Raw genomic sequence first — 57,671 nt, 5'->3', positions numbered from 1 at the left:
ATGAACCTGCCGAGCAAGGGTCCCCCTCGGATAGATTTTGCGAATGATGATTCGTGTTTGCCGCGCGCCGAAAGATTACGAATAATCATTCGTGTTTTCAAGTGGTGCCCGGTGGGCGGACTCTGACGGAGGATCGGATGACGGCAAGGACGGCCGAGGGGCAGGCGACACCGCCCGCGCGGCGGCGGCAGGCACGTGGCGAGCTGCGGATGGCCCAGATCCTCGACGCCTCGGCGGCGGTCTTCGCGCGCGCCGGCTACGAGAAGACCACCACCATCGCCATCGCGGCCGAGGCGGGCATCTCACCGGGCTCGCTGTACCAGTTCTTCTCCAACAAGGAGGCCATCGCCCAGGCCCTCGCCGACCGCTTCGTCACCCAGTTGCGGGCCGCGCACCAGGAGGCCTTCGACTCGGCCCGCTTCACGGCCCTGCCCCTGGACGGCCTGCTCGACCGGATGGTCGACCCGATCGTCGCCTTCAACGTCGCCAACCCCGGGTTCAAGGCGCTCTTCGCCCGCCCGGACATGCCCGCGGGCCTGACCGACGCCGCCCGCCCCATCCAGTCGGCGATGCTCGGCCGCGTCGAGGAGATGATCGCCGCCCGCGCGCCGCGGCTGCCCGCCGCGGAACGGCTGCTCACCGCGCGCGTGGCCATCCAGATCTTCCAGGCCATGGTGCCCCTCGTCGTCACCGGCGGGGAGGAGGAGCGGCCCGCCCTGATCCGTGAGCTCAAGCGCGCTCTGCACGGCTACCTGGCTCCCACGATCTCCGCACCGCCGGCCGGCGGCTGAGGCCGCGGCGGGCGCGGGCGGGAAGAGGGGGTGGGGGCCGGCGCGCACGGGGATGGGGCGCCGGCCCCCGGGAAGGGGTCACCGGTTCGGGGGAGTCCGGCGGCCCGTGGTGCTGGGCGTCCCGCATCGGGTCCGTCAGTGCGGACCTCGGACGCGGTAGCGGTTGAACTGTAAAGCATCGGGTGGCGCGGCACACCCCCGGCCCCGTCCGCACCTCCAGGGTATGACATGGACACGCCATTTCTTGCCGGAGGGGTCACCCCGGGAGGACGACGTGGCCGTCCGTGCCGGAGCCGTCCCGCCCGCGGCGGACAGTGCGCGACGCACGGGACCGGATGCGCGTGACCGCGGGAGCGTGACCGGCGGTGCGGGACCCGGGGTGCGGGACCTGGGGGTGAGGGGTGTCAAGAGGCGAAATGGTGTGACTTTCGCTGAGGTTCGGGGGCACGGAGAGTGGCGGTGGATCGTCGTGAACCGCCGCCGGGCGGGTCCATCCGAACGAGGAGACCGACCACCGCATGTCCACTCATGACCCCGGGGCGCTGTCCCTGCCGTTGACCTCGCCGCAGGCCGGTGTGTGGTTCGCCCAGCAGCTCGACCCCGGTCGTACCGACTACGCGATCGGCGAGTACCTGGAGATCCGCGGCCCGCTGGACGCCGCGGTGCTGGAGCAGGCGATCGGCCTGGTGCTCGCGGAGACCGAGACGCTCGGCATGCGGTTCGCCGAGGAGGGCGGCGAGGTCCGGCAGGGGCCCGCCGCCCGGCCGCCGTTCCGGCTGGAGACCGCCGACCTGCGGGGTCGTCCCGGCGGGCGGGCCGAGGCGGAGGAGTTGATGCGGGCGGCGCTGGGGCGGCCCATGGAACTGGCGTCCGGGGACGTCTGCCGTCATCTGCTGGTGCGGGTCGGGGCCGAGCGGCACCTGTGGATGCACGGCTACCACCACATCGTCGTCGACGCATACGGCGGTGCGCTGCTGGCCCGCCGTACCGCGGACGTGTACACCGCGCTCGCCACCGGTGTGCCGGTGCCCGCGCCGGTGGAGCCGGCCGCGCCGTGGGCGGAGATCGTGACCGAGGAGCGGGCGTACCGGGAGTCCGCGGAGTGTGCCCGGGACCGGGAGTTCTGGCAGGGGGTGCTGGACGCGGCGCCGGACCCGGTGGCGTTCACCGGGCGGCCGCCGGCCCGCCCGGCCGGGACGCCGCTGCGCTGCCGGGGCGACCTGGCGGCTCCGGACGCGCACCGGCTGCGGGCCCTGGCGCGTGCGCTGGGCACCCGGTGGTCGGCGGTGGTGGTGGCGGCCTCGGCGGCCTACCTGCACCGGGTCGGCGGCACCGAGGACGTGCTGCTGGGCCTGCCGGTGACCGGGCGGACCACGCCCGCGGCGCGGCGCACGCCCGGCATGTTCTCGAAGGTGCTGCCGCTGCGGCTCCGGGTGACCGGCGGCATGACGGTGGGCGAGCTGGTGCGCGGCGCCTCGGCGGCGATCCGGGACGTGCTGCGGCACCAGCGGTTCCGGGTGGAGGAGCTGTACGGGGACACGCCGCCGTGGAGCGCGTCGGTGAACGTGATGTCGCTGGACTACGTGCTGTCCTTCGCGGGTTCCGCGGCGACCGCCCACAACGTGGCGGTCGGGCCGGTGGAGTTCCTGTCGCTGAACGTCTACGACCGCGGCGGCGACACCCCCTTGACCGTGCAGGCGGAGGCGGACGCGGCGGACACCGGGGCGGCTGGTCTCGCCGCGCACCGGGACCGGTTCCTGGCCTTCCTCACCGCTCTGGCGGAGGCGGGGCCCGACACGGCGCTGGACTCCGTGGAGCTGCTGACCGGGACGGACCGGGCGCTGCTGGCCGGGTTCGCCGACGGCGGCAGCCGGGGCGGGGAGGGGGCGCTGCTGCACGGCCTGTTCGAGGAGCAGGCGCGGCGCACCCCCGATGCCACGGCCGTGGTGTGCGCCGGGGAGGAGGTGACGTACGCGGAGCTGGACGCCCTGGCGGGGGCCGTCGCGGACCGGCTGCGAGGCCGGGTCGCGGCCGGCGACCCGGTCGGGGTGTGCGTGTACCGCTCCCCCGCGATGGTGGCCGCGCTGCTGGGCGTCCTGAAGGCGGGCGGCTGTTACGTCCCGCTGGACCCGGGTCTGCCGGAGGCGCGCATCGCGCGGATGGCGGAGGACGCGGGGATCTCGGTGGCGGTCGCCGGGCCGGGGGCCGGCGACCGGCTGCCGGAGGGTGTGGTGACGGTGCCCGTGCCCGAGACCGAGACCGAGACCGAGACCGTGCCCGACCCGGTGAGCGTGCCCGTGCCCGTGGCCGTGGCCGTCGGCATCGGTGGCGGGTCTCCCTCCGGCGCAGGCGGCACGCGGCTGCCCGCGGCGGCCCCGGCGTACCTGCTGTTCACCTCGGGCAGCACGGGCCGGCCGAAGGGCGTGCTCGTCCCGCACGCCGCCGCGGCCGACTTCGTGCTCGGGCACCTGGCGTGCGCCGGGATACCCGGTCCGGGTGCCGGTGCCGGGGAGCGTTTCCTGGGCTTCGCGGCGCTGTCCTTCGACGTGTCGGTGCTGGACGTGTTCGGCCCGCTGGCCGCGGGCGGGACGCTGGTGCTGGCCACCGAGGAGGAGCGGCTGGACGTGGACCGGCTGCAGGCGCTGCTGGCCGGGCAGCGGGTGACGGTGGCCGACCTGCCTCCGGCGCTGCTGCCGCTGCTGGATCCGGCACCGCTGGCGGGCCTGCGGTTCCTGTCGACGGGCGGCGAGGCGCCGTCGGGCGACGCGCTGGACCGCTGGGCGGCGCCGGGGCGGGAGGTGTGGAACGCCTACGGCCCGACCGAGGCCGCGGTGTCGGTGACGATGCACCGCTGTACTGCGCCGTCCGGGGGCCGGGTGCCGCCGATCGGCCGGCCGATGCCGAACCACCGCGCGTACGTGGTGGACGCCCGGCTGCGGCTGCTGCCGCCGGGTGCGGCCGGTGAGCTGTGCGTGGCGGGCGCCGGTCTGGCGCACGGGTACGCGGGCCGCCCGGGGACCACCGCGGAGGTGTTCACGGCCGACCCGTACGGCGGGGTGCCGGGCGGCCGGATGTACCGGACCGGGGACCTGGTGCGCTGGACGGAGGACGGCGAGCTGGAGTTCCTCGGCCGGATCGACCGCCAGGTGAAGGTGAACGGGCACCGGATCGAGCCCGGTGAGATCGAGGCCGTGCTCGCGGCGCATCCGGGGGTCGGCCAGGCGGCGGTCGTGGTGGACGGCGGAAGCGGTGCGGGTGCCGGGAGCGGTGCGGGTGCCGGGAGCGGTACGGGTACCGGGAGCGGTACGGGTACCGGGAGCGGTACGGGTACCGGGAGCGGTACGGGTGGCGCCGGGCGCAGGCTCGTCGCGTTCGTCGCGCCGGCGCCGGGCGTACCGGCGCCCGGGCCCGCGGAGCTCGCCGCACACCTGGGCGGATCGCTGCCCCGGTACATGGTGCCGCAGGTGTTCGTACCGGTGGAGCGGCTGCCGCTGACGCCGGGCGGGAAGGTGGACCGGCGTGCGCTGGTGGTGCCCGCCCCGGCGGCGGGCGGGCCGGGCCGGGAGGTGCGGGAGCCGGGCAGCCCGGCGGAGCGGACGCTGTGCGCCCTGTTCGACGAGGTGCTCGGACAGCCGGCGGGGCCCGACGACGGCTTCTTCGAGCTGGGCGGTGACAGCATCGCCGCGCTGTCGCTGGTGAGCCGGGCCCGTGCGCGGGGTCTGCGGTTCGCTCTGCGCGACGTGTTCGCGGCCCGTACGCCGGCGGGGCTGGCGTCGGCGGCCGTACAGGACGGTCCGGGCGCGGAGGCGGCGGCCGGCGGCCCGGTGGCGGAGACCGGCCCGCTGCCGGCCACGCCCGTGATGCGGTGGCTGCTGGACGGCCCGGGGCCGATCGGCCGGTTCAGCCAGTCGATGGTGCTGACCCTGCCCGACGGCATCGACGACGCCGGGCTGGTGCGGGTGCTCCAGGAGGTCCTGGACCGTCATCCGGCGCTGCGGATGCGGGTGGTGCCCGGTCCGGACGGGCGCCCGGAGTGCGAACTGCCCGCACCGGGGGCGGTGGACGCCGCCGGTGTGCTGGTGAGGATCGGGATCGCGGACGGTGCGGACGATGCGGAAGGTGCGGAAGGGATCGACGCGACCGCCGCCCGGGCCGCCGCGGAGCTCGACCCGGCCGCCGGGGTGATGGTGCGCGCGGTGCGGTACGAGGGGCCGGACGGCGCCGGGCGGCTGCTCCTGGTGGTGCACCACCTCGCCGTGGACGGGGTGTCCTGGCGGATCCTCGCCGAGGACCTGGCCGCCGTGTGGGACGCCGTCGCCGCCGGGCGGACGGCCGCGCCGGCGCCCGCGGGTACGCCGCTGCGCGCGTGGACCGCGTACCTCGGCGGGCTGGCCCGCACCCCGGAGGCCGTCGCCGAACTGCCGTACTGGCGGCAGACCCTGGCCCCGGTCGCGAGCGGCCCGGACGCTCCGGAGCCGGCGCCGGCGGACGCCGGGGAGGCCCACCCGGCGGACACCGCCCCGTGGGACCGGGTGACCGACCCGGGCCGGGACCTCGTCGCCGGGAACGACACCCTCAGGCTGTCGCTGCCGGCCGGGGTGACCGGGCCGCTGCTCACCGGCCTGCCCGCGGCCCTGCGCACCGGGCCCGCGGAGGTCCTGCTGGCCGGTCTGGTGCTCGCCGCGCACGCCGTCCGCGGACGGGTGGACTGCGCGGGCGTCGCCGACTCCCTGCTGCTGGACCTGGAGGGGCACGGCCGGGCCGACGGGTCCGGCGCCCACGACCTGGCGCGCACGGTGGGCTGGTTCACCACGCAGTACCCGGTCCGCCTCGACCTGCGGGGCCTCGATCCGGCCGCGGCGCGGGCCGGGGACACGGCCGCGCTCGCCGACCTCGTCGAGCGGGTCCACGTGGCACTGGCCGCGGTGCCGGGCGACGGCACGGGCTTCGGCCTGCTGTCCCGGCTGAACCCGGCGACCGCGCGGGAGCTGGAGCCGCTGCCCAGGCCGCGGGTGCTGTTCAACTACCTCGGCCGGTTCGACGGGACCGGGACGGCCGCGTGGGGTCCCGCCCCGGAGGCGGGCGGGCTGCGCGCGGACGCCGATCCCTCGATGCCGGTGGAACACGCCCTGCAGATCGACGCGATGGCCGTGGCCGGATCCGGGGGCACCGCCTTCGAAGCGGTGCTGACCTGGCCGTCGGCGCTGGTGGGCCGGGCCGAGGCGGAGGCGTTCGGCGCGGCCTGGGCGGAGGCGCTGCGGCTGCTGGCCGCTGCGGCCGCCGTCCTCCCCGCGGAGGCCGCTGCCGGCGGGGACGGGCGTCCCGCTCCGCGCGACGTGCCGCTGGTCCGGGTGACCGGGCGGGACCTCGACGGCCTGGCCGGACGCTACCCGCACCTGGCGGACGTACTGCCGCTGTCGCCCCTGCAGGAGGGCCTGTTCTTCCACGCCGCGTACGCCGCCCACGACGCGGGCGGCCTCGACGCCTACACCGGGCAGATCGTGCTCACCCTGAGCGGCCCGCTGGACGCCGGACGGCTGCGCGCCTCCTGCGCCCGGCTGCTGGACCGGCACGCGGGGCTGCGCGCGGCGTTCACCGACCGCGGCACCGGGCGGCCGGTGCAGGTGGTGTCCGCCCGGCTGGAACTGCCGTGGGAGGAGACGGACCTGTGCGGTGTCCCCGCGGCGGACCGCGAGGCCGCCTGGCAGGCCCTGCTGGCCGGGGACCGGGCGCGCCCCTTCGACCTGGAACGGCCGCCGCTGGTGCGGTTCACCCTGGTGCGTACCGGTGACTCCGAGCACCGCCTGGTGGTGACGAACCATCACATCCTGTGGGACGGCTGGTCCTCGGCGGTGATCCTGCGCGAGCTCCTCACCGGGTACCGGGAGCCGGCGGCCGAGCCGCCCGCGGCGCCCGCGTACGCGGAGTTCCCCGGCTGGCTCGCCCGGCAGGACCGGCAGGCCTCCGCGGAGGCGTGGGCGACGGCCCTGGACGGACTGGCCGAGCCCACCCTGCTCGGTGCCGCCGACCCGCACCGGATGGCGGAGCTGCCCGAGCGGATCACGGTGGAGCTCTCCGAGGAGCTGACCGGACGGCTCACGGCCGGCGCCCGGGCCGCCGGGATCACCCTCAACAGCGTGGTCCAGGGCCTCTGGGCGGTCCTGCTCGGGCGGCTCACGGGCCGGGAGGACGTCGTGTTCGGCGGCACCGTGTCGGGCCGCGACGCGGCCTTCGACGGTGTCGGCGAACTGGTCGGCCTGCTCATCAACACGCTGCCGGTACGGTTCCGGGTCCGCGAGGACGAGGGGCTGGCCGCCGCACTGGTCCGGTTCCAGGAGGAGCAGGCGCGGCTGCTGGACCACCGGCACGCCTCCCTGGGCCAGATCCAGGGCGCGGCCGGGCTGGGCACGCTCTTCGACACCGCGGTGGTGGTGGAGAACTACCCGCTGGACCTGGAGGGGATGCGGGACCTGGCCGGCGAGGTCCGGCTGACCGCCGTCGACGCCTGCGACGCCACGCACTACACCGCGAACCTGGTGGTGCTGCCCGGGGAGCGGCTGCGGCTGCACCTGGACCACCGCCCCGACGCGCTGGACGCACGGGCGGCGCTCAGCGTGGCCGAGGGGCTGGAGCGGCTCCTGACGGCGTTCGCCGAGGACCCGGAGCTGCCGGCCGGCGCCGTCGACCTGCTGTCGGACGGGCAGCACCGGCTGGTCGAGGAGTGGAACGCCACCGCCGTGCCGGTGCCGGCGACCACGCTGTCCGCGCTGTTCGCGGAGCAGGCCGCCCGTACGCCGCACGCCCTGGCGACGGTGTCCGGCTCCGAACGCCTCGACTACGCGGAACTGGACGCGCGGGCGGAGGCCCTGGCCCGGGTGCTGCGGGCGTACGGCGCGCGGCCGGAGACGGTGGTGGCGGTGGCCCTGCACCGGTCGACGGAGATGGTGGTGGCGCTGCTCGCAGTGCTCAAGGCGGGGGCGGCCTACCTGCCGGTGGACCCGTCCCTGCCGGAGGGCCGGGTGGCGTACCTGCTGGAGGACGCGCGCCCGGTGCTGCTGATCGCCACCGACGAGGTGGCGGCCGGACTGCCCGCGGCGGCGGACGGTCCCCCGCGGGTCCGCCCGGACGGGACGGCGGACCGGGAGGCGGAGACGGACCCGGACGCTGCCTCGGCGGGGCTGCCGGACGCCGGGGGCCCGTTGCCCTCGCACCCGGCGTACGTCATCTACACCTCGGGGTCGACGGGCCGTCCCAAGGCGGTGGTGGTGGAGCACGCGGCGATCGTCAACCGGCTCCTGTGGATGCAGGACCGCTACCGGCTCGCGGCGGACGACCGGGTGCTGCAGAAGACCCCGTTCGGGTTCGACGTGTCGGTGTGGGAGTTCTTCTGGCCGCTGCTGGCCGGTGCCGCGATCGTCGTGGCCGCGCCCGGCGGGCACCGGGATCCGGCCTACCTGGCCCGCCTGATCCGGGAGGAGTCCGTCACCACCGTCCACTTCGTGCCGTCCATGCTGGCCGAGTTCGTCCAGGAGCCGGCCGCCGCCGGATGCCGGAGCCTGCGCCGGGTGGTGTGCAGCGGCGAGGCCCTCGGCGAATCCCTGAAGAACCGTTTCCTGGACGTCCTGGACGTGCCGCTGCACAACCTGTACGGGCCGACCGAGGCGGCCGTGGACGTCACGCACTGGGACTGCCGGCGCGCGGACTCCGGCCCGGTGCCGATCGGGCGGCCGATCTGGAACACCGCCCTGCACGTGCTGGACGCCGCCGGACGGCAGGTCCCGCTCGGCTTCCCCGGCGAGCTGTACCTGGCGGGTGCCGGCCTGGCCCGCGGCTATCTGCGCCGGCCGGCACTGACCGCCGAGCGCTTCCCGGCCTCCCCGTACGGTCCGCCGGGCAGCCGGATGTACCGGACGGGGGACATCGCCCGCCGCCGCGCGGACGGGGCGGTGGAGTACCTCGGCCGCACCGACGACCAGGTCAAGATCCACGGGTTCCGCATCGAGCTCGGCGAGGTCGAGGCGGCGCTGTCCCGGACCGCCGGGGCGGCCCGCGCCGCGGTCGTCGTACGCGAGGACCGGCCGGGTGAGAAGAGGCTCGTCGGGTACCTCGTCCCGGAGCCGGGGGCGGCCGCGCCCGTCCCGGAGTCGGTCCGGGCCGAACTGGCCCGCACCCTGCCGGAGTACATGGTGCCGGTGGTGGTCCTGGTGGACGCGCTGCCGGTGACCGCGAACGGCAAGCTGGACCGGGCGGCGCTGCCCGCCCCGGACGGTCCGGACGGCGCTTCCGGCGGCGGTGCGCCGGGCGGCGGCGCGGGTGAGCCGCCCGAGGGCGAGACGGAGGAACTCGTCGCCGCGGTGTGGCGGTCGGTGCTCGGCGTGGACCGGGTGGGACGCCACGACGACTTCTTCGCCCTGGGCGGGCATTCGATCAGCGCCACCCGGGTGGCCGCGCGGCTGCGCCAGTCCCTCTTCCTCGAACTCCCCCTGCACACCCTCTTCGAGCACCGCACCGTCGCCGGCCTGGCCGGGGCCGTCGAAGCCGCGCTGCTCGCCGAACTGACGGACCCGGACCCGCACGGGCCCGCGGAATCCGCCGCCCTCCTCGTCCCCGCCGCCGCCCCCGCACCGGGTGGCGCCCTCGCCCCTCAGGGAGACCTCCAGTGACCCTCCAGGACAACCGGCCGGTGGCCGCGGGCCGCCCCGACGCGCGCGAACTGCTGCGCCGGCGGGTGCGGGCCGCACTCGCCGGGACCACCGCCGCGGACGGCGGCACCGCCGCCGGCACCGCTCCCGCCGCATACCCCGCCGCATCCCCGGCTGCATCCCCCGCTGCAGCCCTCGCCGAGGCCGAACCCGTCGCCTCGTTCGCCCAGGAGCGGATGTGGCTGGCCGACCGGATGGCCGACGGCGACTCCGGGTACGCGGTCCCCCAGGTGGTCCGGCTGCGCGGCCCGCTGGACCCGGCGCCGCTGCGCGCCGCGCTGACCGCCGTCGTCGGCCGGCACAGTCCGCTGCGGACGGTGTTCCGGGAGCAGGACGGGCGGCCCCGCCCCGAGGTGCTGCCCGCCCCGGCCGCGGTGCCGGTGCCGCTGCTCGACCTGGGCGCGGGCGAGCCCGCCGACCTGGAACGGCGGGCCCTGGACCTGCTGCGCGAGGAGGCCCGCCGCCCGTTCGACCTGGCCGCCGGCCCGCTCCTGCGCGCCCTGCTGGTGCGGACCGCCCCCGAGGAACACCTGCTGCTGCTGGTGGTCCACCACATCGCGACCGACGGCTGGTCGATGGGACTGCTCTGGGAGGAGCTCGCGGCGAACTGGGCGGCGCTCGCCGCCGGCCGGCCGCTGCCGGAACGCCCCCCGCTGCCCCTGGACTACCGGGCGTACGCCCGCGAGCAGCGGGACCGCTTCGAGCGGGGCGCGCTGGACGCCGGTATGGGCTACTGGACCGAGCGGCTGGCCGGGCTCGAGCCCCTCGAACTGCCCGCCGACCGGCCCCGGCCCGCCCGCCGCAGCGGGGCCGGCGCCTCCCTCGGCTTCACCCTCGACGCCGGGCTCACCGCCGGCCTGCGCCGGCTCGCCGAAGGCGAGGGCGTCACCCTCTTCACGGCCCTGCTGGCCGGTTTCCAGGCCGCCCTGGCGCGTTTCTCGGGCCGCACCGACATCGCCGTCGGCACTCCGGTCGCCGGCCGTGACCGGGTGGAACTGGAGCCGCTCGTCGGGCTGTTCGTGAACACCCTGGTGCTGCGCACCGACCTGTCGGGCGCGCCCGGCTTCCGGGAACTGCTCGGCCGGGCCCGCCGGGTCGTCCTCGACGCGTACGACCACCAGGAGGTGCCCTTCGACCGGATCGTGGAGCGGCTCGCCCCGGAGCGTGCCGGGGGCGGCAGTCCCCTGGTCCGGGTGATGTTCGCCTCGGCCCGGGACGAGACGGCGGGCCTGCGGCTGCCGGGGACCGTCGCGGAACCCGTCGACCTCGACTTCGGCGGGTCCCTGTTCGACCTGAACGTGTTCGTCACCGAGGGCGCCGAGCGGTGCACCGGCACCCTCGTCCTCGACACCGACCTGTTCGACCCGGCCAGCGGCGAACGCCTCCTCGGGCACTGGCTGGAACTGCTCGGCGCGGCCGTACGGGATCCGGAGGCGCCGTACGCCGAGCTGCTGCCCGCGCCCGCCACGGCGGCCCGCCTGGTCGCCTCCGGGCACGGCGCTCCCCGGCCGGGCCTGGCCCCCGCGACCGTCACCGGCCTGTTCGCCGAGCAGGTGCGCCGGTCCCCCGGCGCGACCGCCGTGGTCTGCGGGGACCGGCGGATCGGCTACGCCGAGCTGGACGCCCGGTCCGCGGCGCTCGCCGCCCGGCTGACGGCCGCGGGTGTGGGCCGCGAGACCGCGGTGGCCCTGATGACGGAGCGCTCGGAGCACGTCCCGGTGGCCCTGCTGGCGATCCTGCGGGCGGGCGGCCACTACGTACCGCTGAACCCGGAGTTCCCGGCCGAGCGGCTGCGCTGGATGCTCGCCGACACCGGGGCGCGCCTGGTGCTGGCCGACCCGGCGTGCGCGGGCCACGAGGCGCTGCGCGGGGGGTCCGTGCCCGTGCTCGGGCTCCTGGACGGGGACGGGGACGGGGACGGGGAGGCCGGGGTGTCCGCACCGCCCCCGTCCGCCGAGGCGGAGGCAGACGCCGACGCCGACACGGGCGCCATCGCCGTCGCCGACCCCGGCGCCATCGCCGACCCCGGCGTCCGGCCGGACGGGCTGGCGTACGTGATGTACACCTCCGGTTCCACGGGCACCCCGAAGGGCATCGGGATCACCCACGCCAACGTGGCGGCCCTCGCCCGGGACACCGCCTTCGGGGCCGGTCACCACCGGGTGCTGGCGCACTCGCCGCTGGCTTTCGACGCCTCCACGTACGAGCTGTGGGTGCCGCTGCTGTCGGGGGGCACCGTGGTCGTGGCCCCGCCCGGACGGACCGGCACGGACACCCTGGCCGCCCTGGTCCGCGAGCACCGGATCAGCGCGCTGTTCCTCACCGCCGCCCTGTTCAACCTGGTGGTCGAGGAGTGCGTCGGGCTGCTGACGGAGGTGCGGGAGGTGTGGACGGGCGGCGAGGCCGCCTCCCCCGAGGCGTTCCGCCGGGCCCTGGACGCCGCGCCCGGCACCGCGCTGACCAATGTGTACGGGCCCACCGAGACCACCGCGTTCGCGCTGTTCCACCGGCTCGACCCGCGGGCCGGGGACGCCGTGGCGCCCGGTGACGGAAGGGTGCCGATCGGCCGTCCGCTGGACGACACCCGCCTGTACGTGCTGGACGAGCGGGGGCTGCCGGTGCCCGAGGGCGCCGTCGGTGAACTGTGCGTCGGCGGCACCGGGGTGGCCCGCGGCTACCTGGGCCGGCCGGCCCTGACCGCCGAGCGGTTCGCGGTGGACCCCTACGGTCCGCCGGGCGCCCGTATGTACCGGACCGGCGACCTGGCCCGGCGGCGGCCGGACGGCACCGTGGACTACCTGGGCCGCGCCGACCAGCAGGTGAAGATCCGCGGCTTCCGGATCGAGCCGGGCGAGATCGAGGCGGAGCTGCTGCGGCTGCCCGGCGTGGGCGGGGCGGTGGTCGTGGTCCGGGAGGACGCTCCCGGCGAGCGCGAACTCGTCGCGTACGCCGTCCCGGCGGCCGGTCAGGTGCTGGAGGAGGACGCCCTGCAGGCCGCGCTGGCGGCCCGGCTGCCCGCGTACATGCTGCCGTCCGCGGTGGTGGTGCTGCCGGAGCTGCCGGTGACCCCGAACGGGAAGGTGGACCGGCGGGCGCTGCCCGCGCCGGCCGCGTCCCGTGCGGCCGGCGAGGAGTTCGCGGAGCCGGCGACCTCGTCGGAGCGGCTCGCGGCGGAGGTGTGGTCCGAGGTGCTCGGCGGCGTACGGCCGGGCCGGCGCGACGGGTTCTTCGCGCTGGGCGGGCATTCGCTGAGGGCGACCCGGGCGGTGTCCCGGATCGGGGCCCGGCTGGGCGTGCCGGTGCCGGTGCGGCTGCTGTTCGAGCACCCGGTGCTGGCGGAGTTCGCTGCGGAACTGGACGCGCTGCGGGAGGCGGCCGGCACCGGCGGGACCGGCCCGGACGGCGTGGGGACGGTCCCGGCGCGGCCCGCGGGGGCCCTCGCCCCGCTGTCGTACGCGCAGCGCGGACTGTGGTTCCTGGACCGGCTGCGTCCCGGCCGGGCCGACTACAACATCCCCCTCGCCGTACGGCTGCACGGCCCGCTGGACGTGCGGGCACTGACCGGGGCGCTGGGGACGGTGGTGGCCCGGCACGAGCTGCTGCGGTCCCGGATCGCCGAGCCGGAGCCGGCGGACGGCCCCGGCGCGAGCGGGGGTGCGGCCGGGGGGCCGGTGCTGGTGGTCGAGCCGCCCGAGGTGTTCGCGACCGCCGTGACGGACCTGCGGGACCTGCCCGTGGCCGAGGCCCGGGAGCGGGCGGCGGAGCTGGCCGGCACAGATGCCGCCGAACCGTTCGTGCTGGCCGCCGCGCCGCTGCTGCGGTCCCGGCTGGTGCGCGTCGCCGAGGAGGAGCACCTGCTGGTGCTGGTGCTGCACCACACGGTGGGCGACGGCTGGTCGATGCCGGTGCTGTGGGGCGAGTTCGCCTCCGCGTACGCGGCGCTGCGCGACGGCGGACTGCCCGCGCTGCCGGCCCTGCCCGTGCAGTACGGGGACTATGCGCACTGGCAGCGCGACCGTCCCGAGGACGTGGTCCGGGCGGGTCTCGCGCACTGGCGGGACGCGCTGGCCGGGCTGCCTGCGCTGGAGCTGCCGGGCGACCGGCCGCGGCCGGCGGAGCCCTCGGGCGCGGGCGGCGGCGTCACCTTCGAGGTGCCGGGCCCGCTCGCCGAGCGGCTCGCCGGACTGGCCCGGGGCCGCGGGGCCACCCCGTTCATGGTGCTGCTGGCCGCGTTCCAGGCCCTGCTGGGCCGGTACACGGGGCAGGAGGACTTCGCGGTCGGCTCGCCCGTCGCGGGGCGCGACCGGCCCGAACTGGAGCCGCTGATCGGGCTCTTCGTGAACACCCTGGTGCTGCGTGCCGACCTGTCCGGCGACCCGTCGTTCGAGGAGCTCCTGGGCCGGGTGCGGCGGACCGCGCTGGCCGCCTACGAGCACGCGGACACGCCGTTCGACCGGCTGGTGGAGGAGCTGCGCCCGGACCGGGAGGCGGGCCGCAACCCGCTGTTCGACGTGCTGTTCCAGCTGCACCCGGAGCAGCCGGCCGCGCTGGAACTGGACGGGCTGCGCGCGGAGTCGCTGGACGCGGCCAGTGAGGGCTCCAAGTTCGACCTGAGCCTGGCCATGACGGAGCACCCGGGCGGGTTCACGGGCGCCCTCACCTACGCCTCGGACCTGTTCGACCGGGACACCGCCGAGCGGTTGTGCGCGCACTACCTGCGGCTGCTGGATTCGGCCGCCGGGGCCCCGGACACGCGGTTGTCCCGGCTGGAGGTGCTGTCGGCGGCGGAGCTCGCCGCGCTCACCGGCGGCGGCACGGACACCGGGACGGACACCGGGACGTCCGCCGGGACGTCCGCCGTGTCCGAGGCGACCACCGGTGCCGGTGCGACCCTGCACGGTCTGGTCGAGGCGCGGGCCCGGCTGCGTCCGGAGGCGCCCGCCGTGACCTGCGGCGGCCACACCCTCGACTACGGATCGCTGGACGCGGCCGCCAACCGGCTCGCCCGCCGGCTGCGGACCGCGGGTGCCCGGACCGGCAGCCCGGTGGCGGTGATGGCCGGCCGGGACACCGGGGCCGTCGTCGCCGTGCTGGCCGTGCTGAAGGCGGGCGGGGTGTACGTGCCGGTGGACCCGGCGCACCCGGAGGAGCGGATCGCCGCCGTCCTCGCGGACAGCGGGGCCCACCTGGTGGTGACCTCCGGCCTGCCGGACGGACCGCCGCGCGGGCTGCCCGCCGGGGCCGTGGTGGTCGACACCGACGCGGAACGGGAGCGCCTCGCGGCGCTCGACGGCTCCCCGCTGCCGGCCGCGGCCGGGCCCGGGGACCTGGCGTACGTGCTGTACACCTCGGGTTCCACCGGCCGTCCCAAGGGCGTCGCGGTCCCGCACGGGGCGATCACCGGCTACCTCGCGGCGCTCACCGCGGAGTTCGGCATCGGTCCGGAGGACAGCGTGCTGGCCCGTACGCCGCTCACCTTCGACCCGTCGGTGCGCGACCTGTTCGCGCCGCTGGGCACCGGCGGCCGGGTGGTCCTCGCGACCGTGGAGGAGGCCGGTGATCCGGAGGCCCTGGCGCGGCTGCTGCACGCCGAGCGGGTCACCGCCCTGCTGTCGGTGGTGCCCTCGGTGCTGGAACCGCTGGTCGCCGCCGTGCCCGGTCCGTCCGCGGACCTGCGGCTGGTGATGACGACCGGCGAGGAGCTGACGGCCCGTCTGGCGAGCGCGGCCCGGGAGCTGGGGGTCGCCGGGCGGTTCCGGCTGGTCAACCAGTACGGGCCGACCGAGTGCACCAACACCACCACGGCGCACGTGGTGGGTGCCGCGGACGTGGCCCGGGGCCGGATATCCATCGGCCGGCCGCTGCCCGGGGCGCGCGTGCTGGTCCTCGGGCCGCGGCTGGAGCCGCTGCCGCGCGGCGCGGTCGGCGAGCTGTTCATCGCCGGGCGCGGCGTGGCCCGCGGCTACCTCGGGGACCCGGGGCGGACCGCGGAGGCGTTCCTGCCCGACCCGTTCGGGCCGCCGGGCAGCCGGATGTACCGCACCGGGGACCTGGCGCGGCTGCGCGCCGACGGCGTGGTGGAGTTCCACGGCCGGCGCGACAACCAGGTCAAGGTGCGCGGGCACCGGATCGAGCTGGGCGAGGTCGAGGCGGCGGTCCTGCGGCACCCCGGGGTGGCGCGGGCGGCCGTGGCCGCGCACGGGGAGGGCGACGGGCGGCGGCTCGCCGCGTACGTGGTCTGGGGGCCGGGCGGCGGCGACGCGGCCGGGGTCCTGGACGCCGTACGCGCCGTGCTGCCGGCGGCGATGGTGCCGTCCACGGTGACGGTGCTGGAGGCGATGCCGCTGACGCCGAACGGCAAGACGGACCGGCGCGCGCTGCCGGCACCGGCGGCCGGGGACTCCCGCCGGCCGTACGTCGCACCGGCCGGGCGGACCGAGCGGGCCGTGGCGGAGGTCTGGTCCGAGGTGCTCGGCGACGAGGACGGCCCGGTGGGCATGCTCGACCACTTCTTCGAGCGCGGCGGGCACTCGCTGCGCGCCACCCGGGTGGTGTCCCGGCTGCGGACCGTGCTGGGGCTGGACGTTCCGGTGCGGCTGCTGTTCCGTCACCCGGTCGCCGGGGAGTTCTCGCGGGCGCTCGCCGGGCTCACCCCGGACGCGGAGGCGGAGGCCGGGATCCCGGTGCGGCCGGCGGGCCCCGCACCGCTGTCGTCCGGACAGCAGCGGCTGTGGCTGCTGGACCGGCTGCGGCCGGGGCAGGCGGAGTACAACGTGCCGGGCGCCGTGCTGCTGCGCGGCCCGCTGGACGTGCCGGCGGCGCTGGCCGCGCTGGGCGACGTCGTGGCGCGGCACGAGCCGCTGCGTTCGCGGGTCGCGGATGCAGGGACGGCGGACGGAACGGCGGCGGACGGAACGGCGGACGCAGCGGCGGACGCAGCCGCGGCGGACCGCGGTCCGGAAGGGACCCGCATGGTGGCCGGACCGGCCGGGGTGTTCCGGCCGGTGTTCACCGACCTGTCCGGGACCGGCGCCGGTGCGGCGCGGGTGCGCGCCCGGGAACTGGCGGCGGCGGACGCCGCCGAGCCGTTCGACCTGACGGCGGCCCCGCTGCTGCGGGCCCGGCTGGTACGGATCGCCCCCGAGGAGCACCTGCTCGTGGTGGTGGCCCATCACATCGCTTTCGACGGCTGGTCGGAGGGGGTGTTCCGGCGGGACTTCTTCGCCGCGTACACCGCGCGCACGGCGGCCGGCGGGCCGCCGGCCGGACCGGTGCTGCCGGAACCGGCCGTGTCCTACGGCGACTTCGCCGCCTGGCAGCGGGAGCGGCTGGCGGGCCCGGCCGGGGAGGCACAGCTCGCCTACTGGCGGGACCGCCTGGCGGGTGTCACCCCGGTGGACCTGCCCACCGACCGGCCGCGGCCCGCGGTCCCGTCCGGGCGCGGGGCGCAGCACTCCTTCGTGCTGCCCGCGCCGCTGCTGAGGGGACTCCGCGCGCTGGGGCACAGCGGCGACGCGACCCTGTTCATGGTGCTGCTGGCCGGTGTCCAGGTGCTGCTGTCCCGCTGGTCGGGGAGCACCGACGTGACCGTGGGCTCACCGGTCGCCGGCCGCGACCGCACGGAACTGGAGCCGCTCGTCGGGTTCTTCGTGAACAACCTGGTGCTGCGCGGGGACCTGTCGGACGATCCGGGGTTCGCCGGGCTGCTCGCCCGGGCCCGGAGCACCGCCCTGGACGCGTACGCGCACCAGGACGTGCCCTTCGACCGGGTGGTGGAGGCGGTGTCACCGGAACGCGACCTGGGCCGCAATCCGCTGTTCCAGGTGATGCTCGTGGTCAACGAGGCGGCGGACGGGGCGGTCGCGGCCCCGCCGGGGCTGACCGCCGAGCCGGTGCCGCTGCCGAGCGGTGCGTCGAAGTTCGACCTGTCGCTGTACTTCGCGGAGGTGGACGGTGCGCTGCACGGCGAGGCCGTGTTCGCCTCCGATCTGTTCGACCCGTCCACGGTCGCCCGGATGGCCGAGGCCCTGGTCACGCTGCTCGGTGCGGCCGTCGCGGCTCCGGACACCCCGGTGGGGGCGCTGCCGCTGATGCCGGAGGGCGCGAAGCGGGAGCTCTCGGCCGGCAGGGACGACACCGCCCGCGAGGTGCCCGGCGCACCCCTGCACGTCCTCGTCGGCCGGCAGGCCGCCCGTACGCCGGGCGCGGTCGCCACGGACGACGGCGCCCGCCACCTGACGTACGCCGCGCTGTGGGAGCACTCCGGGCGGCTGGCCTCGGAGCTGGTGGCGCTGGGCGCGGGTCCGGAGACGCCGGTCGCGGTCGTCGCGGACCGCTCGGCGCTGCTGCCGGCGGCGCTGCTGGGGGTGCTGCGCAGCGGCGCCCAGTACGTGCCGGTCGATCCGGAGTACCCGGCCGACCGCGTGGGGCTGATGCTGGCGGACAGCGGGGCGCGGATCGCGGTGGTGTCGGGGCCGGCGGCCGGGCTGCCGGAACTGCCGGCGGAGGTGGCCGTCGTGGACCTGGACGCGCTGTGCGCGCCGGACGGGTCGTACGAGCGGGACGGGCGGGACGGGCGGGATGTGCCGGACGGCCGTCCGGATCCGGTGGTGGCCGGGGAGCATCCCGCGTACACGCTGTACACCTCGGGCTCGACCGGCCGTCCCAAGGGGGTGGTGGTGCCGCACCGGGCCCTGGCCAACTTCGCGCACGACATGGCGGAGCGGCTGTCGCTGAGCGGTCTGGACACGGTCGCCGCCGTCACCACGGCCTCGTTCGACATCGCGGTGCTGGAGCTGCTGGTGCCGCTCGTGTGCGGCGCCACCGTACGGGTCGTGGCCCGGGAGGACGCCCGGGACGGCACGCTGCTCGCCAAGGAGCTCGACGGGTCCGGGGTGACGGTCGTCCAGGCCACGCCGGCCACCTGGCACCTGCTGATGGAGGCGGGCTGGCAGGCGCCGCGGGTCCGGGCGCTGTGCGGCGGCGAGGCGCTGCCGCCGGCCCTGGCCGCGCGGATGCGTTCGGCGCTCGGCACGGTGTGGAACGTCTACGGTCCGACGGAGACCACGGTGTGGTCGACGGCGCACCGGCTGTCGCCGGCGGATCCGGCGGGGCCGGTCCCCATCGGCGGGCCGCTGGCGAACACCACGCTGCACGTGCTGGACGGCCGGATGCGGCCGGTGCCGACCGGGGTGTTCGGCGAGCTGTTCATCGGCGGCGCCGGTGTCGCCCGCGGCTACCACGGGCGCCCCTCGCTGACCGCCGAGCGGTTCCTGCCCGACCCGTTCGGGTCCGGCGGGCGGCTCTACCGCACCGGGGACCTGGTGCGGCGGCAGGCCGGCGGCGGGCTGGAGTACCGGGGCAGGGCCGACGGCCAGGTGAAGGTGCGCGGGCACCGCATCGAACTCGGTGAGGTCGAGGCGGCCCTGGCCGCCCACCCGGACGTGGCGGCGGCCGCGGCGGCCGTGCACGGCACGGGCGTGGACGCGGTCCTCGCCGGCTACGTGGTGTGGCGTACGGGCGACGGCGACCCGGCTGCGGTGCGGGACCGGCTCCTCGCGGAGCTCCCGGCCGCCATGGTCCCGGGCACGGTGACGGCCCTGGAGCGGCTGCCGCTCACCCCGAACGGGAAGCTGGACCGGCGGGCCCTGCCCGCCCCGGCGCCCGGCGCCGCTGCCGGGGCGGGGGCCGTGGCCCCGCGCACCGCGGTGGAGCTGCGGATGGCCCGGCTCTGGGAGGAGGTCCTGGACACGGCCCCGGTCGGGGTCCGGGACGACTTCTTCGCGCTGGGCGGCCACTCGCTGAGGGCGTTCGCGCTGATGGGCGCCGTACGGCGGGAGTTCGGGGTGGAGCTGCCGCTGAACCTGGTGTTCCGGCGGCCCACCGTGGAACTGCTGTGCGCGGCGCTGCCGGAGGCCGCCGCGGCCTCCGGGCGGCTGCTGGTGCCGCTCGCCGACGGCGACCGGGACCGGCCGCCGCTGGTGCTGGTGCACCCGCGGGGCGGCGATGTGGTCTGCTACCGGGACCTCGTCCGGGCGCTGGGCGCCGGGCCCGCCGCCGGACGGCGGGTGTGGGGTCTGGAGGCCGTCGGCTGCAACACCGCGGAGGCTCCTCTGGAGGACGTCGGCGCCATGGCGGAGCGCTACCTGGCGGAACTGCGGGCGGAACAGCCGCACGGCCCGTACCTGCTGGCCGGCTGGTCGTTCGGCGGCACGGTCGCCTTCGAGATGGCGGCCAGGCTGGAGGCGGCCGGGGAACGCGTCGCGTACCTCGGGCTGGTCGACACGGCCGCGCCGGGAGCGTCGGCCCGGGCCGACGCCGCCGCGGAGGACGGGGACGCGCTGGTGCGGCTCGCGCTCGCCGCGCGGGGCGGTCCGGTCGCGGAGGCCGGGGCGGCGGAGGCCCGGGCGGCGGAGGCCGGGGCAGCCGAGGCCGACGCTCCGGAGGCCGACGAGGAGGCGCTGTTCGAGGCGCTGTTCGAGGCGCTGGTACGGCGCGGGCGGTCGGACGGCACGCTGCCGCGCGAGGCCGCGGCCGAGGCGCTGCGCCGGATGCTCGGGGTGGCCCGGGCCAACGGGGCCGCGGCGGCCGGGTACCGCACGACGGCGGTGGTCGACGCCCCGCTGTACCTGTACACGGTGGCCGAACGGCACGCGGAGCTGGCCACACCGCTGGTCGACCCGGAGCCGTGGCACGGGCGTACGTCGAGCGGGCTGCGCCACGCGGTCGTGGCCGGCAACCACCACACGGTGGTCGACGGGCCGCACGGGGCGGGGCTCGCCTCGCTCCTGGGCGCCGACCTCGACCGGGCCCTGTCCGGCGGGCCGGCGGCCGGCTGACCTGCTGAGCAGCCGGCCTGTGGGGAGGGGGCCGGGCCCGGCCCCCTCCCCACTCCCCCGACCACACAGCACGAACCACGAACCACACAGCACGAACCACGAACCGCGAACCGCGAACCGCGAACCGCGAACCGCGAACCACCGAGGAGAACCCCATGGACCTTGTCACCGCCACGACTTCCCCCGCCCCCGCGACCGTTCTGGAGCCGGCCCCCGCGCCCCGCTTCCTGGTCGTCGCCAACGCCGAGGAGCAGTTCTCGCTGTGGGAGGCGGACCGGCCCGTGCCGGCCGGCTGGTACCCGCAGGGCGCACCGGCCTCCCGTGAGGAGTGCCTGGCGCACATCGAGCGCGTCTGGACCGACATGCGTCCGCTGAGCCTTCGCTGACCGCTGCCGCCCCCGCGCCGTGGACCGGCCGCCGCTCCGGCGGCGGCGGTCCGCGGCGCCTTCGGAAGGATGGGAGAGACCCTTGGGATCCGTGTCCCCGCCCGCGTCGCCCCGGCGGGCCACCGCCCTGGTGACCCTGGTCGCCGTGTCGGCGATCTGCTCGGCCGGTGTCGCCATGACCCTGATCGCACTGCCCTGGTTCGTCCTGCACACCACGGGCAGCGGCACCCGCACCGGCCTGGTGGCCGCCGCCGAACTGGTGGGCCTCCTCTGCTCGTCGGTGTCCGCCGGGCCGCTGCTGGACCGGCTGCCCCCGCGGGCGGTCAGTGTCGGCGCCGACGCGCTGACGGCCGCGGCACTCGGCCTGGTGCCGCTGCTGCACTCCGCGGGAGTCCTGGGCCTGCCTCTGCTGGCCCTGCTGGCCTTCGTCACCGGGGCGGCGCGCGGCCCCGCGGACACCGGCAAGCAGCTGCTGCTGCCCGCCGCGATGGAGCGGGCGGGCGTGGGCCCGGAGCGGGCCACCGGAGCGGTCGAGGCCGCCCGGCGGATCGGCATGATGGCCGGCGCCCCGCTCGCCGGGGTGTCCGTGGCCGCGGTGGGTGCGGTGCCGACGCTGCTGCTGGACACCGCCGCCGTACTGCTGGGGGCGGTGCTGGTGGCCCTGCTGGTGCCCGCGGTACGGCCGGCCCCGGAGGCCCGCGAGGCCCGCGAGCCCTACCTGCGGGAGCTCGCCGCCGGGCTGCGCTGGCTGCGCGGCGATCGGCTGGTGCGGGCGGTGACCGGCGTCCTGCTGGTGACGAACGCCCTGGACGGCGCCCTGAACGGGGTGCTCTACCCGGCGTACGGCGCGCGGGTGCTGGGCAGCGGTCCGCTGCTCGGTGCGATGGTGACCGCGATGGGCGCGGGCGCCCTGGCCGGTGCCGCGCTGTACGGGTGGGCGGGGCCGCGGCTGCCCGCACGGCTGCTGTTCACCGGATCGTTCGTGCTGCTCGGTGCCGTGCGGTGCGCGACGCTGGCGGCGGAGCCGCCGCCCGCCGTGCTGCTCGTCCTGCTGGCGCTGTCGGGCGTAGGTTCCGGGATCGTGGCGCCGCTGATGATGTCGGTGGCCTACCGGCGGGTGCCCGAGGAGCTGCGGGGGCGGGTGTTCGGCCTGCTGACGGCCTGTGCCCTGGCGGCGACACCGCTCGGGATGGTCGGCGGCGGACTCGCCCTGGACCACTTCGGACTGACCGGGACCCTGCTGGCGACCGGTGCGGTGTACCTGGTGGTGACCTCGGCGCCGCTGGTGTTCCGGGTGTGGCGCGGTCTGGACGCGCCGGAGTTCGGCGCCGATCAGCCGCCGCGCGTCCCCGGGAGCACCGCCACCCCCTCCGACAGCGGCCGTTCCGTGCTGGTTTGACCGTTGTGCACCCCCCTCACTTTAGCGCCAGGCAACTTGCTGAGCGCCGGGACGGGTCGAAGTGGGGCCGGGTGCACGGCAGGGTTGTGACCGCAGACAACGACCGGCGCGGCGGGCCCACAAGGCCCGCCGCGTCTTCCGAACCACCACCGACCCTGGGGGAAGCCATGACCAAGCTCTCCGCACTCGCCCTGGCCTTCGCGGCCGCCGCTCTGGCCGCGCTCGGCGCCCTGGGCGCCGCCGGATCCGGCGGCGCGAGCACCCTGGCCGACGACGAGGCGCCGCGCCCGCGCGTGGTCCTGCCGACCACGCACACCACCACCGGCGGAAGCGGACACAGCGGCCCGAAGGACACCTCCTGGGGCGGCTGAGCCCCCGTGCCGGCCGCCCCACGGGCACGGCGGCCGGCACCCTTCGTTCCCCGACGCCGGGGCGGCATCCGCAGTACGGGACGCCGCCCCGGCGTCGCGCCGTTCAGCGGACGGCGAGGCGCAGCAGCAGGACCGCGTCCTCGTGGGCGGCGTCGTGGGCCGCGTCGTGGGCCGCGTCGCCGAGCGGTGCGGGACGCCGGGCCCAGCCGTCGGGTACGTACAGCACCTCGCCGGCCCGGAGCCGGTAGCAGAAGCGCCGGACGCCCCCGGTGCCCGGCCCGGTCAGCGTCCAGGCCCTGGAACCGCGGAGCTGGTAGACCAGCAGGTGCCCGCCCTCGCGGGCCGCCGGCCCCTCGCATCCGGTCACCGCCAGGCCGGTGAGCCGGGCGAGCTGACGGGCCAGCAGCGGGATCCCGTCCGGGCCGGCCGTGACGGCCGGGTGGTCGTGTTCGGGCCAGAGCACGCCCGGGACCCGGCCGTAGTGCACGGCGAGGAACAGGGCGAGTTCGCGGCCGTGGGCCTGCCCGTCCGGGGACCGGGCCGCCCGCCCCGCCCCGGCTTTCTCCGGCGGCCGCGGGCCGCCGTCCTTCAGGTCCCGCGCCACTGGGTCGAGTGCCGGCCAGTCCATGGATTGCCCCCGTACGCAGAAGTGCCCGCCGCCCGTGCTCGGGCACGGACGGCGGGACCGGGACGGCCGTCTCCCGCCCCCGTCAGCGCAGCATCACCCACGGGGCGGGGCGGGCGGAAGACACGTGAACTCGGGACCGGGAACCCGGGACAAAGGACACAGGACACAGGACGCAGGACACGGGACACGGGGCGGTCCCCGGCGGCGCGGCCCCGGGGTCGGCCCGGCAGCACGGTCCCCGCGGATCAGACTCCGGCGTGCCCGTCCGGGGCGGCATCGGTGTCGAGCAGGCCGCGGGCGGCGGCGGCCACGCCCGCCTGGAAGCGGCTGCCGGCGCCGAGTTCCTCCATGATGTCGGCGATGTGCCGGCGCGCGGTGCGCAGTGACATGCCCAGGCGGCGGGCGATGGCCTCGTCCTTCAGGCCGGCGGCCAGCAGCCGGATGATGGTCTCGTGGATCTCGCGGGCCACTTCCGCCAGGTCCTGGCCGGCGGCGCCGCTGAAGGGGGTGGCGCGGTCCCAGGTCTGCTCGAAGATGTCGACCAGGTAGGCCACCGTCGAGGGCTCCCTGATGACCACGGCGCCCCAGCTCCCGTCCTGCACCGGTATGAAGGCCAGTTCGCGGTCGAACACGATGATCCGGCCGAAGAGTTCGTGTGCCGTGCGGTATTCGGCGCCGAGCGCCGAGGCGGCCATCGCGTAGGCCTGGCTGGGCCCGTTGAAGCGGGCGGTGTGGTGGTAGAGGCAGCGCATGGATATGCCGCGGCGGAGCATGACCTCGTCCCGGCGGATGGCCTCCTGCATGGCCGCCGGATAGCGGCTGCCGCCGCCGGGCTGGCTGCTGAGCACCTCGGAAGTGCAGTTCTCCGAGGCCTTGTTGAGGGCGCTGCGTACGTCCTCGACGTGCTGGAGGACCTCCAGGGCCTCGCCGGTGGACCGGCGGCTCAGGTAGTGCGGGACGAATCTGTCGAGTTCCTCGCGGATGCGGCCGATCTGCCGGCGGTGGTCGCGGATGCGCTCTTCGAGCGGTGCGGCGCGCCGGGCGGCGGCGGTCTCGGGTGCCACGGCGAAGGCGATGGTCGGATCGGCGGGGCTGAGGTGCAGCAACTGGGCGGCGAGGAGCCGCTCCACGCTGTCCGCTGCCTCCTGGGGCTGGATTCCCGTTCCGGCCGCTACCGCGTCCGGAACGACCGTCCGGTGTTCGAGGACCCATCCGTAGACATCGACGTCCACGTCCTGCAGATCAGACACCACTTTTGCCCCATTTTGCACTTTTTCGCCCCGGGTCGCCTTGCTGCCAGGCACTTTGGTGAGGTGCCCGCCCCCTGGCCACAGCATACGCAGCACGAAAGTCTGAACGAGGCGCGTTCGAACGGCATGTCGCCGCGCCCCAGCATCCACCGACCCGACCGGAGCCAGCGATGTACGACACCGACCTGACCGACACCTTCCCGGCCGCCGGACTCCCGTCCGCCGCACTCCCGGTCGAGCCCGCCGCCCGCCTCACCCCTCGCGAGGAGGAGGTGCTCGCGCACCTCGCGCAGGGCGACACGTACCGGATGATCGCCTACCGTCTGGGGCTCAGTCCGCACACCGTGGACACCTATCTGCGGCGGCTCCGGAGCAAGACGGGGGCGGTCAACCGGACCCAGCTCACCCATGTGGCCTTCCGGCTCGGCTACGGCCCCTCGGCCGCCGAGGTGTTCGTGCCGAACTCTCGCATCCGCCGCAGCGGCGAGCACAGCAGCACCAGCGGCGCCGCGGACAGCCCGGCGGCCAGGATCCACAGGGCGCCGCGCACCCCGTACAGCTGACCCAGAGCGCCCGCGAGCAGACCGCTCAGCGGCAGTACGCCCCAGACCAGGAAGCGCATGGTGGCCGTCATACGGCCCAGCAGCCGCGGCGGGCACACGCTCTGACGGTAGGTCACCTGGCAGATGTTGTAGACGGTCACGCCGGCCGACTGGACGAGCGTGCCGAGCACGAACAGACCGAGCAGCCGGCCCCCGTCGGCGAGCGGCAGGAGCAGCCCGAACGGCATCGTCACCAGGAGCGAGAGCCAGGTCAGGCGGGCCTCGCCGACCGCCCTGGACAGCTTCTCCGTGCACAGGGCCGCCACCAGCGAGCCGACGGTGCCGGCCGTGAGCACCCAGCCGATGGCGGCCGGGGGCAGTCCGGCGGTCCGGGTCAGGAAGAGGACCTCCAGGGCGCCGATGCCGCTGAGGAAGAGGTTGACGGACGCGGTTCCCAGGGCGAGCACGCGCAGGACGCGGTGGCCCAGGACGAAGCGGAGGCCCTCGCGTATCTCCTTGAGGAGGCCGGGGCGTCCGGCCCCGGCGGGCCCGGCGTCCCCTCGCTCGGACGGGTCCTGCTCCGGGGTCCGGATCCGGCCCAGCAGCAGCGCCGACGCCAGCGAGGTGAGGGCCTGCCCAGCCAGCGTGCCGGCCGCGCCGACCAGCTGCACCAGGAAGCCGGCGATGCCCGGTCCGGCGAACTCGGCCGTGGAACGGACCGTCTCCAGGCGGGAGTTGCCGGTCACCAGGCCGGATCCGCCGACCAGCGACGGCAGGTAGCTCTGGTCGGCGACGTCCCCGAAGAGCCGCGCGCAGCCCAGGAGCAGGGCCACCGCGTAGAGCAGCGGCATCGAATGCAGGTCGAGCAGCCAGGCCAGCGGCAGCGAGGCCAGCAGCACGGACCGGGCCAGGTCCGCCGTGATCATCACGGTGCGGCGGCGCATCCGGTCCACCCAGGCCCCCGCCGGCAGTCCGAGCAGCAGGAAGGCGGCCTGTTCCGCGGCGGCGAGCAGGCCCGCCTCCCACGCGGAGGCGTGCAGGGTGAGGACCGCCATCAGCGGCAGGGCGACGTAGGTGATGCTGTTGCCCAGCTCGTTGCAGACGTGCGAGGCCATGAAGAGCCTGAAGTCACGGCTGCGCCGGCGCTGTCCGGCGTCGGGCGTGGTCTCCGGTGCGGTGGTGGGCACGGGGGTGTCCTTGTCTGGATTCGGGACGGGATCCGGGTCGCGGATACCGGTTCGGGGCCGGACCGCCGGGTTCAGGCGGTGCGGTCCGCGGCGGGCACGGAGGCCGGGGCGGGCACGGAGGCCGGGGCGGGCACGGAGGCCGGGGCGGGAAGGGCGCGGGCGTCGAGCTTGCCGCCCGGGGTACGCGGCAGCTCCGCCATGATCACCACATCGGCGGGCACCAGGTAGGACGGAATCCGGCCAAGCAGCGACCTGCGCAGCTCCGGCCCGTCCGCGGGACCGGCCCCGGGCGCGAGCACCACCCAGGCGGCCAGCCGCGGTTCACCGGTCCCCCGCAGGGCCCGCACCACCGCGTCCGCGACGCCCGGATGGGCGGCGACGGCCGCCTCCGCCTCGCGCAGCTCCACCCGGTGGCCGCGGATCTTGACCTGGTCGTCGGTGCGGCCGAGGAAGCCGAGGGTTCCGTCGGCCTCACGCCGCACCCGGTCGCCCGTGCGGTACATCCGCTCGCCGGGATCCGCCGCGAAGGGGTCGGCGACGAAGCGCTCCGCCGTGGGGGCCGGCCGGCCGTGGTAGCCGCGGGCCAGGCACGCACCCGCCAGGTACAGCTCGCCGGCGGCGCCCGCCGGGACCTCGCGCAGTTCCCCGTCCAGTACGTACGCGCGGACGCCGGGCAGCGGGACGCCGAGCGGGATCAGACCGCCCCCGTCCGGCCCGGAGCTTCCCGTCGGGCGGGGCTCGTAGGAGGTGGCGGTGATGGTGGACTCGGTGAGGCCGTAGCAGCTGACGGTCCGCGGGCCGCCCGCGGCCCGCCAGCGGTCCAGGTCCGCCGTGCGGCCGGCGTCGCTGCCGATGACCACCAGCCGCAGCGCTTCGGGCAGCGGGCGCGGCCGGCGGACCAGGTCGGCGGTCCACTGCGCCCAGTACGGGGTGGGCAGGTTGACCACGGTGACCTCCCGTGCGGCCAGTACGGCCTCCAGCTCGCCGGGGGCCAGGACGTTGTCCGCGAGGAACACTGCGGTGCCACCGGCGCACCAGGTGGGCACCGACTCCTCCAGGGCCACGTCGAAGGCGGGCGCCGCGAACTGCAGCACCCGGTCGGCGGCGGTCAGCGCGTACCGGCCGGCCAGCGCGCGGGCCTGCCGGGCGAGCCCGGCGTGGCCCACCGCGACCGGCTTCGGGGCGCCGGTGGAACCGGAGGTGAACAGGACGTAGGCCAGCCCCCCGCCGGCCGTCCCGCCGGGCACCGTCCCGGGCGGTGCCTCGGCGGCACGGGCGGCCGCGAACCCGTCGGCTCCCGGTGCCGGTTCGGTACGGGCCCACAGCAGCGGGGCGCCGCAGCGCTCGTGGAGGCGGGCGGCGTCGGCGTGGCCGGTGGTGACGGCGTAGCGGGTGCCGGAGGCGGCGGTCAGGGACCGCAGCCGCTCGTCCGGGGCGTCGAGGTCGACGAGGAGCAGGGCGGCACCGGCGTACCAGATGCCGAGCACGGCGACGGCCCACGCGGTGTCCCGGCGCACGCCCACCAGCACGGTGTCCTCCGGGCCCGCGCCCGCCGCCCGGAGTTCCGCGGCCACCGTACGGGCCCTCCGGTCGAGTTCCCGGTAGGTGAGGTCCCCGCCGGGCGCCCTTACGGCGACGGCGTCCGGGGTACGGGCGGCCTGCCGGGCGATGAGCAGCGGCACGGGCTCGCCGCCTGCCGGCCACGGCGGTTCGGCCGGGGGCCGGAGCGTGGCGCCAGGGGCGTGCGGTGCGGGGGCGTTGGCCTGGGCGGGGACGGGTGTCACGGAGGTTCTCCTGGTGGTAGGGGCGGGGCCCGGCCCTGGCACGGCTCCGGAGCCGGGGCGGGGCGGGGCGGGGCGGGGCGGACGGACACGCTGCGCGGCCGGTGCGGGCCGGTGTGCCGTGTGCCCACCCGTGCCGCCCTGCGGCACGACTGCCCACACGGCCGCGTAGACCGGCCGCCACGCCCACACGGCGGCGGGGTCAGGTGCGGGCGCGGGGGCGGAGGAGCGGGCGGGGCGGTTCCGGCGCGTCCGACTGCTCCCGAGCGGCGGTGGTGCGGGCGGCGATGCCGGCCGGGGTGGGGGTCTCGTACAGGTCCCGCAGGGCAAGTTCGGTGCCGAGGGCCGGGCGGAGGCGGCCGACGAGGCGGGTGGCGAGCAGGGAGTGCCCGCCCAGGGCGAAGAAGTCCTCGTCGGGGCCGGCCGACGCCAGGCCCAGGACCTCCGCGAACACGGCGCAGACGGCCTCCTCGGCGGGCCCTGCGGGCGCCCGGCCGCCGGGCGCGGCGAAGGTCGCCGGGTCCGGCAGCGCCTTGCGGTCGAGCTTGCCGTTCACGGTGAGCGGCAGCTCCGGCAGGACCAGCAGCACCGAGGGGATCATGTAGCCGGGCAGGGTACGGGCGAGCGCGGCGCGGACGGTGCCGGTGTCCGCCTCCCCGGTGAGGTAGCCGACGAGCCGCAGTCCGCCGGCGGGGTCGGGCCGTGCGACGACGACGGCCTCGGTGACCCCCGGTACGGCGCGCAGCGCGTTCTCCACCTCGCCGGGCTCGACCCGGTTGCCGCGCACCTTGACCTGGTGGTCCTGGCGGCCGAGGAAGTCCAGCTGTCCGTCGGCGCGGAGGCGGGCGAGGTCCCCGGTGCGGTACATGCGCGCTCCGGGCTCGGTGGCGTACGGGTCGGGTACGTAGCGTTCGCTGGAGCGGCGCGGGTCGCCGAGGTAGCCGGGGCCGACTCCGGTGCCGGCGATGAACAGTTCGCCGGGGACGCCGGGCGGGACGGGGGCGAGGGAGGGGTCGAGGAGGTAGAGCCGGTTGTTGCGCAGCGGGCGTCCCACGGGCAGCCGGCCCTGTTCGAGCTCGGCCGCCGGGTCGGGGCCGATGAAGGCGTGGGTGTTGTCGTCGGAGCACTCGGTGAGGCCGTACGCGTTGATGATCGCGGCGTCCGGGTGGCGGGCGTACCAGCGGACGCACAGCTCGGGCGGCAGCACCTCGCCGTTGACCACGAACCAGCGCAGCGCGGGCAGTCCGGGCGGGACGGCCCCGGAGTCCCAGAGGTCGACGGCGGCCCGGACGAAGGAGGGCACCGTCTCCAGGACGGTGATGCCGTGGCGGGCGGCGTCGGCGAACAGGGCGGCGGGGTCGCGGGCGGTGTCCCGGGAGACCAGGTGCACCCGGCCCCCGGTGATCAGCGGGGCGAGCATCTGCCAGACGGAGATGTCGAAGGTGAGCGGGGCGTTCATCACCACCCGGTCGGCGGGGGTCAGCCGGAGGTCGTCGAGCTTGGCGAGGAGGTGGTTGTTCATGCCCCGGCGGTGCACCATCGCGCCCTTGGGCCTGCCGGTGGAGCCGGAGGTGAAGCAGACGTACGCGAGGGCGTCGGGGCCGCCGGCGTCGGCCCGGAAGGGGCCGGCGGGTGCGGTCGTGCCGTCCGGGGGAGTCAGGGGTGCCGGGGGCGCCAGGGGGAGGATCCGCGGACCTCCGCCCGGTACGGCGGCGGCGATCTCCCGGGCCCGGTCGAGCCGGTCGGGGGCGGCCAGGACGCGGCCGATGCTGGCTTCGGCGAGCAGGGCCGCGGTGCGGACGACGGGGCCCTCCGGGTCGAGGGGCACGTACGCGGCGCCGGAGCCGAGGATGCCGAGGACGGCCGCGGGCACGGCGGCGGTGGGCTCGCTGAGCACGGCGACGAGGTCGCCGGGGCGGACGCCGTCGGCCAGGAGGCGGGCGCCCACGGCGTCAGCGCGGGCGACCAGCGCGGCGTAGTCCCAGCTGGTGCCGTGCTCGTCGGTGACGGCGACGGCGCCGGGGGTGCGGGCGGCGATCCGGCGGACCCGGTCGGGGACCTCGGCGTAGTCCTCGTCGCGGGCGGTGTCGTTGAACTCCTCCAGCACCAGGCGTCGTTCGGCCGGGGAGAGCAGGTCCACGGCGCCGGCGGGCAGGCCGGGGTCTTCGGCGAGGGCGTGCAGGATGCGTACGAGGCGGTCGAGCAGGGCCCGTGGCTCGGCCGGGGTGAACACGTCCGGGCGGTGGTCGATCTGGAGGCGCAGCCCCTCGCCGGGGATGGCGGTCAGGCTGAGCGGGTAGTGGGCGGCGTCGTGGGGGTCGAGGCCGGTGACGCGGAGAGGGCCGGAGGAGAGGGCGGCGAGCCCGGCGGGGTCGACGGGGTAGTTCTGGTAGGTGACGCAGGAGTCGAAGAGTTCGCCGGCCCCGGCGGTCCGCTGGATCTCGGTGAGTCCGAGGTGGTGGTGGTCGATGAGGCGGGCCTGTTCCTCCTGGACCCGTTCGAGGAGGGCGGCGAGGGGTTCGTCGCGGTCGACGCGGACGCGGACGGGCACGGTGTTGATGCACAGTCCGACGATGCCGTCGATGCCGGGCAGGTCGGTGGCGCGGCCGCTCACGACGGTCCCGAACACGATGTCGTCGGAACGTATCTGGGCGGCGATCAGCAGGGCCCAGGCGGTCTGCACCAGGGTGCCCGGGGTGAGCCGGCGTTCGCGGGCCAGTGCGGTCAGGCGGTCGGCTGCGGCCGCCGAGAGGACGGTCTCGACGCGGGCCGGGAGCACCGCGCCCGGCGGGACCGAGACCGGTGCGGTGCGGCAGCCGGATTCCAGTCCGGCGAGGGCCTCGGACCATGCTGCGCGGGCGGCTCCGGTGTCGCGGGCGGCGAGGTGGCGCAGGAAGGCGGCGTAGGGGGTGACCGGGCCGAGCAGGGCCTCCGGGTCGGCGTCCGGTCCGGCGTCGTGCAGGGCGAGGAGCTCGCGGACGATGACCGGCCAGGACCAGCCGTCGAACAGGATGTGGTGGTACGTCAGCAGCAGGCGGTGGCGGTCGGGACCGGTGCGCAGCAGGGTCAGGCGCAGCAGCGGCGGCCGGTCGAGGTCGAAGCGGCGGGCCCGGTCCTCGGCGAGGAGGGAGTCCAGGGCCCGGTTCAGCTCGTCGGGGCCGAGCCCGGACAGGTCGTGCTCCTGCCAGGGGGTGGTGACGTTGCGGCGGACGACCTGGGCGGGTTCGCCGGAGGCGCGGCGCAGGAATCCGGCGCGCAGGTTGGGGTGGCGGGCGAGAACGGTGTCGGCGGCGGCGCGCAGCCGGGCCCGGTCGAGCGGGCCGGTGAGGTCGAGCAGCAGTTGTGCGGTGTAGACGTCGGGGCCGGTGCGGTCGAAGAGGGCGTGGAAGAGGATGCCCTCCTGGAGGGGGGACAGCGGGAGTACGTCCTCGACTTGCGGGGCGGTGGGTGCGGGCTGGTTCATGCGGTTGTCCTTGACGGGGTCGGTGGATCGGGGATCGGGGCGGGCGGGTACGGGGGCAGGGCCGGGGCGGAGGGACACGCTGCGCGGCCGGTGCGCGCCGGTGTGCCGTGTGCCCACCCGTGCCGCCCTGCGGCACGACTGCCCACACGGCGGTGCGGTACGGCCGCCCCGCCCACGCGGCGGTGCTAACGGCGCGACTGCGCACGCGGCGGCGGGGGTCAGCGGCGGCGGATCACGGGAGGGGCGGTGTCGCGGATGCCGGCGGCGGCGGCCTCCTCGATCGCGGCCGCGAGGCCGGCGACCGTCGGCCCGGCGAAGAAGCGCCGGACGGCGACGGGCACGCCGAGCTCGGCACGGACCCCGGCGAGGACGCGGGTGGCGAGCAGGGAGTGCCCGCCGAGGTCGAAGAAGTCCTCGTCGAGTCCGACCGGTGCGGTGCCGAGCACCTCCTCGAAGACGGCGCGGACGGCGCGTTCGGTGGCGGTGCGAGGCTCCGCGGTGGGTCCGTAGCCCCGTTCCGGGGCCGTCGGGGCTGGCAGGGCGGCGTGGTCGGTCTTGCCGTTGGCGGTCACCGGCATCCGGTCCAGCACGGTGACGGTTGCGGGTACGGTCCACTCCGGCAGCAGGGCGCGCAGGTGCTCGCGGAGCGCAGGCGGTTCGCACCGGGCGCCGTCGGCGGGCACGGCGTACGCGGCGAGCGCGGGTCCGGCCGGGCCGGTGACGAGGGTGACGGCCGCCTGGCCCACGGCGGGGTGCCGGAGCAGTGCGTCCTCCACCTCGCCGGGTTCCACGCGCATGCCGCGCAGTTTCAGCTGCCGGTCGGCGCGCCCCAGGTACTCGACGGTGCCGTCGGCGTGACGGCGGGCCAGGTCCCCGGTGCGGTACATGCGGCCGCCGGGCGGGCCGTAGGGGCTGGGTACGAACCGTTCGGCGGTGGCACCGGGCCGGCCCAGGTAGCCCTGGGCGAGGCCGCGGCCCGAGACGTACAGCTCTCCGGTGACGCCTGGCGGGACGGGGGCCAGGGCGGCGTCCAGGACGTGCAGCCCGGTGCCGTCCAGGGGGCGGCCGATGGGCACCTGCCCGGCCGGGCCGGGGCTGCCGGGGCGGACGGGGAAGAGCGCGGCGAAGGTGGTGGTCTCGGTCGGCCCGTAGGCGTTGGTGACGGTGGTGTCCGGGCAGTGCGCGCGGACCCGGCGGACGGCCTCCGCGGAGGCCGCCTCTCCCCCGGTCATCGCCTCGCGCAGCCCGGCCAGGCGTTCGGGATGGCGGTCGGCGAGCGCGTTGAAGAGGGTGGCGGTGAGGAAGGTTCCGGTGACGCGTTCCTCCTCGACGAGGCGGACGAGGGCGTCCAGGTCGAGGTCGCCGGGCGGGGCCACCACGACGAGTCCGCCGGACAGCAGCGGCACCCACAGTTCGTAGGTGGAGGCGTCGAAGGCGTGCGGCGAGCGGAACAGGACCCGTTCGTGGGCGCCGCCGCGCCAGTGGCCGTCGCGGGCGAGGGCGACGACCGCGCGGTGCGGGACGGCGACGCCTTTGGGGGTGCCGGTCGAGCCGGAGGTGTACATGAGGCAGGCGAGCGCGTCGGGGTGGACGGCGGGCCGGACCGGGCGGACGTCCGTGCCGGGGGCCGCGTCGGCTGCTTCGGGGCGCAGGGTCAGCGGGATGCCGAAGTCGGCGCCGTCAGTGCCGTCAGTGCCGTCAGTGCCGTCAGTGCCGTCAGTGCCGTCGGCACCCTCGTGCCCGTCGCCGGGGCGGGCGTCGGTGACGAGCACTCCGGCGCGGGCCCCGGCGGCGAGTTCGGCCGTACGGGCCCGGGGGGCGCGGGCGTCGAGCGGCAGGTAGGCGGCGCCGGCCTTCAGGATTCCCAGGCAGACGGCGACCAGTTCGGTGGACCGCTCCATCAGGACCGCGACGTTGTCGCCGGCGCGGACGCCCGCGGCGGCGAGTCTGCCGGCCCACCGTTCGGCCCGCGCGTCGAGCTCCCCGTAGCTCGTCTCCCGTCCGGCGCAGCTGACGGCCGGGCGGTCGGGGTGGGCGGCGGCCCGCTCGGCGAACAGGCCGTGGACGGTGGCCTCGTCGGAGGCGGCGGGCCCGCCCTGCCAGCGGCCGCGCAGGGCCTGCGCCTCGTCGTCGGCGAGGACGGGCAGGGCGGACAGCGGGCGGTGGGGGGCCTCGGCGGCGGCCCGGGTCAGCCGGACCAGGCGGTGCAGGAGGCGGCGGGCGGTGTCCTCGTCGAAGAGGTCCACGGCGTATTCGAGGGTGAGGCCGATCCCGTCCGGGGTGCCGTCCGGCCGGTGGTGCTCGGTGACCTCCAGGGTGAGGTCGAACTTGGCGGTGCCGGTGCGCACGGGTTCCGGGGCGCCGGTGCGCAGGCCGGGGAACTCCGCGGCCGGTCCGCCGCCCCGCTGGGCGGCCACGGCGACCTGGAACAGCGGGTGCCGGCCCGGGGCCCGCGGCGGGGAGAGGCGCTCGACGAGCGCGTCGAAGGGCAGGCCGGCGTCGGTCCGGGCGTCGAGGGCGGCGTCGCGGACCCGGTCGAGCAGGTCGGCGTACGCGGGATCGCCGGAGGTGTCGGCGCGTACGACGGTGGTGTCGACGAACAGGCCGACGAGGTCCTGCAGCGCCTCCTCCTCGCGGGCGTCGACGGGGCAGCCGAGCGGTACGTCGGTTCCCGCGCCGAGCCGGGTGAGGAGAGCCGCGAAGGCGGCCTGCACCGCCGTGAAGGGGGTCGTACGCCGGGCCCGCGCCAGGCCGGCCAGCGCGGCATGGACTTCAGGGGCCAGCACCGCGGAGGTGTCGGCGCCCCGGTGGGTGGGCACGGCGGGGCGGGGCCGGTCGGCGGGCAGGGCGAGCTCGGCCGGCAGTCCGGCAAGGGCGTCGGCCCGTCTGTCCAGGGCACGGGCCTGGCGCGAGCCGGGGTCGGCCGGGTCGCCGAGGAGCTCGCGCTGCCACAGGGCGTAGTCGGGGAACTGGACGGGGAGTTCGGGCCAGTCGGGGGTGGTTCCGGTCAGGCGGGCGGTGTAGGCGGCGGCGAGGTCGCGGAGCAGGAGGTCGAGGGAGGCGCCGTCGCCCGCGATGTGGTGGAGGGCGAGCAGCAGGTGGTGGTGGTCGGCGCCGTCGGTGAACAGGTGGACCCGCAGGGGTGTTTCGCGGTCCAGGGCGAAGGGCCGGGCGGCGGCTTCCCGGGCGCGGGCCCGGTGCCCGTCGGGATCGCAGGGGGTCACGGCGAACACGTCGGCGGCTTCGGCCGCGCCGGCCGGCAGGACGTGCTGGCGGGGCGTGCCCCGGTCGTCGGGGAAGACGGTGCGCAGGGCCTCGTGCCGGGCGGTGACGTCCGCGACGGCGCCGCTCAGGGCGGCGGTGTCGAGCGGTCCGCGCAGCGGCAGGCCGGCCGCGATGGTGTACAGGGCCCCGGCGGCGTCCTCGGTGGCGTCCCCCGGAGGGGCCTCGGTGGTGTCTTCGGTGGCGTCGGTGCCCGTACCGGCGTCGTGGGAGAGGAACCACAGACGGTGCTGGGCGTGGGTCAGGGGGATCACAGGGGCGCTCCGAGCTGGCTTTCGAAGAGGTCGAGGTCGGTCTGGGAGAGTCCGGCCAGGGACACGTCGGAGGGGGTCAGCCGGGCCGCTCCGGGGCGTCCGGCGTGGTCGGCGACGGCGCGGAGCATGGCGAACCACTCATCGGCGAGGGCCCGGACCCGGTCGGCGTCGTAGGCGTTCCCGGACCAGGTCCAGGTCGCGCTGAGGACGGGCCCGTCGGGTCCCTCGTGGGCGGCGGCGTTGACCTCCAGGGCGTGCGGCAGGGGCATGCCGGGTTCGGCGGCGTCCAGGGCGAACGCGTGCCCTGGCGCGGCCTCCCAGTCGGCCGTGCCGCCGAGCGGGAACCGGCCCAGGTAGTTGAAGCCCAGCTCAGGGACCCCGGTACGGGTCAGGCCGGGCGCGGTGCGCGGGTTGGTGTGGCGCAGCAGTCCGTGGCCGATCCCCTTGTCGGGGACGGCCCGCAGGGCTTCCTTGACGCGGCGCAGGGCGTCCCCGGTGGCGGGGCCCCCGGTCCGGGCGGCCTCGGGGTCGGTGCCCCCGAGGTCGAGGCGGACGGGGTGGAGGGTGGTGAACCAGCCGACCGTACGGGACAGGTCGGGTGCGTCGGCGGTGTCGGATGCGTCGGTGATGTCCTGGCGGCCGTGGCCCTCGACGTCGACGAGGACGGCGCCGGAGTCGTCCGGGCCGGTGTACGGGCGCCGCCACGCCAGCACGGCCAGGGCCAGGCCGGTCAGCAGGACGTCGTCGACGGTGCCGTTGACCGCGGCGGGGGCCCGCGTGAGCAGCGGGGCGGTCACCTCCGCGGGCAGGGTGAGGGTGAGGGTCCGGTCGGGGCTGTCCGGGTCGAGGGTGCCGTGCGGGCTGGTGCCGGCCAGCGGTTCGGGGGCCGGCCGCAGCGTGTCGTGCCAGTGCGCGGCCTCGGCGGTACGGCGCCCCGAGAGGGCCTCGGCCCGCAGCAGCGCCGCCCATTCGGCGAACGGGGTGGTCACCGGGGCGGGCGACGGTTCCCGTCCCTCGGTCAGGTCCTGCCAGCAGGACCGCAGGTCCTCCTGGAGGATGCGCCAGGAGACGCCGTCCACGGACAGGTGGTGGACGACGAGAGCGAGGCGCCCCTGCGCAGCCGGGCCCCGGTCGAGGAGGACGGCCCGCAGGACCGTCCCGTCGGCGGGTGACAGGAGTCGTGCGGCGGAGCGGATGTGGCGCTTGGTCAGTTCCGGGAGGAGCTCCTCGGGGACGTCACGGGCATCGACGAAGTCGAGCACGCGGGCCGCGTCCACGCTGCCGGGTGCCGGTACGGCGGGCCGGCACGGGCGGGCCCCGGTGCCGCCCGTCACGCGCAGCCGGAGCAGGTCGTGGTGGTCGGCCAGCGCCTGGAGGAGGCGTACCGCGTCGGCGCGGTCCAGGGCGGCCGGGGTGAGCAGGACGAGGGACTGGTGGTAGCTGTCCGCGGGGACGCCGGGGGCGGCCGTCTCCACGAGCCAGTCCATGATCGGGGTGGCGGGGAACGGGCCGAGCCGGCGGGGCGGCCCGGCCGGACGGGCCGCCCCGCCCGCCGGGCCTGCCGTCCGGGCGCCGGCCGCGAGCGCGCGGACGGACTCGCTGCGCAGCACCTCGCGGGTGGCGAGCACGAGTCCGGCCTGCCGGGCGCGGCCGACGACCTGGATGGCCTGGATGCTGTCGCCGCCGAGCCCGGTGAAGCTCGCGCCCGGTTCGACCCGGGGCAGGCCGAGCACCTCGGCGAACAGCCGGCTCAGCACGTCCACGGGGTCGGGGGCGGGGTTCGCCCCGGCCGGGGGGTGCCCTTGGCCGAACGGGCGGTCAGCCACGGTCGGAGCCGGCGGCGGCGAGGGCGGCGACCAGGGAGGCGGGGCGCATGTCGGTCCAGTGGGTCTCCACGTACTGCAGGCAGTTCTCGCGGGAGTCGGGGCCGTGGACGGCCGTCCAGCCGGCCGGGACGGGCGTGGCGGCGGGCCACAGGGCGTGCTGCAGCTCGTCGTTGCGGACGACGGTGTAGGGGGCGGCGTCGTTCTCGAACGGGTTGGACATGAGGACTCCTCGTGTGTGCGCGGTGGGTGGGATTACGGGTGGTGCGGGTAGTGCGGGTGGTGCAGAGAGTTCCGGGCGTTCCGGGTGTTCCGGGTGTTCAGGAAGTTCATGGAGTTCAGGGAGTTCAGGTGGTGGCGCCGGCCGGGGCGGGCACGGCGGCCGCGCCGACCGTGATCCGCAGCCGGGCATGGGCCTCGTCGAGGGCCTCGGTGACCCCTTCGGCGGTGGCGTGGCGGGCGATGACGTGCCCGATCCGGTCGGCGGCGCTGCGCGGACGGCGTACCGGGGTGCCCGGCGCGGCGGTGACGGTGACCTCCTCGACGCCGGGGACGGCGGTGGCCGGCCCGGTGCCCTCGACGGCGGTCAGCGGCCCCTCGGAGCCGGCCAGCAGGAACCGGATCCCGGCGTGGCCGTCCCGGTCGGGGGTCAGACCGGGTTCCCGGCCGAGGGCGGCCAGCAGCTGCGCCCGCAGCAGGTCCACGCCGGTGGCGAGGCGCACCAGTTCGGGGATCATGCCGCCGGCCGGGCGGGGGTTGATCTCGACCACGGCCGGGCCGTCGGCGGTCAGTTTCACCTCGGTGTGGGCGGCGCCGTGGCACAGCCCGACGGCGGTCAGGGCGGCCACCGCGGTGTCCGCGGCGGCGCGTGCCCGGCCGGCCGCCATCGGCGCCGGGAACACGTGCCGGTGCTCGACGAAGTAGGGGCTGCCGGTGACGGACTTGGCGGTGACGCCGACGCGGTGGACGGCGCCGGCGGTGCCGAAGGTCTCCACGCTGACCTCCGGCCCGTCGAGGTACTCCTCGACCAGGACGGCGCGGGCCGCGGGCATGCCGCGGGCGTTGACCTCCTCCGCGAGGATCAGTTCCGTCTGGGCGGCGGCCTGTTCCGGGTCGTGGCAGAGCAGGACGTGCGTGGACCCGGAGCCGTCGGCGGGTTTCACCACGCAGGGCAGGCCGGTGCGGGCGATGGCCCCGGGCAGGTCCGCGGGGTCCCGGACGACGGCGTGCCGGGGCTGCCGGATGCCGGCGGCGGCCAGTACGGCCCGCAGGGCGGTCTTGTCGCGGCAGGCGGCGGCCGCCTCCGGCGGGTTGCCGGACAGGCCGAGCCAGGTGGTGAGCCGGGCGACGGCGGGGACGTAGAAGTCGCTGGTGGTGGTGATGCCGGCGATCTCCTCGCGGCGGAACCGGCTCAGCAGGGCGGCGCGCAGCGCGGCGTCGTCGTTGGTGTCGCAGCGCAGCACCTCGGCGCCGGTGCCGGCCAGTCCCCGGTAGCGGTCCGGGTCGCCGGTGACCAGCACCGGTACGGTGTCCAGTTCCCGGGCCAGGTCCAGGGCGATCATGCCGGTGCCGGTGGTGTTGGACTCGACGAACACCAGGTGGCGGCGCAGGTCCGCGGGGGGCCGGTGGGCGGTCCGCGACCAGCTGTGCGCGGTGGCGCCCGGCGGGAGGTCGGCGGGCGCGCCGGGCGCGGGCAGCTCGTGCAGTCCGTGCGCCTCCCAGTGGGCGTCGTCGTAGACGGTGTCGGCGTAGCGGTCGCCGCGGTCGGGCAGGATGCCGACGATGCGGGTGCCGGGCGGGGCTTCCGCGGCGAGGGCGGTGAGCACCCGGTAGACGGAGCCGGAGGTGTTCCCGCCGAACACCTGCTGGTCGCGGGCGAGTTCCCGGGCGGCGGCGAACGCCTCGCGGTCGTTGAGCCAGTGCACCTCGTCGATCAGGGTGCGGTCCAGGTTCTCGGGGAGCAGGCTGTTGCCGAGCCCGCTCTGCAGCCGGCCCGGCCGGTCGGGCTGGCCGAACAGGGTGCTGCCGACGCAGTCGACCCCGACGACGCGCAGGCCGGGCAGGGTCTCCTTGAGGGCGCGCGCGGTCCCGCACAGGGAGCCGCCGCTGCCGACGGCACCGACCAGGACGTCGACGTGCCCGAGGTCGGCGAGGAGTTCGGCGGCCAGGCCCCGGTAGGCGCCGGGGTTGTCGGGGTTGGAGTACTGGCGGGGCCAGAACGCTCCGGGCAGCGTGTCCATGAGCGCGGCGAGGCGTTCCAGGCGGGCGCTCTGCCAGCCCTGGGCGCCCATGGCGTCGACGATGTGCACCCGGCAGTCGAGGGCGCGCAGTTTGGCGAGGGTGACGGGGTCGATGCGCGGGTCGGTGACGATGTGCACCTCGTGGCCGAGGGAACGTCCGACCAGGGCGACCCCGAGCGCCATCGTCCCCGAGGAGCTCTCCACGACGGGTGCCCCGGGAAGCAGGTCGCCGCGCCGGCGGGCCTCGGTGAGGATGTGCCGGGCGACCCGGTCCTTCATCGCGAACGGGTTCTGCAGTTCGAGTTTGGCGTACGCCTCCACGCCGCGGTCCACGCCGCGGTCCGTGACGGGGTCAGCGTTGGGGGCCGTGCCGCCTTCCGTGACGGGGCGGAGCCGCACCAGGGGGGTGCCGCCGATCGCGTCGGCCAGGGTGTCGTAGAGCATGGTCAGTTCTCCGTGGGGTGGGCGGGGCGGCGGTGCGGCGGCCCGGTGGGCGTCCGGCCTTCGCCGGTGCCGAGGCTGCGGTGGACGGACACGGTGCCGCCGAGGGCGGCGCAGCCGTCCCGGACGTGCTTCGTCTTCGCGTCGAGTTCCGGGTCGTCGGCGTCGAGGAGGATGCCGAGCACGGTGCCGCTGTGGGCGAGGACGAGTCCGTACCCGCCGGTGTCCCGGCCGAGCCGGCGCAGCCGGTCCAGGCCGGGGCGGGGGCGGCGGGCGGCGTGCAGCTCGGCGCTGCGGGTGGCGACCGCGCCGACCTCGGGCAGGTCGGTGCGGGCGACGGCCCGGGTGAGGCGGTCGAGGAGCCGGGCGTATTCGGCCCGGTCGGCCGCGGGGACGGGGCCGGCGGTGCGGTTGTGCGCGACGGTGTCGACCTGGCCGCCCAGGTCGTGGGCGATCACGGCGAGCGGCGGGAGTTCGCCGAGCCGGTGCCGGAGGCGGACCGTCCGGTGGTGGAAGGCGACGATCCCGTCGTGCATCACTCCGTCGGAGGGTTCGACCGCGCGCAGGAAGTCCTCCGCCCGGTCCGGCGGGAGGGCGATTCCGAGGGCGTCCCCGACGGCGCGGACGGTGGCGACCAGGTCGGCGGAGGAGCTGGCGAGGCCCTTGCCCTCCGGCAGGTCCGCGGAGATCTCCAGGACACCGCCGTCGGCCGCGCCGGCCGCCGCGAGGACGGCTTCGGCGACGCGGCGCGCCTTGGTCTTGTGGGCGGGCAGCACCCGGACGCCGGGGCCGGTGCCGGGCGGGGCCGGGCGGAAGGTGGCGGTGGACCAGCGGGCGAGCGGGAAGGTGACGAGGAAGTCGCCGTCCGGCTCGGGCAGGGCGCCCTGGAGGAGCTCCCCGAAGGTCCCGAAGGCGCGTCCGGTCCCGGTGCGGCCGGCCGGGACGGTACCCGGGACGGGAGCGGTCGGTTCAGCGGCCGGGGCGGGCAGTTCAGCGGCCGAGGTGGGCAGTTCAGCGCCCGGTACGGGTCTCGTGACCGAAGGCACCGCCCACCTCCTCCCCTGCGGGACCGGTCAGGCAGCGGTCCGTCTCGGCGGCCCCCTCCAGCCGGGCGGCGGTCCTCCGCGCCCAGGCCCCGGCCAGTTCGGCGTACGCGACCCGCTGGGCACGGAGGTTCCCGGCCACGGCGTCCGGGTGGGCGGAGCCCGTGGAGGACAGCCGCTCCAGGGCCGCGTCGACGTCGAAGGCCGCGGACAGCAGCCCGCCCGGGTCGGCGGGCGTGAACCCGTGCGCGGCGGCGGCCCGGACCAGCAGCTCGGGTTCGCCCGGCCAGGGCGCGACGCCCGCCCGCGCGGCCGCCACCACGTACTGCCCGGCGATGACCTGGGCCGTGCGCCAGGGCACGCCGGCGGTGAGGGTGAGGGCGTTGGCCAGGCTGAAGCCGCCGAGGTACTCCCGTGCGCAGACCTCCCGCATGCGGTCGGCCCGGAAGGTGATCCGGCCGAGGACCTCGGTCAGCAGCCGGACGGTGCCCAGGGCCGATTCGACGGCCTGGTGGACGTGCGTCCCGGCCTCCTTGGACACCTCCACGAGGTTGCTGAACGGGGTGTTGCGCTGCCCGAGCAGTACGTCGGCGTGGAAGGCGGTCAGGTGGGCGGTGCGGCCGCGGATCCGCTCCAGGACGGGGAAGTTCTTCTTCTGCGGCATCGCCGAGGAGATCCCGGAGAGTTCGTCGGGCAGGTCGAGGAAGCCGTGTTCGCTGCCGCCCCAGGTCAGCAGGTCGGTGACGAACCGTGCCAGGGTGCTGCCGAACAGGCTGAGCTCCCCGGTGAGTTCGGCGCTCCAGCGGCGGCCCGCCACCGCCGTCAGGGCGTTCTGCTGGGGCCGGGCGAAGCCCAGCAGGCGGGCCATCCGGTCCCGGTCCCAGGCGAGCTCCTGGCCCGCCATGGCCCCGGCGCCCAGCGGGCAGGCGTCGATGCCGTCGTAGGTGTGCAGCAGCCGGCCGAGGGTGTGCAGCACGTGCTCGGACAGCGCGGCCAGGTGGAAGCCGGGGGTGATGACCTGGGCGGCCTGGAAGTGGGTGTAGCCGGGCATGGGCAGGGTGCGGGTGGCGTCGGCGACGCGCACGGCCGTCTCGCCGAGCCCGAGGAGCGCGTCGGCGAACGCGGCCAGCCGCTCCCGCCCGTACATGACCTGGGCGGTGGCCTGGAGGTCGTTGCGGCTGCGGTCCACGTGCCAGTGCGGCACGGGCCGGGCCAGTCCGGCCTCGACGTGCCGTTCGACGGCGAAGGCGATGTCGGAGAGGTTGGCGTCGGGGCGCGCGGTGAGGGTTCCGGGGCCGATGCCGTCGAGCAGGCCGGCCACGGCGGCGGCCTCGTCGGCGGTGAGCAGGCCCATCCGGGCGTACTCGGCGGCCAGGACCTTCTCGATGGCCGTGTAGTGGTGCAGCAGGTGGCGGGACTCGAACGCGAACTGCGGGGCGAGGACCTCCTCGTGCAGCAGGCGTGCCGGGCCGTCCTGCAGCCGGCCGGTGAGACCGGCGGCCGGGGGCGGTGTGTCGCTGTTCACGGTGGGTTCCGATCTGGTGGGGTGCCGGCCGCCCCTCGGGGGCGGCGGCGGGGCGGGGCCGCTGCGGCGGCGGTCCGTCGGCGGGCGGATGTGCGGAGGGGGACGGGGGCACGGAGGCCGGTCCGGCGCGGTCCGAGGGGGGTCGGACCGGGCCGGCGGCCTCCGGCCGTTCCTCATCCGCCGGGCGTCGCCCGGTGGTCCGGGTCGGCGGCGGCGAGGGCCGCGCCGAGGCGTTCCGCGACGGTGGTCACGTACGGGGGCCGCACCAGCTGGTAGTGGTCCGCCGCCAGTCCGTGCACGGCCAGGCCGTCCGGGGCGTACGCCGCCCAGCGGCGGGCCGCGTCGCAGCCGGCGCCGGTGGTGCTCTGGTGGAAGTGGACGGGGCCGGGCACCGGGGTCGGCCGGTGCCCGGCCGCGGCACGGACCGCCTCGGCGAACACGGCGTAGTGGTGGGCGAGTTCGTCCGCTCCGGGCAGCGCCCCCGGGTGGCGGCGGGCGGTGTGCTCCGCCAGGGCACGCAGCCCGGCGGCGGGGTCCGGCGCGTTGCTCAGCGCGGCACGCAGCTCGGCGCGTTCGCCGTCGCCGGGGTCGATGCCGGCGGTCCGGGCGAGGTCCTGGTGGAACCACTCCAGCAGGCCGGCCTCGTCGTCGGGGACGGCGTCCGGCTCGGGGTGGGCGGTGTCGAGCAGGGTGAGGGAGGCGGCGGGGCGGCCCCGGGCCGCGAGTTCGGCCGCCATGTGGTGCGCGACGAGGCCGCCGAAGGACCAGCCTGCCAGGTGGACGGGTCCGGCCGGGTGGCCGCGTTCCGGGGTGACGGGGGTGTCCAGGACGCCCAGCGCGTCCAGGGTGTCCAGGTGGACGGCGGCCAGTTCGGCCACCGTGCGCGGGCGGCCGTCCGCCCGGGGTGCGGGGGCGGTGAGGCCGAGGACGGGACGGCCCGGTTCCAGTGCGGCGGCCAGCTCCCGGTAGCAGAGCACCTGGCCGCCGACCGGGTGGACGAGGACCAGCGGGGGCAGCGCGCCGCCCCGGCGGATCCGTACGGCGGCCGGGGCGCTCCCCGGCACAACGGCGGGGGCGCCGTCGCGCAGCAGCTCGGCCAGTCGGGCCACGGTGGGCCGTTCCAGCAGGGTGCCGACGGAGAGCCCGGCGCCGAAGGCCGCGTTGACGCGTCCGGTCAGCCGCAGGGCGTCGATGGAGTGGCCGCCGAGGTCGAAGAAGTCCTCGTGGACGCTGACCGGGCCGCTCCCGAGGAGGTCGGCCCAGATCCCGGCCAGCCGGGTCTCGGTGGCGTCGCGGGGCGGGACCGGGGCGCCGCGGCCGGAGCGGGCGGTGCCGCCGGGCCGGGGCGCGGGCAGGGCCGCGCGGTCGAGCTTGCCGTTCACGGTCAGCGGCAGTTCGGGGAGGGTGACCCAGGCCGCCGGGACCATGTGCTCGGGCAGCCGTTCCCGGGCGTGGGCGGCCAGTCCGGGCACCTCGACCGGCAGCACGGCCGGGGTGACGTACGCGGTGAGTCGGCCGTCGCGCAGCAGGACCGCGCAGGACCGGACCGCGGGGTGCGCGGCGAGGACGGCCTCGATCTCGCCGGGCTCGACGCGGAAGCCGCGCACCTTCATCTGGTGGTCGGTGCGCCCGGCGTACTCGAGCGCCCCGTCGGGGCGGCGCCGGGCCAGGTCGCCGGTCCGGTAGAGGCGGCGGGGGGCGCCGTCGGGGCCGGTGGTCACGGGGAACCGTTCGGCGGTCAGGTCCGGGCGGCCGTGGTAGCCGTCGGCGAGGCCGGTGCCTTCCAGGTACAGCTCGCCGGTGACGCCCGTGGGGACCTCGGCGAGGCGGGCGTCGAGCACGTGGACGCGCAGGTTGGCGATGGGCCGGCCGATGGGCACGGTGTCGCCGTCGCCGGGCCGGCACTGCCAGTGGGTGACGTCCACGGCCGCCTCGGTCGGCCCGTACAGGTTGTGCAGTTCGACGCCGGGGAGGCGGTCGAAGAAGGTGTCCCGGAGGTCGGCGGGGAGGGCTTCGCCGCTGCAGACGACCCGGGTGAGGCCGCGCGCGTCGGTGACGGCCCGCGGGTCGTCGAGGAACACGTCGAGCATCGACGGCACGAAGTGGACGGTGGTGACCTCCTCGGAGCGGAGGAGCGCCCCGAGCCGGAGCGGGTCGCGGTGCGCGCCCGGCGGGGCGACGACCAGGGTCGCGCCGGTGATCAGCGGCCAGAACAGCTCCCACACGGAGACGTCGAAGGTGTACGGGGTCTTGTGCAGGACCGGCTCCCCGGGGGTGAGGCGGTAGGCGTCCTGCATCCACAGCAGCCGGTTGGCGATGGCCCGGTGGGAGACGACGACGCCCTTGGGGCGGCCGGTGGACCCCGAGGTGAAGATCAGGTAGGCGGGGTCCTCGGGCCGGACGGCGCGGGGCGCGGGGACGGGGAGCGCCGCTTCCCCGGGCCCGGTGTCCTCTCCGGGGACCAGCACGGTCCGGCCGGCGTCGCGGAGCGGTCCGGCGTGCCGGGCGTCGGCGATGACCAGGTGGGCCCCGCATTCGGCGAGCAGGGACTCGGTGCGGGCCCGGGGGTGTTCCGGGTCGAGCGGGACGTACGCGGCTCCGGTGCGCAGGACGGCGAGCAGGGCCGCCGGGAGGTCGGCGGAACGTTCCATCAGCAGGGCGACGAAGGTGCCGGGGCCGGCTCCGTGCCGGCGGAGCCGCCGGGCCAGCCGGTCGGCGGCCGCGTCGAGTGCGGCGTACGCGATGCCGGTGCCGTCGTGGCGGACCGCCGTGGCGACGGGGGTCCGGCGGACCTGTTCGGCGAACAGGGCGGTGAGGGTGTGCGGGCGGTCGAAGCGGCGGCTGGTGGCGTTGCTCCGCTCGATGTGCCGGTGCTCGGCCGGGGACAGCAGGCCGGCTTCGTGGACCGGGCGGGCGGGGTCGGCGGCGAGCGCGGTCAGCGCGGCCTCGTAGGCGAGGTGGGCCTCGGCCGTGCCTTCTCCGGTGAAGCGTGCGGCGTCGTAGCGCAGGCCGAGTTCCAGGCCGCGGCCGTCGGGGGTGCGGGAGAACTCGGCGCCGAACGGGAAGTCGGTCACCGCCTCGCCCGTCTCCTCCAGCACGGTGAAGGCGCCGGCGTCGGCGAGGGCCTGCTCGACGTGGAAGTGGGTGTAGTTGAAGAAGGTCTCGAAGACGGGGGCGCCGCCGTTGCCGCGGAGGATCTCCGCGAGGGGGAAGCGGCGGTGCTCGTGGGCGAGGAGCTCCAGGTCGGTGATCCGCTCGACGAGCTCGCGCCAGGTCTGCGGGCCGACGTCCAGGCGCAGCGGCAGGGTGTTCAGGAAGGGGCCGATGACGAGGTCGCCGTCGGGTTCCTCGGCGCGGCCGCCGACGACGACGCCGGTGGTGACCTCGTCGGCGCCGCCCAGCAGTGCCATCACGCGGAGGTGCGCGGCGAGCAGCAGGGTCCGCAGGGGGACCCGCAGGTCCGCGGCGACGGCGGTGAGGCGTTCGTGCAGCGGTGCGGGGAGCGGCCGCTGGTACCAGGCGTGCCGGGGCGGCCCGCCCGCGGGCACGCTGCGGGGCAGCCGGGTGACGGGGGCGCCGTCGGTCTGCGCGGCCCAGAACGCGCGGGTGCCGGGGTCGGCGAGCGCGGCCTGCTCCAGGGCGACGTAGCCGGCGTAACGGGAGCGCGGCGCGGCGGGCACGGCGGGCCCGGCGAGCCCGCCGCGGGCGGTGTCCGGCGCGGTGGAGGCCGCCGTGGAGGCCGCCGTGGAGGCCGCCGTGGCGTGCCGGGTGTAGGTGAGGGCCAGTTCGGTGAGGAGGGAGCGCTCGCTCCAGCCGTCCATCGTGGCGTGGTGTTCGGCGAGGAACAGCCGGAAGGTGCCCTCGGTGAGCCGCTGGACGTGCAGGCGGAGGAGTGGGGCCCGGTCCCAGCGGAACGGCCTTGCGCGTTCGGCCCGGTGGCGCTCGGCGACCGCGGCCTCCCGCTCGTCCGCGCCGAGGGTCCGCAGGTCCTCGAAGGTGATCTCGGGGCGGGCGTCCCGGTGGACGAGCTGGAGGGGTTCGGAGTAGCGGTGCGGGTCGAAGGAGGTCCGCAGCATCTCGTGCCGGGCGGCGAGCCCGTCGACCGTGGCGTGCCAGGCGGCTTCGTCCCAGGGCGCCTCGACCAGGTAGGAGGCGACGTTGTGGTAGACCCGCCCTCCGTCGGCGGTGGGCAGGTCGCTGTGGAACAGCATGCCGGCCTGCAGGCGGGTCATCGGGTAGGCGTCGTCCAGGCCGGGCGGGAGCAGCGCCCGGTCCCGGGGGCCGAGCAGCGCGAACGGCTCGGGGCCGGACCCCGCCGCGGCCGCGGGCACGTGTGCGGTACGGCCGGCCGCGGCGTCGGTGCCGCCGCCGTCGGCGCCGGCGTCGGCGCCGGCCGCGAGCTCCCGCAGGGTGCGGCTGCGGGTCAGACCCGCGAGGGACAGGCCGATCCCGCGGTCGCGGGCCCGGGAGAGCACCTGGAGCGAGCGGATGGAGTCGCCGCCGAGGGCGAACCAGTTGTCGTGCGCGCCGACCCGCGGGTGCCCGAGGACCTGCTGCCAGATCCCGGCGAGCGCGGTCTCGACCGGGCCGCTCGGCGGCTCGTACGCGGCCCCGGCGGGCAGGGCGGCGCCGGCCGCCGCCGGAGCGGGCAGGGCCCGCCGGTCCACCTTCCCGTTGACGGTGAGCGGGAAGGCGGGCAGGGCCACGAAGGCGCCGGGGACCATGTACGGGGGAACCAGCCGGTCCAGGTGCTCGCGCAGCTCGGCCACGGCGGGGGCGGCCTCGGCGTCGAGTCCGGGTACGGCGATCCAGGCGGTCAGCACGGGGGTGCCGGAGGCGTCGGGGGCGAGCCGTACGTGGGCGGCGCCGATCCGGGGGTGGGCGGTCAGCGCGGCCTCGACCTCGCCGGGTTCGATGCGGAAGCCCCGGAGCTTGATCTGGTCGTCGGCACGGCCCAGGTACTCCAGTTCGCCGTCGGAGCGGAGCCGGGCGAGGTCTCCGGTGCGGTAGAGGCGGGCGCCGGGGGCGGCGCCGGGAGTGCCGTCGGCGGGGAAGCGCTCGGCGGTCAGGGCGGGCCGGTGCAGGTATCCGCGGGCCAGGCCGGCGCCGCTGACGTGGAGTTCGCCGGTGGCGCCGCGGGGGACGGGGCGGCCGTTCCGGTCGAGGAGGTGCAGGGCGAGGTCGGGGATGGGCGGGCCGATGACGCTGCCGCGGTCCTCGCGGGCGTCGCGGGCGGTCAGCGGCCGGTGGGTGACGTGCACGGTGGTCTCGGTGATGCCGTACATGTTGACCAGCCGGGGCGCGGTGTCCCCGTGGCGGTCGAACCAGCCGCGCAGCGAGCCGGTGTCCAGGGCCTCGCCGCCGAAGACGACGTACCGCAGGGCGAGCCCGTCCTCACCGCCCGGGTCCGCGCAGGCGTCGGCATCGGCATCGGCATCGGCCCGGTCGAGCTGGAGGAAGGCGGACGGGGTCTGGTTGAGGACGGTGACCCGTTCGCGGCGGAGCAGCCGGAGGAACTCCTCCGGGGAGCGGCTGGTGGCGTACGGCACGACGACGAGCCGGCCGCCGTACAGCAGCGCGCCCCACAGTTCCCAGACGGAGAAGTCGAAGGCGATGGAGTGGAAGAGGGTCCACACATCGTCCGCGCCGAAGCCGAACCAGTGGTCGGTGGCGGAGAACAGCCGGGTGATGTTGCGGTGGGGCACGAGGGTGCCCTTGGGCCGGCCGGTGGAGCCCGAGGTGTAGATGGTGTACGCGAGGTCGCCCGGGGTGACCCCGCTGTCGGGGGGCGTCTGCGGCAGGCCGGCCAGGAGCGCGGCGTCGGCGCCGAGGTCCACGGTGCGGAGTCCGGCGTCCTCCCACAGGGCGCGGGTGCCGGCGGTGCCGACGAGGTGGGCGAGGCCCGCGTCCTCGATGATGCCGCGGATCCGCTCCGGGGGGTTGCCGGGGTCGAGCGGGAGGTAGGCGGCACCCGCCTTGAGGATGCCGAGGAGCGCGGCGGGGAGGTCGGCGGAACGGGGTGCGCAGAGACCGACGAGGGTGCCGGGGCCGGCCCCGAGGGCCCGCAGCCGGTGGGCGATCCGGTTGGCGGTGCGGTCGAGTTCGGCGTAGGTGACGTGCCGGCCGCCGTCCGTGACGGCCACGGCGTCGGGGGTGCGCCGGGCGTGTTCGGCGAAGATCTCGTGGGCGCAGCGGTCCGGGTCGGGGGCGGTGGCGCGGACCTCGGCGGGCGGCGGCGAGGTGAGCGGCCGCTGCTCGGCGGGGGTGAGCATCGGCAGGTCGCCGACGCGCCGGCCGGGCTGCGCGGTGGCGGCGTCGAGGAGGGCGGAGAAGTGGCGGGCGAACCGTTCCACCGTGGCCCGGTCGTACAGGTCGGCGCGGTACTCCAGCCGGCAGTGCACGGCGCCGCCGGAACGGACCACGTCGAAGGTGAGGTCGAACTTGGCGGTGGCCGCCGGGGGTTCGACGAGGCGGACGCGGGGGCCGGGCAGCCCCTCGGTCAGCGCGTCCTCGTCGTGGAAGCCCGCGAAGACGGAGAACAGGGGCGAGCCCTCGTCGGAGCGGGCCGCCCCGATGTGCTCCACGATCCGCTCGAAGGGAAGGTCCTGGTGGTCCTGGGCGTCGAGGAGGGTGTCGCGGGTCCGGGCCAGGTGGTCCCGGAAGAGGGGGTCGCCGCTCAGGTCGGCGCGCACCGGGACGGTGTTGACGAACAGGCCGACGGTGTCCTCGAACTCCTTGCGGTCGCGGTTCGCGACGGCGGTGCCGACGAGTACGTCCTCGGCACCGGCGTAGCGGGCCAGGGCGATCTGGAGGACGGCGAGGCAGGTGGTGAACAGGGTGCTCGACGTGTCCCGGCCGAGCCGTCCGGCGCGCCGTACGACCTCCTCGGGCACGGTGAACTCGTGCAGTCCCGCGGCGCGGTGGCCGGGGCCCGGCACCGTGGCGGGCCTGCGGTCGTACGGCAGCCAGGTGTCGGGCAGCTCGCCCGCCAGGTGCCCGGCCCAGTGGGCGAGCCGCTCGGCGGTGCCGGGGCCGGCGAGGAGTTCCTCCTGCCAGGCGGAGTAGTCCCCGTACTGGAAGGCGGGTTCGGGGAGGGGGGCGCCGGGCCCGTCGGCGGGCCCGTCGGCGGGGTCCGCGAGGAGCTCGCGCACCAGGACGCGCACGGACCAGCCGTCGCCGGCGATGTGGTGGAGGGCGAGGACGAGGAGGGCACCGTCCGGGGTGTGCAGCAGGGCCGCGCGGAACAGCGGTCCGGTGTGCAGGTCGAAGGGCCGCCGGTACTGGGCGTCCTGCCAGGCCGCGATCTCCTCGGCGGTGTCGGCCTTGTCCTCGGTCCACTCCAGGCGGGCCGGGTCGTCGACGACCTGGAGCAGTTCGCCGTCCTCCAGCCGGAAGCGGGTCCGCAGTGCCTCGTGGCGGTCCAGCAGCGCCTGGGCGCGGTCTTGGAGCGCTGCGGCGTCCACCTGTTCCCCGAAGGCGAGGAACACCGGCATGTGGTAGGTCGGCCGTCCCTCCTCCGTCTCCTGGAGGAAGTACATGCGCCGCTGTGCGGCCGATGCCGGGAACGCGTTCCCGTCGGCATGGTCGTGACTGGCCAAGACAACTCCCTCGGCGGCCATGCCATCCCTGACGCGTGCCGCTCCGACTTCCGATCTCTGTGCGATCACGCTAGGAGCGGTGGGGGTGTCCGGATAAGTCACCAATGCCCGGTCCCGGATCCACGTGACACGTGATCGGGGGAACGGACCGGGGGGAACGGACCGGGGGGAACAGGACACCGTGCGGGGGTGAGTGGGGATCAGGAGAGCGCCGCGAGGATCTCCTTCGCGACGCGGTGGCCGGACTCGGCGGCGCCGTCGATGTAGCCCGCCCACCTGGTGGCGGTTTCGGTGCCCGCCCAGTGCAGGGGGCCGACCGGCCCGCGCAGGGCCGGACCGAACCGGGTGAGGGCGCCGGGCACGGCGAACGCTCCGTAGCAGCCGCGGCTGTACTCCTCTTCCGCCCAGTCGCGTTCGATGTAGGCGAGGGGGTGGCGGGCCCGGGGGCCGAAGTAGCCGACGAGGTCGTCGATCACCCGGGCGCGGCGTTCGGCGGCGTCCAGGCGCGAGCCGGCGTCGGCGTGCCGGCCTTCGAGGAAGCCGACCAGCACGCCGGGCGGGCCGGACGAGCCGAGCGAGCCAGGCGAGCCGCCGTGGGGTGTGTTGTCGAGGACGGTGCCGAGGGCACGGTGGGTGCTGTTCGCCTGGCCGCTCAGGCCCGCGTCACGCCAGAACGGCTCCTCGTAGGCGACGTTGACCTTGATGACCCGGCCCATGGGCATCCGCTGGACGAGCTGGTCGCGGTCGCCGGGAAGTCCCGGAGTGAAGCGGATCCGGGCGGCGAGCGGCGGCGGAACCGCGACCACGGCCCTGCGGGCGCGCACCTCCGGGCCGCCGCGCGTGGTGACGCGGACGCCCGGGGCGCCCTGGACCCCCCGGGTCCGCCAGTCGATGCCGGTGACCGGCGCGTCGAGGACGACCCGGTCGCCGAGCTCTTCGGCCAGCCGCAGCGCGATGACCTGCGTCCCGCCGACCACGCGGTCCTGCTGTGCCCCGCCGACGACGTTGATCAGCCGGTCGATGCCGCCCGCCGCGCCGACGTAGAAGGCGGCCCACAGCGCCGACATGTCCTCGGGCCCCGCGGAGAACACGGCCTCGGTCACCAGCCGGAAGAAGGCCCGGCCGCCCTCGGTGTGCGCGGTCCGGCGCAGCCAGGTGTCGAAGGTCTGGGCGTCCAGTTCCCCGGAGCCGGGCGCCCGCCACGGATCGGTCGCGGCGACCCGGCGGGCGAGGCGGTCCAGGCGGTACTGGGCCTGCCCGATGTCGGCCAGCACCAGCGGGTTCAGCCTGGGGATCCGGCCGGTGTACCGCGACCGGGACGGCCCGACCTCGGCGATGTGCTCACCCTCGGCGTGGGTGGGATACGTACGCAGGCCCAGTTCCCCGATCAGCCGCAGCACGTGGTCCTGACCCGGGCCCACCCACTGTCCGCCCAGCTCGACGGTGGCGCCGCCGGGCAGCTCACCGTTGAGGAGCCGGCCACCGACCCGGTCGCGTGCCTCCAGCACCAGCACGTCCGCCCCGCTCCGCACCAGGTCGCGGGCGGCCACCAGGCCCGCGACCCCGGCTCCGACGACCACGACGTCCGCGGACTTCTCCGTCACGAGCACCATGCAGACAGAGTGCATCCGCGGGGAACCGCCGCGCGAGGGGTGCGTGCTGAACGGACGGCCCGTCAGCACACCTTCCGATAGGGCGTGCCGGGGATGTACGTGCGCCATTCCTCGGGGGTGATGTCGCGGCCCACCCGCTTGCAGACGGCGGCGGCCGCGTGTTCGGGCACCAGGTCGAAGGCCGCCGTGTGGCTGCCGCCCAGCGCGCGCAGGACCCCGTCCGGGCCGAACGCCAGCACGTCCAGGCGGCGGCCGCCGGTCGGCAGCGGACTGCCCAGGGCCAGCCGTGCGCCGGTGTCCCACATCTGCAGCCGGTCCCCGCTCGCGACGGCGGCCAGCAGGGTCCCGTCCTGGGAGAACACCGGCTCGTCCGCGTCGTCGACGATCTGGCTCTCGGGGCGCGGGGCGCTGCCGGGGACGTGCGCGATCCGGGTCCGGCCGGCACCGTCCCACAACTCGACGGATCCGGTGTCCCGGACCAGGGCCAGCAGACGGCCGTCGGGGGAGAAGGCCAGGGCGACGGCGGCGCCGGGTCCCCACGCCCCGTCCCGGACCGCGCCCGAGGCGAGGTCGAGCACCTGGCCCGTCGTCGTGGCGAACAGTGCTCCGTCCGGGCTGAACCGCCCGTACCCGGTGGTGTGCGGGAAACGGCGGATCTCCTTGCGCTGCTGGACGTCCCAGACCTGGATCGTGCCGCCCGAGCCGTCGCGTACGCCGCCGGGGACGACGTACGCGGAGACGTACCGCCCGTCGGGAGAGAGGGTGAGGCGGCGGACGGTGTCGTCAGCGGGTGTGAAGCGGTGGACTTCCCGGTTCTTCACGGTGTCCCACAGGACGATGTGCTGCGCTCCGTCCGGGGTGTAGTCGGTGAAGGCGAGCACCGTGCCGTCGTGGCTGAGGGCGTTGTAGACGTGCCGGGTCGGCAGCTCGCGCCACCGCTGGGGGACGGTCAGCAGGGTCTTGCCCGTCCGCAGGTCGACGAGGCGCTGCTGCATGTCCGTGAAGCCTTCGCGGACGACCGCCTTCGTCCCGTCGCCGGACGCGGCGGCCGTCACGGTCTCGCGGGCGGGTGCCGGCAGGTCCAGCACGGCCGAGAGGTCCACCCGCCGGACGAGGCTGTCGGAAGAGGAGAGGAGGACCAGGCTCTTGGTGGTCTCGTCCAGGGCGGCGCGGTCCCACCCGTCGCGCTTCTGCCGCTGGGAGAACGGCGGCAGGGACGCCAGGAGGCGGTTGCCGTCGGTGCGCCATATCTCCAGGTCGCCCCTCGGGGAGTAGCCGAACAGGTAGTTCCCCTTCGAGCTCAGGTGGACGTCCGTGAGGTCCAGGTACATGCTTCCGGTCCGGTTGCCCTTCGTGTCCCAGACGTCCGCGTACGTGTAGCGGTCCGGCCAGGGGACGCCCAGGGTGTTGGTCCCCTTGGGGGTCCCGTTCGCCAGGCGGGCGATCCTGCTTCCGTCGGGGCTGAAGACCGTCTCGCGGTCGCACGCGCCGTTGGCTGCCGTTGCGAGACCGATGGCACCGGACCCGTCGAGCCGCGACAGTCCCAAGCCCGCGGAATCGCACGTCACCTGGTGGACCCCGTCGGGGGACACGGCCCCCCGAGCAGTGGTGACCGGCTTCCCGGACGGGTCCAGGACCCGCCCGCGGCCGGTGTCGGAGCCACTGTCCACGACATGGCCCCGGTTGGTGAGGCGGACGGAGTACGAGCTGACCTGGTCGATCGGGAAGGACGCCGCCAGCGCCTTTCCGGTCGCGATCTCGACGACCTCCGCGCGGCCGCCGGCCGCCTTGCGGAGGACGAGGCGGCCGTCAGGGCTGATCACGGGCCCTCCGGCTTCTCCCCACAGGAGGTCGCCGGAAAGGGGCCGGGCGGTCCGTCCGGGGCCCGCCGGGGAGGCGAGGTCCGTGAAGGTGACCGCGACCGGCGTGTAGACGACCACGCCGCTGCCCGTCTCGGTCAGTGCCGTCCCCGATTGCTGCCCGGAGTCCAGCCGCGGCAGGGCCAACGTCTCGGACTCCAGCTGGGTCAGCGACGCGTACAGCGCACCCCGGGATTCGGGAACGGGGGCGATGCGATAGGCGGCGAGGCCCAGCAGCCTGGCCGTGTCGGGCTCCTGGCCGCGCAGGCTGTCCGCCGTCTGGGCCACCGTACGGGCCTTGGCCTCCGCCTGGCGGCGCTCCGCCTCGGCGGCACGGAGGCCGGCTTCGCGGTTCTGCAGGTACGCGACCGCGCCCGCGAGGAGGGCGAGCACGGTGGCGGCGGCCAGGCCGGCCCGCAGCCGGCGGCGGCGGCGGACGCCGCGCGCGGCCTCGGCCCGGGCGGCCGACAGGAACTCGAGCTCGGCGGGGCTGGGGCGGAGGTACGCCGGCGCCGTGGAGAACGACTCCAGCAGGACGCGGAGTTCGGATCCGGTGAGCAGGTCCTCGGGGCGCCTTCCGTGGGCGGCCCACCGGTGGGTCGTGGCCGTGAGGCGCTGCCGGTGGGTGATGAGGGTGCGGTCGGCGGCGGTCCAGGCGCTGAGCCGCTGCCAGGCGGGCAGGAGGGCCGTACTCACCGGGCGCAGCGCGCCGTCGGGTTCGACGAGGAGGACCCCGGCCTCGGCGAGGGCGTGGGCGGCGCGGGTCACCGCGTGCTGCTCCGCTTCCGTCCGGCCGGCGAGGAGTTCCGTCCGCGTGGCGGTACGGACGGTGTCCTGTGAGCCGTCGAGCGCGCCGCCGGGCACGGTGAGGCGCAGCAGGAGCTCGCGGGCGGCGAGCTGTGCGTCGGGCGCGAGGGCGGCGTAGGCGGCCTCGGCCCGGTCGCCCAGCGGCGGCACCGCCTCGGACGCGGGCACGAGGGGAGCTTCGTCGGCCTGGAGGACACCGGCCCGGAGGAGGTCCAGGCCGGCCTCGCTGTCGAGGTTGTCGGGATTGGCGGGATTGGCGGGGTCCCCGGGCTCGTTGTGGCGGTCGGGGGTCCCTTGCGCGCCTCCGGGGCCACCGGAGTCCGCGGGCCCCGTGGCGTTCCCCGGAGGTGCGGAACGGGCGGGCGCGGGGGTCGCGGCGGCTATGAGCCCCGTCAGGAGGTCGTGGGCACCGGGCCGCAGCTCCGGTTCCTTGGCGAGTGCGGCAGCTATGAGAGGACGCAGGCGGGGCGGGAGCGGGGAGAGGTCCGGATCGACCGACGTGGTGCGGTAGACGACCTCCGGCACGGTCTCCCCGCGGAACGGTTCGGTCCCGGTGGCGGCGTACAGCACCACCGCGCCCCAGGCGAAGACGTCCGAAGCGGCAGAGGCCCCGCGGCCGGAGAGGACCTCGGGGGCCATGTACCCGAAGGTGCCCATGATCGCGCCGCCCACGGTCACCGACATGTCCGGGGCCCGTGCGATGCCGAAGTCGATGATGCGCGGGCCGTCGGGGCCGAGCAGGACGTTGCCCGGTTTCAGGTCGCGGTGGACCACTCCCGCGGCATGGATGGCGACGAGGGCCGTCGCCGCACCCGTGGCCAGGCGGAGCACGGCGTCCCGGGCCAGCGGCCCGGACGCCCGTACCTCCGCTGCCAGGGTGGGGCCGGGTACGTACTCGCTGACCAGGTACGGCGTGTCCCCGTCGACGGCCGCGTCGAGCACGCGCGCCGTGCAGAAGGCGGCCACGCGCCGGGCTGCCCTCGCCTCCCTGGCGAACCAGGTGCGCACGACCGGATCCGCGTCACGGTGGAGGGCCTTGAGCGCGACGCGCGTCCCCCGGGCGTCGTACGCCTCGTACACCACTCCCTGGGCACCGGCGCCGAGACGCGCGGCCAGCCAGTACGCACCGATCCGTTCGGGGTCGTCGGGCAGCAACGGTGATCCGCTCACGTGACGTGCTCCCCCCCCCCCCCGGCCTCCGGGCGGCCCCGGCACGGCATGCCGGAACACCGGCGCACCACCCGGGGCGCGGCGCCGGCCGGATCATGCTGGCCCATGAATCTGATATTCCGCCAGATCACGCCGGGGCGGCTTGCTGCCGGCCGGCGGGCCGCGTCACGCGTTCCGGTGCGGCGCCGGTTGCTGCGGCGGCCGGTGCCGGCGCCCCGGGGCTTCGGGCGCGTCGGCCGGTACGTGCTGTCCTGGCAGGCCCGTTCGTCCGACTCCACCGCCCACTGCCACAGGCCCGTCGCCCACCATCCCGTGAAGAGACCGGTGCATGCCGCGCCCGCGATTCTGTGGAGTCCGTTCATGAGCTCGCCGTGGCGGCCGAGCACACGGCCGCGCAGATCCCGGCGATGTCGGCGTCCGTGGTGATGTAGGGCGGCATCGTGTACAGCAGGTCGCCGAACGGGCGCAGCCACACCCCATGGCGGACGGCCGCCCGCGTCGCGGCGGTCATCGCGGCCGCGTCGAGGCGGTGGTCCAGCTGGACGACTCCGATGGCACCGAGGACCCGTACGTCCCTTACGCCGGGCAGGTCGGCCGCCGGGGCGAGTCCGTCGCGGAGCCCGGTCTCGATGCGCTTGACCTCGTGCCGCCAGTCCTGTGTGAGCAGCAGTTCGAGGGAGGCGTTCGCCACCGCCGCGGCGAGGGGGTTGGCCATGAAGGTCGGTCCGTGGGCCAGTACGGGGACCTCGCCGCGCGCGATCCCCTCGGCGATCCGCGAGGTGCACAGGGTCGCCGCCATGGTGAGGTATCCGCCGGTCAGGGCCTTGCCGACGCACATGATGTCGGGCGCCACACCTGCGTGTTCCGCAGCGAACAGCTCGCCGGTCCGGCCGAAGCCCGTGGCGATCTCGTCGAAGACGAGCAGGACGCCGTGTTCGTCGCACGCCTCCCGCAGCATCGTCAGGTGGGCCGGGGAGTGGAAGCGCATGCCGCCCGCGTTCTGCACCACCGGCTCGACGATCACGGCGGCCAGCTCGTGGGCGTGCCGGGCGATCAGTTCTCGTACGTGGGCGGCGTACGCGGGGTCCGGTCCGGCGTCGAAGCCGGCGGGCGGTGCCTCGGCGAAGACCTGCCGGGGCAGGGCGCCGGACCAGAGGGCGTGCATGCCGCCGTCCGGGTCGCACACCGACATCGGCTGCCAGGTGTCTCCGTGGTAGCCGCCGCGCCAGGTGAACAGCCGCCGCTTGGCCGGCCGGCCGGCGGAGCGCCAGTACTGCAGGCACATCTTGATCGCGACCTCGACCGCGACCGAGCCGGAGTCCGCGAAGAAGACGTGCCGGAGCGGCTGCGGTGTGATCTCCACCAGCCGGGTGGCCAGTCGGACCGCGGGCTCGTGGGTGAGCCCGCCGAACATCACGTGACTCATCCGTTCCAGCTGGGCGTGGGCAGCCGCGTTGAGGACCGGGTGGTTGTATCCGTGGATCGCCGACCACCAGGAGGACATTCCGTCGATCAGCTCGTGGACCTCGCCGATCGGTTCGGCGAGCCGGAGGCGGACTCCGGCGGCGGAGGTGATGACCAGTGGATCGGCGTGACCCGGCATCGGGCTGTAGGGGTGCCACACGTGCTGCCGGTCGAGGTCCAGCAGGCGGCGGGTGCCGAGCGCGGGTAACTGCATCACGAACTCACGAACTCCTCGGGTCGGTGGCCGGACGCGGCGGGCGGTGCCGGGCTTCCGGGTACGGGATGGAGCGGGTGCGCAGGAACACCTGGCGCAGCATCTCGGAGGTGTCGTAGTCGGTGTCCGGGGCGGCAGCGTGGTCGCGGTCGTCCGGGGCGGGGTCGGGGTCGGGGTTCATGTGGCTGCCGGGCCCAGGTGTGCGTCCAGCGCCGCCGCGATGATCCGGTCGAGCGGATCGCCCTGCGGCGCGCCGGCCGGTTCCGAGGCTTCGAGGGCGAGTTGCAGGCTGCCCCATGCCCACAGCTGAGCGGTGCCGTGGAGGTTCGCCCACAGCGCCGCGGCCGTCACCGCCGGGTGCGGGGGCGCGTCCGGCCCGACGGGCCGCTGGGCGGCGTCCTGTTCCGCCCTGCACTCGGCGACGAGCGTGACCATGCGCTCGAACAGCGGGATCGTCGACGCCCGCAGCTGTCGCTCGCCCCCCGCGTGCCGGTCGCTGTCGAGCAGATCGTGCCGGAACATGAGCTCGAACATGCCGCGGCGCTCCAGCGCGTACCCGACGTAGACCCGCGCGATGGCCCGCAGCCGGTCCCGCGGCGATGCCTCGCCGGCCAGGGCGGCCCCGACCCGGGCCGCGAGGTCCTCGAAGCCGCGCCGGGCGATGGCCGACAACAGGGCGTGGTGCGTGGGGAAGTACCGGCGCGGCGCCCCGTGCGAAACCCCTGCCCTGCGGGCGATCTCGCGGAGCCCCACCGACGCGGAACCCTCGGCCAGGACGAGATCCACTCCGACGTCGATCAGCCGCTCCCTCAGGGAACCCTCACGTGCGTCCTCACTGTCCATAGACACTGTCTACCAGAACACATAGACAGTGTCTACTAACGACTCACCCACCGGGGGGTGCGGGCGATGCGCGTGGCGTCTCACGTGACACCGGGTGGCGCTGGCTGGCGCCACCCGGCGTCAGGTGACGCCAACCCATGCACTCCGGAGCGGATGG

The 57,671-nt window shown here is 76.3% G+C and carries 24 protein-coding genes and 1 pseudogene (1 of these 25 running past the window's edge); 7 read left to right on the top strand and 18 right to left on the bottom strand.

Features of this window, described 5'->3' with window-relative positions; genetic code table 11:
• Window positions 1–17 carry the start of an MMPL family transporter gene (locus ACGFQ9_RS24180; protein ID WP_393576416.1) on the bottom strand. The gene continues 2,203 nt to the left of window position 1, outside the view, so 17 of the gene's 2,220 nt are visible here — the first part of the coding sequence; it begins with the start codon at window positions 15–17; its stop codon lies off the left edge, out of view.
• Window positions 18–137: 120 nt separating this feature from the next.
• On the opposite strand from ACGFQ9_RS24180, the gene ACGFQ9_RS24175 reads away from it, so the two are divergent.
• From ACGFQ9_RS24175 to ACGFQ9_RS24150, 6 genes are all read left to right on the top strand, one after another.
• Window positions 138–791, top strand: a complete 654-nt coding sequence (locus tag ACGFQ9_RS24175) for a TetR/AcrR family transcriptional regulator (protein WP_393576415.1) — start codon at window positions 138–140, stop codon at window positions 789–791.
• A 518-nt stretch (window positions 792–1,309) separates the two neighbouring features.
• Entirely contained in the window at window positions 1,310–9,454 is an 8,145-nt protein-coding gene (locus ACGFQ9_RS24170) for an amino acid adenylation domain-containing protein (RefSeq protein ID WP_393576414.1), read from the top strand.
• Window positions 9,451–20,331 (top strand): amino acid adenylation domain-containing protein, encoded by a 10,881-nt coding sequence (locus ACGFQ9_RS24165; protein WP_393576413.1) that lies wholly within the window; start codon window positions 9,451–9,453, stop codon window positions 20,329–20,331. Before ACGFQ9_RS24170 ends, ACGFQ9_RS24165 begins: the two co-directional genes overlap by 4 nt.
• A 155-nt stretch (window positions 20,332–20,486) precedes the next feature.
• The gene (locus ACGFQ9_RS24160) at window positions 20,487–20,717 is read left to right on the top strand and encodes an MbtH family protein (RefSeq protein ID WP_393576411.1); all 231 of its coding nucleotides are present in this window, start codon (window positions 20,487–20,489) and stop codon (window positions 20,715–20,717) included.
• 91 nt (window positions 20,718–20,808) lie between these two features.
• Window positions 20,809–22,116, top strand: a complete 1,308-nt coding sequence (locus ACGFQ9_RS24155) for an MFS transporter (RefSeq protein ID WP_393576544.1) — start codon at window positions 20,809–20,811, stop codon at window positions 22,114–22,116.
• Between the two features lie 167 nt (window positions 22,117–22,283).
• Window positions 22,284–22,487, top strand: coding sequence for a hypothetical protein (locus tag ACGFQ9_RS24150; RefSeq protein WP_393576409.1), 204 nt, complete (start codon window positions 22,284–22,286; stop codon window positions 22,485–22,487).
• Window positions 22,488–22,590: 103 nt separating this feature from the next.
• Here the strand turns inward: ACGFQ9_RS24150 and ACGFQ9_RS24145 are convergent, their stop codons facing one another.
• On the bottom strand, window positions 22,591–23,115 hold the full coding sequence (locus tag ACGFQ9_RS24145) for a hypothetical protein (RefSeq protein WP_393576407.1): 525 nt from the start codon (window positions 23,113–23,115) through the stop codon (window positions 22,591–22,593).
• A gap of 245 nt (window positions 23,116–23,360) precedes the next feature.
• Window positions 23,361–24,365, bottom strand: a complete 1,005-nt coding sequence (locus tag ACGFQ9_RS24140; RefSeq protein WP_393576406.1) for a LuxR C-terminal-related transcriptional regulator — start codon at window positions 24,363–24,365, stop codon at window positions 23,361–23,363.
• Window positions 24,366–24,535: 170 nt separating this feature from the next.
• Between ACGFQ9_RS24140 and ACGFQ9_RS24135 the strand changes: the two are divergent.
• A pseudogene (locus ACGFQ9_RS24135) lies at window positions 24,536–24,769 on the top strand (response regulator transcription factor); the annotation flags it as partial.
• Between the two features lie 23 nt (window positions 24,770–24,792).
• Here the strand turns inward: ACGFQ9_RS24135 and ACGFQ9_RS24130 are convergent.
• The 15 genes from ACGFQ9_RS24130 to ACGFQ9_RS24060 form a co-directional block, all read right to left on the bottom strand.
• Window positions 24,793–26,094, bottom strand: a complete 1,302-nt coding sequence (locus tag ACGFQ9_RS24130) for an MFS transporter (RefSeq protein WP_393576405.1) — start codon at window positions 26,092–26,094, stop codon at window positions 24,793–24,795.
• Window positions 26,095–26,165: 71 nt separating this feature from the next.
• The gene (locus tag ACGFQ9_RS24125) at window positions 26,166–27,878 is read right to left on the bottom strand and encodes an amino acid adenylation domain-containing protein (protein ID WP_393576404.1); all 1,713 of its coding nucleotides are present in this window, start codon (window positions 27,876–27,878) and stop codon (window positions 26,166–26,168) included.
• Window positions 27,879–28,077: 199 nt separating this feature from the next.
• Entirely contained in the window at window positions 28,078–31,338 is a 3,261-nt protein-coding gene (locus tag ACGFQ9_RS24120) for an amino acid adenylation domain-containing protein (RefSeq protein WP_393576402.1), read from the bottom strand.
• 218 nt (window positions 31,339–31,556) lie between these two features.
• Window positions 31,557–34,874, bottom strand: a complete 3,318-nt coding sequence (locus tag ACGFQ9_RS24115; protein ID WP_393576400.1) for an amino acid adenylation domain-containing protein — start codon at window positions 34,872–34,874, stop codon at window positions 31,557–31,559.
• The gene (locus tag ACGFQ9_RS24110; protein ID WP_393576399.1) at window positions 34,871–36,700 is read right to left on the bottom strand and encodes a condensation domain-containing protein; all 1,830 of its coding nucleotides are present in this window, start codon (window positions 36,698–36,700) and stop codon (window positions 34,871–34,873) included. Before ACGFQ9_RS24110 ends, ACGFQ9_RS24115 begins: the two co-directional genes overlap by 4 nt.
• A complete protein-coding gene (locus tag ACGFQ9_RS24105; RefSeq protein ID WP_393576397.1) occupies window positions 36,693–36,920 on the bottom strand; it encodes an MbtH family protein in 228 nt (75 codons plus the stop codon). Before ACGFQ9_RS24105 ends, ACGFQ9_RS24110 begins: the two co-directional genes overlap by 8 nt.
• Before the next feature lie 124 nt (window positions 36,921–37,044).
• Window positions 37,045–39,381, bottom strand: a complete 2,337-nt coding sequence (locus ACGFQ9_RS24100; protein WP_393576396.1) for a pyridoxal-phosphate dependent enzyme — start codon at window positions 39,379–39,381, stop codon at window positions 37,045–37,047.
• Between the two features lie 2 nt (window positions 39,382–39,383).
• Entirely contained in the window at window positions 39,384–40,424 is a 1,041-nt protein-coding gene (locus ACGFQ9_RS24095; protein WP_393576395.1) for a kinase, read from the bottom strand.
• Window positions 40,390–41,946, bottom strand: coding sequence for an argininosuccinate lyase (locus tag ACGFQ9_RS24090; protein ID WP_393576394.1), 1,557 nt, complete (start codon window positions 41,944–41,946; stop codon window positions 40,390–40,392). Before ACGFQ9_RS24090 ends, ACGFQ9_RS24095 begins: the two co-directional genes overlap by 35 nt.
• 173 nt (window positions 41,947–42,119) lie before the next feature.
• A complete protein-coding gene (locus tag ACGFQ9_RS24085) occupies window positions 42,120–49,544 on the bottom strand; it encodes an amino acid adenylation domain-containing protein (protein WP_393576392.1) in 7,425 nt (2,474 codons plus the stop codon).
• 200 nt (window positions 49,545–49,744) lie between these two features.
• A complete protein-coding gene (locus tag ACGFQ9_RS24080; RefSeq protein WP_393576390.1) occupies window positions 49,745–51,157 on the bottom strand; it encodes a flavin monoamine oxidase family protein in 1,413 nt (470 codons plus the stop codon).
• Window positions 51,158–51,219: 62 nt separating this feature from the next.
• Window positions 51,220–54,993: a protein kinase gene (locus ACGFQ9_RS24075; protein ID WP_393576388.1), complete on the bottom strand. Its 3,774-nt coding sequence runs from the start codon at window positions 54,991–54,993 to the stop codon at window positions 51,220–51,222.
• 358 nt (window positions 54,994–55,351) lie between these two features.
• A complete protein-coding gene (locus tag ACGFQ9_RS24070) occupies window positions 55,352–56,671 on the bottom strand; it encodes an adenosylmethionine--8-amino-7-oxononanoate transaminase (protein WP_393576543.1) in 1,320 nt (439 codons plus the stop codon).
• Window positions 56,672–56,678: 7 nt separating this feature from the next.
• Window positions 56,679–56,852 (bottom strand): hypothetical protein, encoded by a 174-nt coding sequence (locus ACGFQ9_RS24065; protein WP_393576387.1) that lies wholly within the window; start codon window positions 56,850–56,852, stop codon window positions 56,679–56,681.
• Complete coding sequence (locus ACGFQ9_RS24060) at window positions 56,849–57,514, bottom strand: TetR/AcrR family transcriptional regulator (protein ID WP_393576385.1); 666 nt, start codon at window positions 57,512–57,514, stop codon at window positions 56,849–56,851. The genes ACGFQ9_RS24065 and ACGFQ9_RS24060 overlap by 4 nt, the downstream gene beginning before the upstream one ends.
• Between the last annotated feature and the right edge of the window lie 157 nt (window positions 57,515–57,671).

It is taken from the genome of Streptomyces sp. NPDC048603 (assembly GCF_043199475.1).
GTDB lineage: Bacteria > Actinomycetota > Actinomycetes > Streptomycetales > Streptomycetaceae > Streptomyces.
Note: the sequence above shows the minus strand (reverse complement) of the source record. Positions and strands in the feature narration are given on the sequence as shown.

Excerpts from the sequence above, each read along its gene's own strand:
- ACGFQ9_RS24175 (WP_393576415.1), top strand. The coding sequence starts at position 138 with ATGACGGCAAGGACGGCCGAGGGGCAGGCGACACCGCCCGCGCGGCGG.
- ACGFQ9_RS24170 (WP_393576414.1), top strand. The coding sequence starts at position 1,310 with ATGTCCACTCATGACCCCGGGGCGCTGTCCCTGCCGTTGACCTCGCCG.
- ACGFQ9_RS24160 (WP_393576411.1), top strand. The coding sequence starts at position 20,487 with ATGGACCTTGTCACCGCCACGACTTCCCCCGCCCCCGCGACCGTTCTG.
- ACGFQ9_RS24150 (WP_393576409.1), top strand. The coding sequence starts at position 22,284 with ATGACCAAGCTCTCCGCACTCGCCCTGGCCTTCGCGGCCGCCGCTCTG.
- ACGFQ9_RS24145 (WP_393576407.1), bottom strand. The coding sequence starts at position 23,115 with ATGGACTGGCCGGCACTCGACCCAGTGGCGCGGGACCTGAAGGACGGC.
- ACGFQ9_RS24120 (WP_393576402.1), bottom strand. The coding sequence starts at position 31,338 with ATGAACCAGCCCGCACCCACCGCCCCGCAAGTCGAGGACGTACTCCCG.
- ACGFQ9_RS24105 (WP_393576397.1), bottom strand. The coding sequence starts at position 36,920 with ATGTCCAACCCGTTCGAGAACGACGCCGCCCCCTACACCGTCGTCCGC.
- ACGFQ9_RS24100 (WP_393576396.1), bottom strand. The coding sequence starts at position 39,381 with ATGCTCTACGACACCCTGGCCGACGCGATCGGCGGCACCCCCCTGGTG.
- ACGFQ9_RS24080 (WP_393576390.1), bottom strand. The coding sequence starts at position 51,157 with ATGGTGCTCGTGACGGAGAAGTCCGCGGACGTCGTGGTCGTCGGAGCC.
- ACGFQ9_RS24070 (WP_393576543.1), bottom strand. The coding sequence starts at position 56,671 with ATGCAGTTACCCGCGCTCGGCACCCGCCGCCTGCTGGACCTCGACCGG.
- ACGFQ9_RS24065 (WP_393576387.1), bottom strand. The coding sequence starts at position 56,852 with ATGAACCCCGACCCCGACCCCGCCCCGGACGACCGCGACCACGCTGCC.
- ACGFQ9_RS24060 (WP_393576385.1), bottom strand. The coding sequence starts at position 57,514 with ATGGACAGTGAGGACGCACGTGAGGGTTCCCTGAGGGAGCGGCTGATC.